Consider the following 49817-nt stretch of genomic DNA (forward strand, 5'->3'; position numbering starts at 1 on the left):
TGACAGAATTCCTGATAATCTACTAACTGCACCGTTATGATAATTAATTGCAGAACGGGTAAACGAACCGGAGGAAGGAAAACATTGGAAGAACGATGACACAGTATTTGCTATACCCTGTCCGATAAATTCTTGATTTGCATTGATTTTTTGTCGTGAGGTACTGGCTATTGATTTAGAGATTGATATAGCTTCTACCAACCCGATGACGGCAATCGCTAAAGCCCCGCTGAAAACATTCTGAATGGAAGAAAGACTAAATTGGACCATCTGAAACGGCGGCAAGGAGGACGGAATAGTTCCGGTAAGTTTTACGCCCTTCTTATCTAACTCGAAAAGAAGGATTAGACTAATTGGGACAATTATTCCTATCAATGCACCCGGAAGATTCTTATTGACCCTTTTGCAAATCAATATTATTGCCATCGTCATTAACCCTAACCCCAGTGCATATAAGTTCGTTTGACCTATATGGGTTATGACGTAATAAAGTTTTTCCATCGTTGACATTTGTGCTGAATTTTTGATAGATATGCTCAGTATTGTATTCAGTTGTCCTAGAGCAATCAAAATTCCCGCCCCAGCAGTAAATCCGACAATTACAGTATGGGATACAAAATTTATCGCCTTACCCAGCTTAATAATGCCAAAAATCATTTGTAATATGCCGACAATAAATGTCATTAAAAAGAGCATTTGATAGGCGTTATCAAGTCCCATATAGTTTCTCATGCCGCCAGCTACAAGTAGGCATATGGCATTGGTCGGTCCAGTGACCAGTTGTTTCGAACTTCCGAAGGCTGAACCAAGAATGGCTGATACTATAGCCGTGTACAGACCATAGACTGGGCTAACACCCGCAATCAGTGCATAAGCCATTGACTGAGGAATTGCCACTACTGCCACAGTTAAGGCGGCAATTAGATCTTTACTGAAATATTCCTTTTTGTATTCTCTGATCGTTTCAACTATTGAGATACATTTATTGAGTGTCGAACTGGACAAACCAATCCCACCTTTCAGTACTAAAGCTTACTGCTAACAAACTACAAAGGACCGGGCGAACTGTGAAACATGCGCATGTTCTAGTTCTCTCATTTATTACCGTGACTTATAGTCACCTACAAGAATCCCGAAAACAGTAACAATAACGATGATAGCCATAAAACCCGCAATCATAACCATTCACCTCCTTTTTTTCCTTGGAGAATAAAGATTAGTGTGTTTACGCGTTTATAATGAATCTGTATTCCCATAATCAATTTACGCTATGGTTTAATATTTGTGCCGAATTGTTTATTGATATTGGCTTGTCCATATCTTATTCCTATTTTCATAATCCATTTTATCTATGATTGATTTTATACGTATTGAGCTGTAGATCTTAATAACAGATTTTGTATGGACATACATTTCAGATTACGAAGAAACAAGGCTGGAACCTATCACTTCCAGCCTTGTTTCTTCGTAATAAAATTCTTTATTTTTGTCTTGCAAGTGCTTTTTGAAAACTTTTTGGGTTTTTACGCCAAATTTGGTGTTAACTCGCCATAAATAGCTTTACAGCTTATTTTTATTTGATAAGATAGAGCATAGTATATTTATTCACAATTATGAGATTTAATAAATAGGAAAGAGGTGAATTTATGTTAGGGTTAACTGACCCAGGAGTTATAGCTGCCTATCTCTTATCCATCGGCAGTGCCCTTCTATGTGTTGTCTATGGTCTAATCAACTGGAATAATGAATGAGGAATTTCAATTTAGAAGGGGGGATTAGTGAATGGGCGTTTTCGTCGTTATCCTGGGAATCTATCTATTAGTCACGGCATTCCTAGGTTACTTAGGTTATAAACATACCAAGTCTTCTAAGGATTACATGGTGGCCGGAGGAAATATTCATCCTTATGTAATGGGCATGGCTTATGGAGCAACTTTTATATCCACTTCCGCAATTATTGGCTTCGGTGGGGTCGCAGGGTTTTATGGTATGAGTATGTTATGGTTGACGTTTGCCAACATTTTTGTAGGCATTTTTATTGCTTTTGTATTCTTTGGCAAAAAAACCCGTGAATTAGGGCAAAAATACGGAGCTTTTACTTTTCCGCATCTTTTGGGAGCTCATTATCAGTCTTCTTTCATTCGCAGTTGGTCAGCAGCACTTATGAGTATCGTTTTACCATTATATGCCGCCGCAGTTATGATCGGCGGGGCAAGATTCTTAGAACAATCCTTAAAAATGAACTATTCTACTGCACTCTGGGTTCTTTCTCTAATCGTTTTAGCTTACGTCTTTTTTGGTGGTCTGAGAGGGGTCGTTTATACCGATGCCTTCCAAGGTACCCTGATGTTCGTAATGATGCTCATTATTATTATTTTTACATACGCTAAGTTAGGCGGCATCACAGTAGCACATGCTAAGCTAGCAGCGATGAACAACCTAGTTCCTGCAGCATTTTTAAAACAAGGGATGACTGGTTTTGCTTCAATGCCTGTCTTCTTAAGCCAAAACTGGTATTTAGTCATTTCAACTTTAGTACTGGGGGTAGGCATTGGCGTCTTGGCTCAGCCTCAACTCATTGTTCGCTATTTGACCGTTAAATCCGGCAAAGAACTGAACAGAGCCTTGATTTTCGGAGGAGTTTTCATTCTATTCATGACCGGCGTTGCTTTTACGGTCGGTGCTCTTTCCAACGTTTTTTTCTACGAAACGAGCAAAAAAATAGCTCTCACGGCTTCTATCGTTGGATCTGCCGGTCCAAACACAGACTTAGTCATCCCTATGTTTCTAACTCAGGCTCTTCCATCCTGGCTCTATTACTTTTTATTATTAGGTCTTTTGGCCGCAGCTATGTCGACTATGAGTGGCCAGTTTCACTTCATCTCAACCTCGCTCAGTTATGATCTTTTGGGTAAAACCAGCAAAGACGACTCAACTAAAACATTGTGGTTAGCCCGTTTAGGTTTGTTAGTAGGTTTTGCAGCCACAGTTCTTGTCGCCTATCGTTTACCTGGAAACATCATTGCTTTAGCAACGTCTATATTCTTCGGTCTTTGTGCTGCATCATTTCTCCCTATGTATGCTGGGGCCCTTTGGTGGCCACGTAGTAGCAAGGTAGCGGCAATACTGAGTATGTTGGTTGGTTCCCTTCTTTATCTCTTTATGTGTCTCTTCGTCTATACTAAAGATTCTTCAATCTTCGGACTGGCTAAAGCAATAGTTGGTCGTGCTTCACTTGCTGGATCAGGTTCCTTTAGTTATATGGACCCTCTCTTATTTGCACTTCCTACGAGTATTATTGTTTTCATTGTAGTAACTTTATTAAGCAAACCATTAAATGTGCAACAGAAAAAACAGCCCCTTACAACTGACATTTAGCTACTTGTCAAAATATCGTCGTATACCGAAAACAAGGCTGCATGCTTAATGCTTCTAGCCTTGTTTCTCTTACTTATATGCACTAGTTATTCCATCTCTCTGATTGAAAAATATCCTGAAATGTCTGTCAAAAGTAATAACCTTACGATTAAAAGTGGAGGAAATAATCATTTTAGTGTAGAATTTAGTTACTTAGTTTTTATAAAATAAAAGGGGAATGATACTAGATTAAGGAAGTTGGAATTCATATATTATTGTAAACGTCATCACTCATTAAATAGAGATACTAAAGCCGACAACTTAGCAAAATAGGTTGGACTAAGAAAGGGAGAAAGATCCATGCATGAGCTTGCTCAAGATTTAAATCAACAGATACAACAAGATAATCCCAATGTTTATGACTTATTATCCGAACTCGGAAAAAACTTATACTTTCCCAAGGGGATCTTGACTCAAACTGCGGAAGCTAAACAAAAGGCTCACCGTTATAATGCGACGATAGGAATTGCAACCGAACATAATCAACCAATGTTCTTACCATTAATCCAAAAAACATTAACCAATTACGATCCTAATGATCTTTATCCCTATGCTCCTCCCGCAGGAAAACCTGAGCTGAGACAGCTTTGGCGCGAAAAGCTATTAAACGAAAGTCCGTCTTTAAAAGATAAATCCTTTAGCAATCCCATTGTTACTAGTGCCTTGACACACGGTTTAAGTATTGTTGCCGATCTATTTCTTGACGAAAATGATCCTTTGGTTTTACCCGACAAATTATGGGGTAATTACAATCTTATCTTTGGAGTTCGTCGTGGCAGCAAAAGCATAACGTTTCCTTTCTATACTGAGAAAGGAACCTATAATACGGTAGGGATGAAGGAAGCCTTACTATCTCAGAAAGACCATGGAAAGGCAATTTTATTACTTAATTTCCCAAATAACCCAACCGGGTATACACCAACGGAACAAGAAGCTACAGAGATCGTTGTGGCACTAAAAGAAGTCGCCCAACAAGGCATGAACCTAGCCGTTGTTACCGATGATGCCTATTTTGGATTATTCTATGAAAACTCCATCAAAGAATCACTGTTTGCCCGGATCGCCGACATTCATCCTAGAATATTAGCTATCAAAGTAGATGGCGCTACGAAAGAGGACTATATGTGGGGCTTTCGTGTAGGATTCATTACCTACGCCTCTAAATATCCAGCTATATTAAATGCCTTAGAAAAAAAGACATTGGGTATTATCCGCGGAACGATTTCTAGCAGTTCTCATCCAGCACAAACTTTTGTATTAGAAGCCCTCAAATCCAAAGACTTCCACAACCAAAAACAAGAAAAATTTGAAATTCTAACGAAACGCGCCTGTAAGGTTAAACAGATCCTTGATCAGGGAGACTATAGCGCTGCCTGGGACTACTATCCGTTTAACTCAGGATACTTCATGTGTCTTAAACTCAAAGGAGTTAAGGCAGAGGCCTTGCGCCTTCACCTACTGGAGCAATACGGTGTGGGAGTTATAGCGCTTGGGGAAAGCGATGTACGCGTTGCCTTTTCGTGTGTTGAAGAACCGGAACTTGAACAGCTATTTGACCTAATTTATCAAGGCTATCAGGACCTATCCCGATAAACCGCCTATAAAAGATTTTTTACTTAATAAATTTAATTTCAAAGTAAAACGGAAACTACACTTTATTAAAAATGCTTAGATACTCGTTTAATCCAAAATCCACCTTTTAAATGTTTGGGTTCATAAGAAATAACAAATGCTTTGGGGGAGAGTTGCTCAAGGATGTCTAATAACTTGCGTTCATTACATCTCTTCGCCAAAACCTGCATCATGAGTCGTTGACCATCCTTACCATCTGCTAACCAGGAAGTAACACCATACCCATATTCCCGCAACTTAGACGTTAGTTCGAGTTCAAAACAATCTACTGTAACCTGGACCGTCACATAACCCAAAGCCAGATATTCCTCGATACGTCCACCTATATACACCCCCAAGCCAAATCCAGCACAGTAGGCTGCTAGATTCCAAGGGTTGTCTAGGTTTTTAAGAACTATCCCCAACCCCGACATGTAAACAAAAACTTCGAACACGGAAAGAATGGCTGCCAAAATCTTCTGGCCTTTGATAACAAAAATCATACGTAGCGTATATAAAGATACATAGACTACGTTAATACCGATAATGGTAAGAATAAGTTTCATACGCTCCTCCAATTTCAGCTAGATTAGCTATCTAGCCAGCGGCGCCCTTATACCAGTTGTGATTACAGTAATCTCCGAAGACTCCAAACCGAGTCAAGTAGATCCTTGTGATTAGTGGTGCCTCTTTCCTCAACTCAAGGCAAGAAGCCTCATGCTTCTAGCCTTGTTTCTTTACTCAATATTCTTCTTTGTAGCGGACATCCAATGATCCCTAGACCAAATAATTGTTTTCCTTCAATATAACATCATGTGCCCCCCCTTCAACAATGCTTGTTGAAGAAACGAGAGTCAATCGGGCAGTTTTCTGCAATTCTTCAATAGAAATGGCTCCACAACTGCACATTGTTGATTTGATTTTACTCAAAGTCAAATCTAAATTATCCTTTAATCTTCCGGCATAAGGAACATAACTATCCACGCCCTCTTCAAAGCTAAGTTTTGAACCTTCTCCAAAATCATACCGTTGCCAGTTCCGCGCTCTGTTTGACCCTTCACCCCAATATTCCTTGACATAATTGTTTCCTAGTTTTATTTTTTTACCTGGACTTTCATCGAACCGTGCAAAATATCTACCCATCATAATAAAGTCAGCTCCCATAGCCATTGCTAAGACAGTATGATAATCATGCACGATTCCTCCATCTGAACATATAGGGACATATTTGCCTGTCTTTTGGTAATAATCATCTCTAGCTTTGGCCACTTCGATAACTGCTGTGGCCTGACCTCTCCCAATTCCTTTTTGTTCTCTGGTTACACAGATTGACCCTCCACCGATTCCTACTTTAACAAAATCGGCTCCCGCTTCCACTAAATACAAAAAACCTTCTTTATCAACAACATTCCCACCGCCAACTTTTACTCGATCATTAAATTTTTTCTTGACAAACTCGATAGTTTCCTTCTGCCACTCACTATATCCATCCGAAGAATCAACACATAGAATATCTGCACCTGCTTTCACTAATTCAGGTACCCTGTCCTCATAATCCTTGGTATTTATTCCGGCTCCAACTATATATCTCTTGTCTGCATCCAACAATTCCAGAGGATTATTTTTATGTTCCTCATAATCTTTTCTAAAAACAAAATAACAGAGGTTTTGGTTGTCGTCAATAATTGGTAAACAGTTCAGTTTATGTTGCCAAATTAAATCATTTGCTTCGCTAAGACTGATTCCTTCTTTTCCCATTATGAGTTCTGAAAATGGTGTCATGAATTCTGCTATCTTTTTGTCCAGATTATCTCTGCTGATTCTATAATCTCTCGTTGTCACAAGTCCAATCAACTTGTTCTGAGGGGATCCATCTTCTGTAATAGCAATTGTAGAATGACCCGTCTTTTTTTTCAAAGCAATGACATCTTGCAAAGTATGTTCAGGAGTTAAATTAGCGTCACTGACTACAAAACCTGCTTTGAATTTCTTTACTTTCTTAATCATCTCCACTTGTTCGATAATCGGTTGTGAAGAAAAAATAAACGATAAACCACCGCACTTTGCCAAAGCAATTGCTAAATTGTCGTCAGATACTGATTGCATGATTGCAGAAACAAAAGGAATCCTTAATTTCAAAGAAGATTCTTTTCCCCGCTCGAACTTAACGATAGGTGTTGTCAGACTAACATTACTGGGAATACAATCCCTTCTTGTTAAATTGGGAATTAGCAAGTATTCACTGAGAGTTCTAGAAGCATCCTCAAAATAATAAGCCACTTTGTTTTCCTCGCTCTTCATTTTTAATTTTATATACATAATGTTTTATTATTATTAAGCATTGTATTATGTTTTTAAGCTCATCTTCTTACTCATTTTATATTTGATTTAACCCTACCCTTTATAGTCTCTCAAAATTCTCCCGAACACATCTAATCATCAAATAAGTGTTTAAAAAACCGTTCTCTGTTATCAAGAAATGCTTTAGTTAGCCGATAGTGGTCGGTCTCCTCGTACTCGACAATTTTTAACCCTCCCTCCTCAAAACTGTAAATGGTTGCTCCAGGGTAAGCCATTAGAATTGGTGAATGAGTAGCAATAATAAATTGAGCCTTCCCTTCTTTCACAAGGTCGAAGATAATTCTCAGAAAAGCTAACTGACGTTGCGGTGATAATGCTGCCTCTGGTTCATCCAATATGAATAATCCTCTCCCGCCAAACCTATTAGCAAAGAGTGATAAAAATGCTTCGCCGTGCGACTGTTCGTTTAGAGATTTTCCTCCATATGGTTTATATACTTTCTTTGGGTCATAATCTCGCGCTAATTCATCGATGTACTTGGCAAAATCAAAAAAAGTCTCAGCTCTTAAAAAGAATCCCTGTTTAATCTTCTGCCTCCAAGACAAGGTTAAGACAGATGCCAACTTCAAACTGACATCAGAAAGGCCTAAATCAACAGCTCTTCCACCGCCTCCAGCGGTAAAACCACATTTATAAGCTAGTGCCTCAAGAAAAGTCGACTTGCCTGCTCCATTTTCTCCGGCAATAAAAATCACATCACGGTCTATTTCTAAGCTTCCCAGATGAGAAATACCCGGAACATTATATGGATAAACGTTTCTGTCATCAACACGATCCCAATTCATAACTATCTTCTTGAGGTAAGCCATCTCCTTGTCTCCTTTCAGGAAATAACACATTCCTCAGCCCACTAAAAATTCATGAAATCAATTTCCGAATTTTAATTATAAATATAAGCAATTACTTGTGCCGCCGGCAAGAAAAGCACCTGACCTAACAGCGTTCCGACCAATTTAGAAGTGATCAGCAATACAACGAGTGCCTTCACGTCATTATATGGCCTCTTTCCCCTTAACGCTTGATCAGTAATCATAGCCGATTTGGGGTCAATCAGAAGGGTAAGTAAAATTGAAGCAATCCCATTGATCATTCCCGATGATGCAACAACGGCAAGCCTATGTTCTTCTGCAACCAATATTGCCGAATAACTTGCCGCAAGCACGCCAACGGTATATATTCCTGTGACTAGTGAATTTAAAATCAACAGTCTTTTGGGGATTTCGCGATACCTTAATCTTTCGATCATCGTCTTGCAGGGTTTTGAGACACTCTTAACTATTCGTTTAATATTATTTATCTGTAAAGCTTCAACCACCAGCGAAGGAACAGAACCAGTTACCTCTAAACGGTTCACCGCTTTTTCAAAAATCCTTAAAAATGAGGGAATGAAAAGCACGCCTAGCAAAGTGCCACTCGTTGCCGCAAATATCACAAGACGCATATCTATTAATGGATTCAGGTCGTGAGCAATACTGAATCCAATAATACTTGCAATCAATGGGGCTTGAAGAGTATTTGCAGTACGAGAAACAAGTGCAAAGATATTAAATAAAGAAAAGGACAACGCCACTTGCCCGCTCTTGACAGAGTTCAATCTCACGGAGTAGGCAAGAGTATCAACAAGATGGATAATAGACGTTAGAATAATCAATTCGACCAGTGTTCTTCCCACTGAAATACCTTCATCCTTTCTCTGATAGATTCTACCTGTGTCAATTTTCCACTTAACTCCAAACTTACTGTTTTTTTCGCTATCCTTCATTATTCTCTAAATCATAATCTATACCTTCTTGGATGTAAAACAAATTCAATTCAAAAAATGGTAAAAGGCTGAAAACAGAATTGCTTCCAGCCTTATGACACTGAGTCATACTTATTTAATTTATCTACCCTGCTAATTTACTGAAGATAGTCAAAAACTCCTTTTCTACGCTCTTGAATTCTCTCTGTGAGAAATCATGCTCCATTGATTTGGATGGAGGTATGTCCAAAATACCTAGATCCATTAATACTTCAAACTCAAAGTGCAGCAGTATATCATCAACCTCTTTAATCAACCGTTGTTCTTCCCGTGACAAATCGGCCAACCCAAATCGTTCATAAATTTTGCCTTGAAGCCTCTCTTCGATAACACAGTATTCAGACAGATTCCGCTTCACAGGTCTTGTAATATCTGATATATAGCTTTCACTTGCGTCATGCAAAAGACAACCGAGTTGCACTCTTTCAGAATACCCTTGGTTTTTGGCCTCCTTATAGCAATTAATTGAGTGCTGAGCAACCGAGAAAAAATGATCGAAATGCCCATTAGCTCTTGTCATAAGTGACAAGGAGTGGGCAATATCTGCGATGTTTATATCAGCTTTCACTGGCTCCAATGGGTAAAACTTAATTTTAGAATACGTCAGTATATAATCAGACATTATGCACCCTCATTTCTGTAACTTGGTTAAAGGACCCCTTCCTTACCATTCGGTAAAATCCAAGCGATTCCTTCTATTCACCAATCGAAAATCAGGGATTTGACCACCGCAAAATACTCTCTCAAATAGACATTAGGCACGATATACCATGGGGTAGGGGATGGAATACCCACCGGGCTTAATCCATTGCGCTGAGCCAACATTTTCGAGCGGAAGAGATGAAAGTCATTCGTAATCACAGCAACCCTTGCCAGGTTTTGAAAGTTCGATTGTCGGATTAATATCTCTTTACTAAATCGGAAGTTCTCCATCGTGCTTGTAGATTGATCTTCTTTAAGGATACGTTCGTCTGAAATCCCATGATCCACCAAGAAACGCCTCATTCCCTCAGCCTCAGAGATCTTCTCTCCAGGACCTTGCCCTCCCGAAAGAACAACCTGGACCTGGGGGTGGCTCTCCAAGAATTCTAGCCCTTTTTGCATTCTCTCCCAAAGTGTCCACGAAAGTTGTTCGCCATTCAGGCCCGCCCCTAAGATAATCAGATAATTCACCTCAACAACAGGGTCGGGGCGAGAATCTCTAATAATCGCCCCCTCGACCACCAGAAATGAAATTAATCCGATCAGGACTAAGGAAGTGACACACAGCCGAGTCTTTGAGAACCATGGTCTTGTGATTCCTAACGATATAATTTTCTGGAAGAAAGATTTGCTTAATACCAAAATGAGCAATAAACCTCCCCCGGTCCCTGGTAAAATAGTTCCCAGATTAACTCCTCCATTAGATAAAAGGAGTAATACTGTATCTATAATTCCGACAATACCTAAACAAAAAAGGAGCCCTCTCAAGATCTGCTTGATTTTCATATAGCCCCTCCTAATAATCATCTTTGTTTGTTTTTTATTCTGACCAATGCATAACTGCTTAGGTTTTCCGACCTCTGAATATTGCTGTCCTCAATTCGTTAATATATTCTTGTTTCTCTGGCATATCCGTTGCCCTCGCCTGGTCAATAGCTAATTCTATGTCATAAGGTACTTTAACAAGAGTTATCGCCAAGGGACCTTCATTTTTATCATCCAAATGTCCTTCAATGATCCCATAGGATGCCTGGGTTATGTCAAGGGGATTACCGACACTTCCAACATTAAAAAGAGTCTTGCCTGTAAAGCTATCTATATGAGCACCATGAATGTCACCATAACCTACTACATCTGCCTCAAGTTTAAGAGTTGGAGTTGCTTCAAATAATTTCATCCGCTTACACTGTTCAGTTGAAAGGTAGACTCTATGCATTAGATCATTTGGGGAAGCATGACAAAGTCTTAATAACTTTCCACTGATATAAAATTCTATATAGACGGGTAACTCCTTCATATACTTTAGTCTCTCAACACCAAGTTTTTTCTGATGCCACCTTAAAACTTCATTGCCCTCTTGTTCTGTTAAATAATAATCCCAATTCCCTTTAATTACGACTTGGCAATATTCTTTAATTGTATCGACTACCTCAGCTGAACTAGGACCTTTGCCCGCTAAGTCTCCGAGACAAAAAATTCTGTCAATACTTCTATTGGCGATATCTTCCAGTACAGCGTCTAAGGCAGGCATATTTCCATGAATATCCGATATTACTGCAATTCTCTCCATACTGATCTCCTTATTATCCTTTAATTGACGGTAATTGCCTAGTAATGGGACTAAAACAACGTAAGCTGATGACCAGCGTAATCAATAACCTATCCAGCATAATTCTCTAAAACACACTATGTTCCTGCTTGTATAAAAACAAATTTCATCTTCAAGCAATAATTAAGGTTAAAGTACAATTACTTCCAACCTTGTTACTTGACTCTTAAAGATGCCTAATCAATTCCAAAAGGGCCTCGACTATAAAAATCGAAGCCCTTTTGGAAATTGATTAGGATACTATTTAAATATTGGTGCGATAACTTTTTTCTCTGCCCGCTTTTTCTTTTTCTCTTTGTTCTTAGGACTTTTGTCTCCCATATTCAAATACCTCCAAGTTGTAAATTAATACAAGTATTCCATAAAATACATTAATCCATACTTATATTTAGCCCCACTACAATAATTTACATGTCTTTAGATAATGTCTAAATTTTACCGCTTGCCAACTCCCTTCCTCTTGTGCTAGAATACACCCATCACAAGATTTAAGCACAATAAAATTGCATAAAAAACTCTTATTCAGAGTAGGTGGAGGGACTGGCCCGATGAAACCCGGCAACCGGCATTTATGCACGGTGCTAACTCCTGCAGAGAAATCTGGGAGATAAGAGGAAAACCGAATGGTCACTCCGCGGGTTTTCTTCGCGGAGTTTTTTGTTGTGTTTAAAAACGTGGAATCCCTATCAAAGGAGGTCCGCCCTTGATTCAAATCAAGCAATTAGTAAAAAAGTACTCGTCCCGTCAAGAGACCGTTATAGCTATTGACGATGTTTCTCTGCACATTTCTAAAGGTGCCATATTCGGCATTATTGGATTAAGCGGTGCTGGAAAAAGCACGCTTGTGCGTTGCCTGAACCTTCTGGAAAAACCCACGAGCGGGCAGATCGTCATTGCTGGCCAAAATCTGACCACACTTTCAGGTAGAGCACTCCGTGAAGCACGCCAGAAGATCGGGATGATCTTCCAACACTTTTATCTTCTTCAATCACGATCTGTTGCCGAAAACATCGCCTTCCCCCTGGAGATATCTGGTCTTTCTAAGAAGGAAATCAAATTACGTGTTGAAGAATTGCTCCATCTTGTCGGTCTCCAAGACAAAGCCGATGCTTATCCCTCCCAGTTAAGTGGTGGACAGAAGCAACGGGTTGGCATTGCGCGGGCGCTCGCCACGCAACCAGAGGTCCTCTTGTGTGATGAAGCTACCTCAGCGCTTGACCCTCAAACGACGCTTTCAATCTTAAACCTTCTTCGTGACATTAACCAAAAACTTGGCTTAACGATTGTCATGATTACGCATGAAATGAAAGTGGTTAAAGAAATATGTACTCATGTTGCGGTGATTCATCAAGCGCGGATCGTTGAAAATGGCCCCGTCGAGTCAGTTTTTATTCAACCTCAATCGGATATCGCTAAAGAATTTATTGCTACTGTATTTCCCAGTGAACTCCCCTCAGACCTTTTAAAAGAATTTGCGACCCACCATGACTCAGAAATTATTCGTATTCAGTTTCTCGGATCAAGAGCTTCCGACCCTATCATTACGGATTTACTGCGCACCTGCGAAGTCCGAGCGAATATCCTCTATGGAAGTATCGACCATCTAAGATCCACGCTGTTTGGCACCCTTACTTTAGAACTTCAAGGTAACTCCGATCAGCTTAATGTGGCTCATCGCTATTTAGCATCTCGCGAATTAAAGGTGGAGGTGATACAACGTGCCCTTTGAGCCCGCCCTATTCCTCCAAGCCTCATTTTGGAGTGATTTATCCCAGCTTGTCTCCCCAGCAGTCGGTGAAACCCTGTACATGGTGATTGTTTCTACGATACTCGCCTACCTTATAGGCCTCCCCTTAGGGGTTGTCTTAGTAGTAACCTCTCCCGGACACATATTACCTAACCCATGGGTCGAGCGTACTTTAGGAACCCTTATCAATATCTTACGATCCGCTCCGTTTATTATCCTCTTAGTGGCATTCATCCCGTTTACCAGGGCGCTTGTCGGCACGTCCATTGGCACAACTGCTGCCATTGTCCCTCTCGTCATCTCTGCCGCTCCTTTTGTGGCGCGAGTTGTGGAAAGTTCCCTCAAGGAGGTCCCCTACGGTGTCATTGAGGCAGCTTTATCTATGGGAGCATCCCCCCTACAAATTATTCAGAAAGTTCTTCTCCCCGAAGCAAAGGCATCTCTTATTCTTGGAGTCGCCATCACTACGATTAGTGTCATAGGGTATACTGCCATGGCCGGTGCGGTTGGTGGAGGGGGATTAGGGGATCTAGCCATTCAATATGGCTACAACCGTTTCCGAACCGATATAATGATTGTTACCGTTGTCATTTTAGTGGTAATCGTTCAGGGTTTACAGTCCCTGGGGACTGCATTAGCACGCAAGCTTTCCCATTAGTCTAAACTATCTATTTCAGTGCTCCATGCCATTGGCTCACCCTGCTATCGCCGCCTTAATGAGTAAGGTTTATAAATAGTATTCTCAAAGAATTAATTATTAGGGGGTAAAAATTATGTTCAAACTCAAAAAAAACCGCTACTTAACGTCATCACTTGTTATCTTGGCTGTTCTCTCCCTTGGTCTTACTGGATGCGGAACTTCCGCTGCCTCGAATGCAACTTCCGATACGCCTGCTAAGACAGTCCTCAAAGTCGGAGCAACTCCTGTGCCTCATGCTGAAATCCTTGAATACATTAAACCAGAATTAGCTAAAGAAGGCGTTGAACTTAGAATCGTCAACTACACAGATTACGTCCGTCCGAACTTAGACTTAGACTCTGGAGATATTGACGCCAACTTTTTTCAACATACCCCGTACCTGGATACCTTTAATAAGGACCATGACCTCAATCTGGTCCCCATTGCTAAAGTGCACATCGAACCTATGGGAATCTACTCCAAGAAAATCACAAAAGTCGCAGACTTCAAAGCAGGAGATACCATCGCCATTCCTAACGATCCTTCCAACAGTGGTCGTGCCTTAGCCTTACTAGCCAAAGCCAGTCTGATCCAGTTGAAAGATGGGGTCGGGATCAAAGGAACCATTAATGACATTATAGATAATCCTAAACAACTGAAAATCACCCCTATCGATGCCCCTCAACTTCCCCGCGTTCTCCAAGATCCAAAAGTCATCGCAGCGGTCATTAATACGAACTATGCTCTCGAAGGCGGACTCAACCCTACTAAAGATTCGCTCTTTACTGAGGACAAAGACTCTCCTTATGCAAATATTCTGGTCGTCAAAGACAGCCAGAAAAACGATTCCGCTTTGCAAAAGCTAGCAAAAGCTTTAACCTCTCTAAGCGTTAAAAAATTCATTGAAGATAAATATCAAGGCTCTATCGTTCCTGCATTCTAAAAAAATATATAGTGCATCGTCCATCCCTCAATAAAGGCTGGCTTAGTACTCTTTTTCCAGTCGAACAATAATATCTAATAGCTATCACTAAACATGTGCCCTGCCCCTTGTTAACAAGGGGAGTTACCACGAACTAATTACCATATATAACACTAACAAGGCTGGAATATTATCTTCCAGCCTTGTTTCTTCTCTAACTCTAAAGGTAATTTTTTTGAGGCTATCTTAACCTCCCGCTCGTATTACATTGGCGTACCTGGATAGATAAACTCTGGCACTTCACACTTTATCCCTCAAGAAAAAGATCACCTTTCAGACTGGTTAAGGTTTTAGGTGGTCTTGTTTGTTTGAGATTTACTTATTGTAGGTTTTAACTAAAAATTGATCTACTTTCCCATTAATATCAATACATGTCCATTCAATTTGCTTATCACCCATTTTCGGGATAAGCCTGGCAGGGTAATAGCCCAGTTGATAAGGAATTCTCGTTTCAAGTGCACCCCATTGACATGCTTTGACGCAGGCCATACAATCCCAGCAATCTCTGGAAGAGCGGCAAAAGGCTTTTTTGTCTTCATTTAATTCCATCAAATCTCCTGGACATATTTCTTCACATTTTCCGCACCCTTTACATTTATCTTGATATACTACTGGTGGCATATCCTAATCCTCCTTTTCATTAGCTTTTTAGCGGTCTCCTGAAATAATTTGTTCATATGGACGAGTAAACATTTCCACTTCGCTCGTCTCGGGATTGTACCGAGAATTAACGAAGCAATCAAATTTTTCATCATTCTTATCGGGAAAATCTGTACGGGATTGCCAACCAGGCCATCTAGTTTCTTCTCGGTACATCAGATGGTGGACCAGTACCTCTGCCACGTCTAACCTGTCGATAATTTCATGGACTTCCATAAGTTCATGTAGATCTGAGGCGATAAGGTATTTAACCTGATTTTTCAAGATCTTAATATGACGCATAGCATATTGCAGACTCTCTTTGTTCATTCTAAAGAACTGGTGCACACCGCCAGCATATTCATCCATAAGTCTCTGGAGCCTTTCTTCCATTTCCCTGGGTTTTATACCATCTTGAACAACCTTGTTACGGAAACAGGCTTCAAAGATACGTTCTTTTTCCTGGGCAACCTGCTCTTCGTTTAGCTTACCAGTCTCTACACTTGCCACATATTCCACGGCAGCTTTGGCTGAAAGCAATCCTTCTGCAGCACAACCACCTACAAATTTATTAGGGGTACCTCCAGCTACATCACCGCAGGCATACAGTCCCGGCAAAGTAGTGGCCCTTTTAACGTCTACCCAATAACCGCTGGCTGTGTGACCACCCACAATATAAGGATCGGAGCCATAGATTTCAATAGGTTCTTGACTTATGTCCTGAGCCCGGCTTGCAAGGAATAGTACAAAGCTTGGGCGCTCATTCAGGTAATCATACTTCATATCCCTGATTTGATCTGGGGTCATGTGGGTGGTATCCACATAACAGGGGCCTCGTCCTTCACGCCATTCATCCATCGGTAGGTTAGCCCGAATAAAGCGAGGAGCCTCATCTCCCCCCAGGTGAGCATAACGAGTCTGGAGAATTTGCTCTCCCTTGCAATTTACCATCGGTGTTTTATAACCCACTGAAATGGTATCAATGGGACCGTTGAAATCTTTAGTTCTCGTAGCACACCAGCGCATTTCAAAAGTCGTCATTTCTGCGCCTTTTCGAATTCCCATTGCATAGCCGGTTCCAACATTAAAAGGGGAATACCAGAGCTGATGGTGACTGTCGTTGCCATCGTTTTGATATGGTTTATAGAGACCTGCTGAACCTCCAGTGGCGATCAAGGTTGCCTTGGCCCGAATAATGTATACCTTACCATCTCGGACTCCAAACCCAATGGCGCCGATAACCTTATTTTCATCCATCAAATAATTGGTAGCTACAACCCTGTTAATAATTTCACAGCCAGACTCTCGAGTCTTTTCTGCCAAAATAATTTTCATTTCTGACCCACTAATGGTAATATCCCATTTACCCCGGGTTTTGTACTCCTCACCGTCTTCTTCATATTTAATGGGCATACCCCACTCTTCCCACTCTTCAATTGGCTTATTTAAGACTTCGGCCATTGAAATAGTGAGATCCTCCCTTAGCAAACCACCTGCCTGGGAACGGCTCCAGCGGACAAAATCTTCAATTGTACGTCCTTTTTTTAGATATGTGTTAATGGCGTCCATACCCCCGGCCAGGCAACCACTCCGATCAATATGGGCTTTTTCCATCAATGTAACTTTCAACTCAGGGTTTAAGCGCTTTGCTTCGATTGCAGCAAAGCACCCAGCATTTCCTGCTCCAATAATTAATATATCTGTCTCAATTCGAACTTCTTCTATCTGATCAACAGCATTGGGCAAACTAGCTCTTGACATCTTGAACTCCTCCTTCTTTTTTATTGAATAGGTACCCAAATTGGATATCCAGCTATCGCATACCACGGTGCCATAACGATGACCATATAAAGAATTACCATTAACGTTAGAGGCGCTCCAACTTTTACAAATTCTCCAAAGCTAAACTCTTCCGTTCCATAGGCAATTAGACAGGCAGTCACTGAAATGGGTAATACAAAGGCATAACTATCAACATTAAGGACCAACATGGTAAATGCCACTGTGTTTAAACCGAGCATCGGGGCCATTGCCGCCACTACCGGTGCCAACAAAGTTACTGCTGCTACGTTGCTCACAATCCCAAGTCGAGAAATCTGAACGACAATACAGATAAAGATACACACACTGAACCAACCCCAAGCTGGTGCTAAACCTACCAGATTGGCGGCAATCCATTTATCAACGCCTGTTTTTTCAAAAGCCGTAACTAATGACAGTGAGCCGCACAACAAAAGCCAGGTACCGAAAATTGTGTTCTCCTGCACTTTCTTCCAAGAAAGATTTGTCAAACCGGGTATGAATAATAATATGACCACACCTAACGTAACAACAGTCATGCTCAGTTGGTGAATCTTTTGCGTAGCCCACAATAAAATTGCTAGACCAAAGCATACTAAGACAACCCATTCAGTTAAAGTCATCTTGCTCAACTGTTCTTTTTGCCGTCTAATGACCTCGATGCCACCCGGCACTTCAATGTTCCTAGCCTTCATTATCCATGTCGTCCAGTAATATATAATGACAAGAACCCCCAAGAGAGGCCAGTTCATCCACGCCCAAGTACCCCAGGTTATCACATTTTTCTTCAAGGCTTGATTAATGGTTTGGGCTATAATAACGTTGGACATATGACTGTGCAACAAGATAACTCCTGATGCTAGAGAGGCAAATCCTATCCCCACCATGGTGAAGAGCTTTCTTGCCCTCGCGCCGTCTCCTTCTTTGGCAAACAAATTGTTCAACCCCTGAACAATAGGTAGAAAGACCGCCCCCCTCGCGTTAGTCGCAGGAACTAAAATTGCCATTATCAGATGGGCACCCATCAATCCCTTCAGAACACTCCCCGAGTTTGGTTTTACTTTTGAGACGATTCCCAAAGCTATCCGCCGGTCTAAACCAGTAGTCTGCATGACTGCCGCTAAAATGAAGCACCCCAGAATAAGAAAGGTAACATCTTGAGTGTAGCCACTAAAAGCCTCTGGCATTTTAGTGCTTGCCCCAGTAAGAATTAATAATAAGGGGATACCTAGACCCGAGATCGCCAGCGGGAGCCCCCCTGTTAACCAGATCATCGTTGCCCAACCCATCACTGCCAGTGAAGCTCTGCCACCAGCAGTAAGACTTTGAGAGGTCGGGACAAAGGTTAGAATAGCCCCAAAAACAAGCCAGGAAAGTACAAATCCGGTTAATGCAAATTTGCTCTTCCCTGTCGACGCCTTCGACTTCGACTCACTACTTTGTTCCTTAGCTTGTAAAACAACATCCGCCATCAAACACCCACTCTTTCCATTTACTATTCAGTAACGAGTACCGTTCTCAATTCCAACTTTCTTTCCTCACTCACCCCACCGTCGAACTTAAATCGTTTATCTGCGATAATTTTATCTAAGATAATCTCAACAAAACACCGAAGAAAGGACATTTAATTGTCGTGTTGCAGACATATGGAAATACTAAATCCAGCTGGCATAATTCAAGTCCTACTAAAGACCAAAATTACGCAAGCTGGATTATTAGGAAGTTAGAGAGGTCTATTTTGCGTTTTGAATCCAATTCTTTAATTTGCTTGACTCTACGGCAACAATTTCTCTGCCCTCATATTTCACGCTGCCATCCTCTCTTAAAAGATTTAGCAGTGAGGACACTGTCTGACGGGAAGCTCCAATAATACAGGCCAACTCCTCCTGTGTAACCCTTAAACTAACGTTTATTAGCCCATCCTTTCCTGGAGAACCAGAACGTTCAGCCATTTCTAAAAGCACTAGGGCCAGTCTTCCTTGGGTAGGATTCATGATAAAATCATAAATCGTATTTTGAGCTTCCCTTAGCCTGTCACTCATTAGTTCCATTAGCTTGCTACTAAAGTCTGGCATATCCGTTAACATTCTCTTAAACGGTTCTTGCCAAGTAATTAAAACCTTTACCTTATCCATAGCCTCGGCACTATATCTCCGTTCGGAGTTATTGCTGAGAACCTCTGCTAAGCCAATAAAATCTCCCGGATAGCGGAGAGCCACTGAAACCTGCCGTCCATCCGCCGTCGTTCGATAAATCTTTACAAATCCACTGATTATGTAATAAACCTCATTTGTTTTTTGACCTGAGGAAAATATGATTTGTCCTTTTGGGTAGCTGATTTCCGAACCAATTTTGTGTAAATACTCCTGTTCCTTATCTGTCAATTGGAACATATTTTCCCTCCTACTGGTTTTCAGTTCCGCTGTATTCAATGGATGAATATGAATATTATACCCTTATATTCTCAATATGAACAATAACCATGAGGAGTGCTGTTCACACTGAAACAAGGCTAGAAGCAATAAGTACTTCCAGCCTTGTTTCTCTCTTAATATAAAATTGAGTTCCAGAACATCATGCTAATTTTTCTAGTTTCAAACCTGTCTCATGACCGTTAAGATTCTGCTTTTCCAAGCTAGTATCGTTGATTCGCTCAATTGAATCTGCCAGAGTCTCTTTCTTTATATAGTCCTCATACACTTTGACTGCTTCGACTATTTCCTCATCTCCATCAAAGTATATTTTAATTCTGTCCATCATTTCATAGCCATTGTTCTTTCTCATTTGTTGTACCTTGGAAACGTACTCCCTTGCATATCCCTCATTGATCAACTCTTTAGTAAGCGTTGTATCAAGTATGACAAATAAATTTTCCTCGACGGTCATTGTAAAGCCTTCTTTGGCGGAAATACTGGTGATTACATAATCCTTAACTATATCTAAGGGTTCACCCTCCACCTCAATCGAAATTGTTTCCCCAGCTTCTAATTTAGGCACAACGGAAGCAGCGTCAAGTGCTGCCAATGCTTTGCCTAAGGATTTCACTTTGGGTCCAAAGATAGATCCTACTACCTTGAAATTAGGCTTTAAGCTAAAGTTCATATACTGACTTAAGTCCTTGGCAAACACAACTTCCTTAACATTAAGCTCCTCCTGAATTAAAGGAAGCATATAATCTATCAGCTGTTCATATTTACCGTCAATCAAGATCTGTTGGACAGGTTGTCGCACTTTAATTTTGACTTGTTCCCTTGCCGCTCTGCCCAGGCCCACGAGATTTCTTACCAGATCCATTCTCATTTCCAACTCACTATCGATCAGCAAGGAATTAGTGACTGGGTAATCTGCAAGATGGACCGATAGCTCATCGGTCAAGCTTCGATAGAGTTCTTCGGATATATAGGGGGCAAAAGGAGCCACAAGCTTGGACAGTCCCACAAGTATTTCATAGGTAGTATTGTAGACTGCTTTCTTGTCATCGGTGAGTTCTGTGCCCCAGAAGCGTCTGCGTGACCGTCTTATATACCAATTCGAAAGATCTTCGTTGACGAACTCCTGAATTTTCCTCACGGCTTTAGTTAGATCAAAGACGCTTAAATCTAACTCAACCCCTTTTAGAAGACTGTTATACTTGGAGAGCACCCATCGATCAAGCTCTGGTCGATCTGGGTAATCAATAAAGAAGGTCCTTGGGTCTAGCTGGTCTGTATTAGCATACAGGGAGAAGAAAGCGTAGACGTTTCTCATTGTACTGAAAAATTTGCTCTGTACTTCCTTGAGCCCTTCAATGTCAAATTTAGTAGGAGTCCAGGCCGGAGAAACATGGAGTAAATACCATCTTAAAGCATCTGCTCCATATTGATCAAACAGCTCGAAGGGGTTCACAGTATTTCCTTTGGACTTGGACATCTTATGCCCGTCCTTATCCAGGATCAAATCATTTACCAGTACTCTCTTATAGGGAGCGACTCCTTTGATAAAGGTTGAGATAACGATTAGAGAATAGAACCAGCCCCTGGTCTGATCAATGCCTTCACAGATGAAATCAGCGGGAAAGAGTTGATCAAAGTTCTCGCTATTTTTAAATGGATAATGATGCTGGGCAAAAGGCATCGAACCGCTATCAAACCAGCAATCAATGACATCCGTCACTCTGGTCATCGCTGCACCACATTTTGCACATTTAATGTGAATATCATCTACATAGGGTCGATGCAATTCAACCGTTTCATCCAGCGTTTCGACTGCGTTTTCTACCAACTCTTTTCTAGAGCCTATAGATGTGGTGTGCCCGCAATCACATCTCCAGATATTTAGTGGCGTTCCCCAATATCTGCTTCTGGACAACGCCCAGTCATTGGCATTTTCCAACCAATTACCAAATCTTTTTTCTCCGACATAATCAGGATACCACTCAACACGATTGTTGTTTTCTACTAATTTGTCTTTGAATTTAGTAACTTCGATGTACCAACTTGGTTTCGCATAATAAAGGAGTGGGGTCTGACATCGCCAACAGTGAGGGTAATTATGCTCCATCTTTTCCTTTTTAAAGAGTTTTCCTTCCCCATGCAGCCACTTAATGATATCTAGATCTGCATCTATGACAAAGGTACCTTCCCAGGGTGTGGTTACAAATTTCCCAGTCTCATTGACAGGCTGAAGCACCGGCAAGTTATACCTGCGCCCCGTATTATAATCATCCTCACCAAAGGCTGGAGCGGTATGAACAATTCCCGTTCCATCCTCTGTCGTTACATAATCTCCTACCGTAACGAAAAAGGCCTTCTTATCTGCTTTTACAAAAGGCATCAACTGCTCATATTCTACATATTCTAGGTCTTTTCCCTTAATTTCTTCCAAGATTTCAAACTCTTCTCCTAAGACTTTATGAGCCAAAGTCTTGGAAACATAATAGATCTCATTATTTTGTCTAACCTTCAAGTAAACTTCTTGAGGATTCACTGTCAAAGCCACATTTGACGGAAGCGTCCAAGGCGTCGTCGTCCAGACTAGAAAGAACTCTTCAGCATCCTTGCGCTTAAACTTAACAACGACGGTGTTACTCTTTATTTCTTTATAGCCCTGGGCTACTTCGTGGGAGGCTAAGCCTGTTCCGCATCGTGAGCAATAAGGCAAGATTTTGTGTCCTTCATAGATCAAACCTTGTTTAAAAAACTGATCTAGGATCCACCAGACGCTTTCAATGTAATTATTATCTAGCGTGACGTATGGATGATTTAAATCGATCGAATAACCCATTCGCTTGGTCATTTCTCGCCATTGCTTCTCATAGCTGAACACAGATTCTCGACATTTTTGATTGAAATCCGCAATTCCATAAGCCTCAATTTCCAGTTTGCTGGATAGTTTGAGTTGCTTCTCCACCTCGATTTCTACAGGAAGACCATGGGTATCCCATCCGGCCTTTCGCTTGACTTGATAACCCTGCATGCTCTTATAGCGACAAACTGAATCCTTTAAGGTTCTAGCTATGACATGATGGATTCCCGGTTTGCCGTTAGCCGTGGGAGGCCCTTCATAGAATACAAAGGGTGTTTTACCTTCTCTTATTTCGATGCTTTTATTCAGTATCTCATTTCCGTCCCAGTAATCGGCTATTTCACTTTCCTTTTTTGCTACTGGTAGATCCGATAGTGATTTAAAGATAGACATAATCATCTTCCTTTCGCGTTGAGTTAATGTCAGGTAAAGAATATAAAAGTCCCTAAGTCAATGACTTAGGGACGGATTATCCGCGGTACCACCCTTGTTATTAATGGATAGCTCCATCAATCGCTTAAAACATGTAACGTATGCCTACGGAGCAGCTTAGATAATTTCAGCTGCCCAACTCCAAGGTGATCTTCATAAAAAACCTTCGTCACAATCTTTCAGCCGAGGATTATGTCTCTTAAAACCAGATTTTTTATTACTATCCTTTTCATAGTTGTTGTAAATATTTTAACCAATGTTCACGAGCTTAAACCTTAATACTTATTATCATATTCCAGTTAAACAAAGATTGTCAAGGACCTAATTAAAATACAACGTCTCTCATCCAAGATATATTATATGGTAATATACTAATCTCAAAATTTCAAACCCAAAAAGAATAATAAATAAACGTATGAGCGCTAGGTTTTTGGTATAATTAGATAACAATTTATATCAGAAATATGTATATCTCTTATCCTGCGGTTACCTGTCCAAATTGAATACGTTCTCATAGCAACAAGGAGGATGAAAACAATGTACAAAAGAATTTTAGTACCTACTGACGGCTCAGACCCCTCACGTTATGCCCTTGTCCATGCACTGGAACTAGCCAAGAAATTTAATTCAGAGGTAGAGCTTTTCCACGTAACCCCAACCTTTGAAGCCTACAGTGTAGGAGTAGGATATAGCCTTCACCTTACTCCGGAGCAAATTAAAAAAGCCGCTGAGTTTGTATTCGAAACTACCTTGCGAGACATTGATATCGAAAACGTGCCCTTATCGAAGAAACATGCATCCGGCTACCCGGCAAGTAGTATCATAGATGAAATCAAAAGAGAATTTGACTTGGTAGTTATGGGCACCCGTGGTCACGGAGTTATAGCTGGAACAATTTTAGGTAGTGTCACTCAACGCGTATTAGCCCATGCCCAATGCCCTGTACTAGTTGTAAATGGCCGAAATTAAACTTTATATGGATAAGAAAACTTGGCTGGCGCCTTAGCCAAGTCTTGGTGAAGGCGCCAAGCCTTAGTAGCATTGATGCGCTGGCCATGTATACTCATTTGCACGTTCAATAGGGAATGTAAATGAGTTGTTTCCATTTATACTTCCGAGCGCATAATAGCAATCTTTCCGGTTCGAACCAACTCTAATAACCCGTATGGGCGGATCGCCTTGACAAACCCATCAACTTTTTCAACGTCTCCCGTTAATTCGACAGTAAGATTGGTTCTCCCCATATCCACAACCCGTCCTCGAAAAATATCGACTGTCTGGAGTACTTCAGCTCGTGTTTCCGAGCTTACTTTAATACGTATTAACGCCAGCTCTCGCTCAACAACACTCTCAGTTGTCAAATCTGTGACTGAGTGAACGATTACTAGTTTATTGAGTTGATTTCTAACTTGCTCAATAATCTGAGCATCGCCATTAACAACAATGGTCATTCTCGATAGCTTGGGATCGTCCGTTTGACAAACGGAAAGACTATCGATGTTATATGCTCTGCGAGCGAATAATCCAGCCACCCGGGTCAAAACACCAGGATGGTTCTCTACAAGAGCCGCAAGTGTATGCAACATGTTTTTTACCTCCCTAGCATTTCTGTAATTGGTTTTCCCGGTGGAACTATCGGCAAAACATCATCGTTCGGAGAGATCGCAAACTCTAACAAAACAGGGCCAGGATGTTTAAATGCTTCCGAAATACTACCACGTACCTGTTCCAAAGAATCAACACGGATTCCTCGAATTCCATAGGCCTCCGCTATTTTGATGAAATCCGGATTGCCCTGGAGATCGATCTGATTATACCGTTCGCCGCTAAAATATTTCTGCAGTTGGCGAACCATACCTAAGACTCCGTTGTTAAGAAGCACCATTTTAATGGGAAGTTTATTATGAGCAATGGTCGCAAGCTCCTGTATACACATCTGAAAGGAACCATCTCCAGTGATCAAAACAACTATATCGTCGGGACGAGCTATTTGGGCACCCATTGCAGCCGGAAGGCCAAAGCCCATCGTTCCCAGCCCACCACTGGTCGCAAAATTGCGTGACTTCATGATCGGATAAACTTGAGCGGCCCACATTTGATGCTGTCCTACATCAGTAATTACCATCGTATCCTCGTTGGCAAGTTCCCCGACACATTCGATCACCATCTGCGGCGTCAGTCTGTCCTTGTCATACTTTATAGGGTAACCCTTTTTCCAAGCACGCAATTGATCCCACCAGTCTCCCACTTGGGGAACAGTATATCCCTCGAGGGCATTCGACAGTTCCTCCAGAACCAAACGAGCATCTCCAATGATGGGAATATGCGTCCTTACTACTTTAGCAATCTCCGCAGGATCAATGTCAATATGAGCAATTTTTGCTTTGGTTGCAAAAAGATGTCCCAGACCACTTGTCACACGGTCATCAAAGCGAACCCCTACGGCGAGCAGCAAATCACAATCATCCACGGCATAGTTCGCCGCTACGGCACCATGCAATCCTACCATCCCTAAGAGATTGGGATGTCCAGAGGGGAGACACCCAATTCCCATCAACGTCGTGACCACTGGTAAGGAGGATCTTTCTGCCAACTGTTTTAAGACCCCTCCAGCTCCTGCCGTAATCACACCACCCCCAGCATAAATTACTGCTCTGCGAGATTTTGAGATTGCTTTAGCAACTTCAGCGATCTTATCACTGTCTCCCTTGCTAGGTACATGGTACCCTTTCAAGTCCATATCAGCAGCAAAGGGTTCGATTTCCGCAGCTAAAATGTCCTTTGGAAGATCGATGAGTACAGGACCTGGCCGACCTGTTCCGGCCAGATAAAAAGCCTCTTTGATAATCCGTGGAATCTCTCGTGCGTCCTTTACCAAATAATTGTGCTTAGTAACTGGCGTGGTGATCCCTGTGATATCCGCTTCCTGAAAGGAGTCTGTTCCGAGCAGACTAGTAACAACCTGACCAGTCAAAACGACTAAAGGAATGGAATCCATATAAGCATTGGTAATACCTGTGACCAGATTCGTGGCACCGGGACCCGACGTTGCTAGACATACCCCCACTTTTCCAGTTACTCGTGCATAACCATCGGCCGCATGCACTCCCCCTTGTTCATGACGTACAAGTATATGTCGAACAGGACTGTCAAGCAGTGCATCATACAGTGGAAGCAATACTCCACCTGGATAACCGAAGATCACGTCAACGCCTTCCTTTTCCAAGGCCTCTAATAAGATGGTTGCCCCTTTTAACCTCTTTTTTCCTTCATTCATACTTATCTCTCTCCCCCTCCTAACTTATCTAGTCGTTGTCCATTTCATGACGATTGACACAGGCAAGGGCCCGAAATGGTCTTTAGATCGTAATTCGCCGAAATCCAATTTATACCTTCCTCTAAAAGAAAGAAATTTTCAGTTTATTCAGAAAAAATTTTTAATTTCATTATATTTGAATTTGATGCTGAATTACATTTAGATACATTCTCCTAGGTAATTTATGTTATGATAATTGCTATGAAGATCAAAATACTAACGTGAAGGTGGTTATTACATGTTTAAAATAACTGAGAATTGCCTAGAAAATAAATCTTTGACGGACTACTACACTTCAGAAGCCAAGAAAGGTTCTGAGGAATTCGAACAGCTGGTTAAAAAATTCGAGTCTGAACCACAGTTCAAATTCAGAATGCGAGACCAAGACCAAGAAGTCTACTTTATCGGCTACTCAGATGACTGTACTCGCAAAAGTGGCTTTGACCCCTTAGATATGTATGGCGAGTATTATGGTTGTATTGATATCCAATATCTGAATGCCAATGGTGAGTTTGAAAGGCTGTAATTATATAAGGATAAGTAGTTTTAATAAAAATTAAATTGACGTAGAAAAACAAGGTTGGAAGCTTTAGACTTCGAACCTTGTTTCTCTATTTACAGCATTAAATTTTCTTTATCATAAGCACATCGTTACCCTTAGCGTTGTAAATTACTTTGTCACAAAATAATCTCATCAATAGAATGCCTCGCCCACCTTCCGACTCCAGCAGTTCTTCAAACTCTTTTTCATATTGACCTTCTTCAAGCTGAACATTAACTCTTGCAACGTTAAAACCAGGCCCGTTGTCCTTAACCCTTATGATTAACTTGTCACCTATTCGTCTTGCTTTGATGCGAACTCGCCCACTGGCGTAGAACCCATTATTCATCGCTTCATTGCAGGCAACCTCTAACGTAGTTGCATGGCCTGGCGTATTCTGCTCTAGGAATTCGCTCATAGCTACCTGAGCATGTATGAGGTCGCCTTCATTTTTCACATCCAACAAAATTTTTCCCTTGTTTTCAGGGAGGACCTCTATACAAATAACAGAAAAATCATCATTTCTTTCTGGACTCTCTGCCAGTTGCTTAAGCCAATCCTCATATTCAGTGAAACTTCCTTGCTTCCGTATTCCACATAATTCAAGTAGATCAGACGCTCCATCGCTCATCATACAGTATATTTCCCCTGCTTTAAGGGGTATCGTCACTGTTTCAATATCAGGATCCTCAATAATACCCAGATAGCAACCAGCTATAGGTACTAAAGAACATTCTTGAGGCTTGGCACTTAAAAATAGCGTTATACCTGCAGAGATAAGTTTGAGGACAGCAGCTTTTAGATCAAATTCAAAGTACAGTAAAGCTATAAAGGAACCTTCATATAAATAGTGCATTATTCGCTGGTTAATAACCTGAAGGGTACCTGCTTCGATCTGCTCGCCAGTAAGCAAAACATTATCTAGCATCATTTTAAAAGTAGCTGTTTGTAAAGCTGTCGCTACACCATGTCCACTGACATCAACGATATATCCACATAGTTTTTTTGCTCTTCAAACCATTTGTAGTTGAAGAGATCTCCACTGACAATACTATAAGGCTCAAAAATCGTGCCTACTCGCACCTTTTCTCCTACAAAAGGATGTGGTAGGGAATCTTGCTGCACTCTTGCTGCTAATAAAAGCTCCCGCTGAGTTTGTCTCTCTCGCTCTCGAAGCTTGTCTTCAATTTTCTTGCGGTCAGTAATATCAACGATACTGGTCGCTTTATGCGGACTATTGTTTGCTTCATCTTTGATTGAATAACTTTGAAGCCAGAGCCACCGTATTTCCCCATCTGGTCTAATAATTCTAAATTCTTCGTTTGATGCTTCGTTTATGCTCTGAAAACCCAATGAAGCCTGCAACCTCTCCCGATCAGCCGGATGAATTAACTCTACTAGTGAACGTTGATTATCGAGCAAACTCTGACATGACATCCCACTGATTCTTTCATAAGCTGGACTGACGTAGACAATTCTTTCCTTATCTGTAATGAGAAATATTTCATTAATCGTTTCAGCAAGTTGTCTAAATTTTTCTTCACTCGCTCTCAGCTTGGCGTTTAGCTGTTTACTTTCTGTAATATCCATCATAACTGCCAAAAATGCTTTTTCACGTTCGTAGTTTATCTCTGTGCCTTTTAAAAGTACATTGATGATTCCACCGGACTTTTTAATAAGTTCTATTTCACAAGAGACACATCGTTCTCCTTGTATTTTTTCAATTATAGTTGAATTAACAGACCCAAACAAATCCTCTGTCCTTAAACCCTTCATATGACGACCGTGCCCAATACTATCATCTTTATACCCTAAAACTTCTATACCCACATCATTGACGAACTCAATGACACCTTGTTTGAAAATAACCACAATCTGAGGAGCATTATTGACAATGGCTGAATATCTTTCTTTGCTTTCTCTAAGCTCTGCCTCCAGTTCGATCATTTCTGTAATGTCTTCAAAGCACTCCATTTTCTCACTAATTTTACCGCTTTCATCTTTTAATACTGCGATACTCTTTAACGCATGTCGAGTTAGGCCATCTTTAGTTTTGATTTTGCACTTTTCATTAATGAGTGGCGAGTCTGTAGTGCTACGACACAACTCACAACCTTCGATACCTACTCCATGCAATACCATAGAGCATTCTTTCCCCATAACTTCTGCGGCAGTATAACCTGTTATTTCCTCCGCAATCTTATTCCATCTAAATATTTTTCGATCCTTATCTACAGAAAGAACAGCACTGGGGACAGTTCTGAACAGCAACTCTGCGTATTCCGCTTGTTCTCTTAACTGCTTCTCAAGATTTTTTCTGTTAGTTATATCTCTAGCAACCCCAATGAGTCCGGCCACGTTTCCCTGTTCATCCAAAAAAGGAGTTTTAACTGTTTCAGTGTCAATTACACTTCCATCCGTCAAAACATATTTACCTTCATACTTTAGCGTATTAACGGTCGCTAAGACTTCTTGGTCTTTATGCCGATAAAATTTGGCCAGTTCCATATCCTTCATAAGATCAAAGTCTGTTTTACCTCTGACTTCATCCTCATTTACACCTAAATATTTTTCCGCATTTGCTTTATTACACCCTAAATATGCACTGTTTACATCCTTATAAAATATATAATCAGGTATCGTGTCCAGCATTGATTTCAGAAATCTTTTTTGGTTGGCCAGCTCCATTTCAAGTTGCTTTCGCTCTGTAATATTTCTGGCAACCCCAATGGTACCAGCGACCTCTCCGTTTTCCTCAAAAAACGGTGCAACAAACGTTTCTATCCACTTACCACCCACTTCATGATGAAGAGGATTCAGTAATCTGTTTTTTGACTTTATTAATTCTTCTTCACTATTTTTATGTTGCAATGCAATCTTATGTGGAAAGATATCAAAATCAGTCTTACCAACAATTTCTGTATTTTTTATTCTATAAAAGCCTTCAAAGGCCCTATTTACAATCACATATTTACCATTCTTATCTTTCATCCAAGCTAAAAATGGCAAACTATCAAGTATCGATTGAATATTTTTTAACTTTTGGTCACCTTTTTTTGGTTCTTTATTTGTTAAGTCAAGCGCCAATACTTCATCTCGATCATACCCGAAAATGTCCTTGCCTATTCCATAAACTACATTTTTCCCTTCCCATGTTCCTTTCCATACCCGGATTTCCAAAGGTATTAGGTCGCCATCTTTAGTGCGAAGTGAGATCAGGCATTTGTCCAATTTACCTTCTAACATGCCTTTTATTTTTTCCTGTACTTCTACATGTCTAGTTAACGGATACAGCATCTCAACATTCGTATTTACCAATTCTTCTAAAGTATATTCCAGTTTTTCTAAAGCAGCTTTGTTTGTGCGGATGATTTTACCTGTATTATCTAAAATAAAAAGATAGTCCTCTATTTGATCAAACAGTTGATTAAAACTGTCTTTGTATTGATTCTCTGCTACAGCGTGATCATGTTTTCCCATAGTCATAAGAGTTACCTCCTAGTAATTATCTTACTCAACGGTAAATACATTATCTAAACGCGTGCGTTTAATCAAGTCAAATGGCATACCTTGAGCACCCATCAGTACCAGCCTTCCATTTTTCTCCTTGGTGCGTTTATTAATAGTCACTAAGGTTCCCAATCCCGAGCTATCGATATAGGTAAGTCTGGAGAGATCCATCCGCAGATCTGTAATTCCTTGATCTATTATTTCTAATAGATCATCCCTTAGTAAGGATGCATCGCCGACATATATTTTGTCATTTAAAAAAATTGTTGCTTGGTTGCCGCTGACTTGAATTGAATGTTTCATAACCTCTCTCCTTTACTCATCAACTTTGAACCTAGTAATAAGATTATGCAGGTTTTGCGCCATGACGCTTGTCTGCTCGGAACTTGTCGCTACAGCCTCAATGGATGCTGTGGTTTCTTCAATCGCTGAGGACACCTCCTGTGTCTCGCGGCTTGTGCCCTCTATATCTTCGGCTACAACCTCAATCAATTGGACAATTTTATCCGATGAAGCGACCTCATCGTCAGTTACCTTAGCAATTCCATCAATATCACTTACAGTTTCAGCAACTGCCAAAAGAATATTTTCCAGCGATCTCCCTGCTTTATTGACCTCTTCCACCCCTACTTCAACTTCAGCCAAACTATGCTTCATAGCTATAACCGCACTATCTGTATTCTCAGTGATTTTAGAAATTAACTGTGAAATATTGCTGGCCTCTGTATTGGATTGTTCGGCCAGTTTTCTAACTTCCTCAGCAACCACCGCAAAACCTCTGCCTGATTCGCCAGCTCGAGCAGCCTCAATCGCTGCATTAAGGGCCAACAGATTCGTTTGATTAGCAATGCCGGTGATGGTTTCATTAATCATACCAATTTGTTGGGAGTATTCATTCAGAAGCATGATTACTTTTTCCGCCTCTCTCGTCTTGGTATATATAGTGTTCATACTCTGCATGACTCCATTTACAGTAGCCTTTCCTCCCTTAGCTGCGTTTATAGAAACCTCCGATTTGACGCTAGCTGATGCTGCCTTATCTTTAGCGATCTGAATAAGAGCAGAAAGTTCAATCAGAACCTGTGACGTTTCAACACTCGATCTAGATGCATCCTCCATCGATAAGGCAACGTTCTGGGTTTTCCTGGAGACAATTGTTGTCGCTGTCGATACTTCTGTCGAAGAAGCTGCCATTTCTTGAGATGCTGCGGCTAATTCAATCGAACTGTTTTTCACCGCCTTAACAATTCTCAATTGTGCGGTAATCATAGTGTTAAATGATTCGCAAAGCTGACCAATTTCATCCCTGGTCTGAACAACCGCTTTGATCACTAGATTTCCTTCACTCGCCTCAGCCATCAACCCCTGGAGCACCTTGATTGGGGCAGTGATCTTGCGGGCAGCAAACAGTCCAATTAGAATCCCCAAAATGGCTACCAGTACTGAAGCTACTATGGCTACCTCTTTCGCCAATCTTGAGGCTTTGTATGTAGCATCCATAGCTTGACTAACTGTATTAATTCGATAGGCTTTTGCTTCATCAACCTTAGCCAGCATTTGGCTGGCTTGTGGTGCTAATTCATTCTTGGCAATTGCTAACGCTGCCTCTTTGTTACCTGCCTTTACCATAGGAAGAAATCTCGTATCAACGATCTCAGCGTATTTTCCATCTAAAGCTTTAGTATCAACGGATAATTTACGTGAAGCTTCTGAAGTTGCCTCATTAATAAGCACGTCTTCAAGCTTCGCATTCAAATCAGCTAATCGCTTATATTCATCTAAATACTTCTCCTCTCCATAGAGTAAATAGGCTCTAAGATTGGAAGACTCTGCTACGGCATTATAAGCAATATCATTATTAGTCTGCATACGCGGAACTTTTCCTTTAAGATTATTGACAGACACTTCCGCATTAGTGCACTCATAAATGGTATAAACGAATCCAACTGTCGCGACCAAGATTACTAACAAAAAGTAGGCTACCATTTTTCGAGCTAATGTCATTTCCATTCATTTCCTGATTCTACATAAGCAGAAACCAGATACCCCCCTTTATAATATAGCTACTCAAAGTTTTACACTCCTTAAAATACACTGTTCAGATGGGTATATAAGCAAGCAATTTGAAGCATAAGCTTGTTATTGTAAAGTCTATTGCATCTCAACTTTCACTATAGACGAAGATTAGAAATATGTATATATTAAACCAATATGACCACACTCAATTTATTCTATGATAAATTCTTGAATGTCAACCTAGATTGGTGACATAGAAACAAGGCTGGAAGCACTAGTACTTCCAGCCTTGTTTTCTCGATTTTTATTATCTAAACTCCTTCACTTCCGCCTAGCCAGGAGTTCCTTAGCAATCTCACCAACACCAACCCCGCGCTCTTCCAGCATCACGAGCACATGATAGAACAAATCGGCCACTTCACATTTGATCTCCTCTGGATCAGCATTCTTAGCAGCAATAATAACCTCAGCGCTTTCTTCCCCGACCTTTTTCAGAATCTTATCAATGCCTTTTTCGAACAGATAGGTCGTATAAGCCCCTTCCGGCCGCTCCTGGTTTCGAGAATGAATCACATCAGTCAACAGCTCTAAGGTTCTCCCAAGTGGTGGCTCGGACCTTACTTCAGCTTCTCCAGTGACCTTAAATCCATCACGTGTCAAATCATAGTGGAAACACGAAAAGTGGTTCTCATGGCAAGCCATCCCAATTTGTTTTACAGTCAAAAGCAATGCATCTTGATCACAGTCAAACTTAATATCAATAATCTCTTGAAAATGACCAGAAGTTTCCCCTTTCAACCACAGAGATTGGCGACTCCGGCTATAATAACAAGCCTTACGTTCCCGAAGCGTTCGGCGTAAAGACTCTTCATTCATATACGCAAGCATCAGAACATCTTTAGTCTCCACATCCTGAACAATCGCAGGAACAAGCCCCTGAGAATCCCAGCGAATCCCTGCTAAATCTAAAGTTTCTATTTGATTTGCATCCATTTTATCTCTACCTTCCATATCGTAGTTCGTGTAGTCTTAGTTGTGCAAGTAGTGTGCAAGTAGGGACGGTTCTTTCATGCACCTTTCTTGCACGCAAATCCCTCTAGCAGAGCCAGACGGTGCACATGAAACGTGCCGTCTCCCCCAGCCCAGGACGCAGTGTGACACAAGTGCGAGGTCTTTACGTAAGCAGCATCAGCAAACTTCCGTTCAAGCGACCGACCCCAGATACGGGGCAACGCACAAGGTCCCTTCTCGCCATCCTTGGCTTCAGGGACACTCGGCCATCCATGGCCAGCGGATGTGCGCTGCCGCCAATGCGCCAAGGTCCCCTCCCGCCATCCTTGGCTCCGGTGACACTAGACCATCCATGGTCGTCGGATGGCGCTTTTGGCACGATAGTCTCCAGTGGAGAGTATCGCCGAAGCCGCGATCCCGAAAGGAATACTTTCCGGCGTAGGATGAACCCCGCTCCCCAAAGAAGGAGCTTGAACGGTTAGTTTGCTCTGCGTCGTAAGACCGAGCGCGGTGTCACACAAGTCCTCTAACTAAAATCCCCTGTTCTGCCAAGTAACGTTTGGCTTCCTCTATGCTGTACTCCTTGTAATGAAAGATGGAAGCGGCTAAGACAGCGTCCGCTTCTCCAAGAGTTAACCCTTCCGCTAAATGTTGTAGAGTTCCTACTCCACCGCTGGCAATGACAGGTAGGGAGACCGCCCGACTCACGGCCCTCGTCAATTCTAACTCATAACCAGCCTTGGTTCCATCTCGGTCCATGGAGGTTAAGAGGATCTCACCTGCACCAAGAGATTCAGCTTCCTCAGCCCATTCCAAGACATCCTTGCCGGTCGCCGTCCTACCCCCGTGAATATACACTTCCCATTTCCCCGGAGCCGTACTCCGAGCATCAATGGCTACCACGATACACTGGCTTCCAAAGGCATGAGCCCCTTCTTGAATTAACTGTGGATTCTGTACGGCAGAGGTGTTAAGAGCGATTTTGTCTGCACCAGCCCGAAGCATCCGACGGATATCCTCAATGGTCCGTAATCCGCCCCCTATCGTGAAGGGAATGAAGACTTGTTCAGCAGTACGACGCACCACGTCTACCATAGTTTCTCGTTTATCCGATGAAGCGGTTATATCCAGGAAGATTAACTCATCGGCGCCTTCTCTGTCATAGAGCGCAGCAAGTTCCACCGGATCGCCCGCATCACGCAACTGCACAAAGTTGGTTCCTTTGACCACGCGCCCATCATGGACGTCTAAACAGGGAATGATCCTCTTACTTAACATATCATTCCCCTCCGTTCCTATTATTTTTCTCGTCAATCCCCTCTGAACGAGCGGCCGCCAAGGCTTCCTTCAGGGTAAATGCCCCGCTATAGAGAGCTTTTCCTGTAATAGCTCCTTCTATGGAGACCCCTTGTAACGACTCCATCTGCAAGTTTCTCAGGTCGGTTAAGGTAGAAATTCCACCTGAGGCAATAACTGATAGGCCAGCTTCCTGAGCCATTTGGACGGTACTTTTGATATTAGGGCCTTGGAGCATTCCATCGCGTGAGATATCTGTAAACACTACGCTTTCGATCCCTACGGTTTTCATGGCTTTACCTAAATCGATAGCCAGCATTTCTGTTGTTTCTGCCCAACCTTGGACTGCAACCAAACCATCCTTGGCATCAATACCAACGATAACTCGTCTCCCGTACTTGCGCGCAGCTTCAGCGACCAATCCCGGGTTTTTAACAGCAATCGTCCCTAGAATAACCCTTTCGACTCCTAACTCTAACAGTTCCGTGATCCGCTCCATAGAACGGATTCCACCGCCCACTTGAACTTTCAGCGAGACGCTCCCTACAATCTTACGTATCGTCTCATCATTCACCGGTTCTCCGGTAAAGGCGCCGTTCAGATCAACGACATGTAAAAACTCTGCACCTTGACTCTCAAAATCCTTCGCTACTTCAACAGGGTTGTCAGCGTAAACTGTGGAATCCTCCATCCGTCCCTGTAAAAGGCGCACCGCTTTCCCCTCTTTCAGATCAATGGCTGGAAAGAGTAGCATCGTCATTCACCCACTTTCCAAAGTTCGTCAGCAGTTGAAGTCCCCAAGGACTAGATTTTTCCGGGTGAAATTGTGCTCCCCAGACATTGTCCTTGCCTACGACTGCCGGAAATACCACCCCATAGTCACTAGTCGCAATAATATCCTTCTTCTCACTCGGCTCTGCATAATACGAATGTACAAAATAGAAATAGGATTCATTCGGAATCCCTTCTAATAAACGGGAAGGTTGTTCCAACTTCAAACTATTCCAACCCATATGTGGAACTTTGCCGCCAGGCGGAAATTTAACAACTCGACCTGCTAAGAGTCCTAATCCAGCGTGCTCGCCGTGTTCTTCTCCAACCTCAAAGAGAACCTGCATCCCTAAACAAATTCCTAGAAAAGGGCGTCCAGAGCGTGCAAACTGGATAATAGGCTCAATCCACTCGCCACTATTTAACGCCGTCATCGCATCGGCAAAGGCCCCAACTCCTGGAAGTATTAATCCATTTACTTTATCCAGTTCTTCTGGGGACGTTATAATCAAAGCCTCAAACCCGACCTTTTCCAAAGCCTTCTCGACACTTCTTAAGTTTCCTCGTCCATAATCTACAATGCCAATCACTTTCATTCCTCCTGGAACTCGATTATTTATAAAACCCCTTTGGTCGAAAGGATACCACTATACCGAGTATTCAGGCGTAAGGCCAGACCAAGGGCTCTCCCAACTCCTTTAAAAGCAGCTTCCAAAATATGATGACGATTTTTTCCGGAAAATAACCTAATATGCAGAGTGAGTCCGCTCTGCACGGCCAGAGCCCGGAAAAACTCTTCCGCCATCTCAACCGGAAACTCGCCAACCATACCGTCTGGACACTGGACATCCCAAACTAGGTACGGGCGATTGGAAATATCCAAAGCTACTTGTACAAGAGCCTCGTCCATGGGAAGAAGGGCCTCACCAATCCGTTCGATCCCTGCTTTATCACCACAGGCCTCCCGCAGAGCTTGCCCCAAAACGATACCACAATCCTCGATCGTATGGTGAGCATCCACCTCTAAATCGCCACTGGACTCAAGGATAAGATCTAGATAGGCAAAGCGAGCAAAGGCAGTCAGCATATGATCAAAAAAACCTATCCCTGTTTGGACTTGAGCTTCACCGGTACCGTCAAGATTTAAACGAACACGGATCTCTGTTTCCTTTGTTTTACGTTCAATATAAGCTTCTCTCATGCTGGTCTCCTCTCGAAACGATAGTACCAAGAATAATTTTTAACCTTGAAAGACCAACTGAGATTAAACGCCTGTAACGCTCATGCTAATCTCCCTAATTGCTCGTAGAAACCTGTCATTTTCCTCCGGCAATCCGGCACTGATACGCAAGCACTTCCCAATTGTGGGGAGCACGCCCATGTTACGGACCAAGAACCCTCTCTTTAACAACTCCGCCGCCCAACTGTCGGGATCACCCGGTTTAAAGAGGATAAAGTTCGCCTTCGTAGGATAAGCCACAACATCCGCAACCTGAGTTAAGCCCTCGTAGAGTTTTTGCGTCTCTGCCTTAATACTCTGAATTTGCACTTGATACTCACTTAAATAACCTAAGGCCAAAATCCCTGCTTTTTGACTAAATGAATTGACATTAAATGGCGGTCGCACTCGATTGATCAGGGCAATAGTCTCTGGTTGTCCAAGCAAATACCCCAAGCGGAGGCCAGCCATTCCAAACGATTTGGAGAACGTCCGCAGAATAACCAAGTTGGAGTAATTTTCAATCTCAGGAATCAGGGTTTCCTCGGAAAACTCGGCATACGCCTCATCTACAACTACGATTTTACCACTTTCCCGCACAAGTCGAAGAATCTCTTCTCTGGGGAACAGCGTACCAGTAGGATTATTGGGATTACAAATAATAACCACGTGAGCATCTGGGGAAAGGGCTGCCGTTAACATCTGCTTCGTGTTCAGATCCAGGCCATTCAACAAGGGAACTTCCACAACTGTGGTATCTGTTAGATGAGCGGAAATCTGGTACATGCCAAACGTCGGAGGGTGAATAATCATCGATTTTCCTAAACCGCCAAAGGTGAGTAAGATGAGTTGGATCAGTTCGTCCGATCCATTGCCAACAAGAATTCCCGCTGGTGGAATTTTCGTATACTTTGCTATGGCATTTTTAAGGTCTTGGCCCATTCCATCTGGATAACGATTAAACATTAGTTTTTCTGAAAACAAATCCTCACGCATTCCCACTGGCCAAGGAAAGGGGTTTTCATTGGCATCGAGTTTAACACACTCAGGCATATGTTTCACTTCATAAGGAACGAGCTGACGAACTTCAGGCCGAACGAAACTCGTGGGGTTACATAACCTAGTTTCCATCTCTTTCTCTCCTTCCGCGACTATGATTTAAATCGAACCTCTACTGCACGGGCATGTGCTTCCAACCCTTCGCTGCGGGCGAGTAAGGCGATTTGCTTAGCATCACGCTTAAGGGCTGTTTCCGAATACCCGATCACACTGACCTTTTTCATAAACGTATCGACATTGAGAGGAGAATAAAACCTCGCCGTCCCTCCAGTCGGCAAGACATGATTCGGTCCTGCAAAATAATCCCCAACTGGTTCTGGCGAATAACGTCCTAGAAAAACAGCACCGACATTCCGCACTTGTCCTAACCAGGAATACTGATCCTCCACCACCAATTCAAAATGTTCCGGAGCAATTTTGTTAGCCAAATCCATTCCCTCTTGGAGATCGGACACACAAATCGCAGCCCCATAGGTTTCCCAGGACGCTCGGGCAATTTCTGCGCGGGGTAAGTCTTCAAGCTGCCGCTCCACCTCTGCTATAGTCTCTTCTAAGAGTCGGCGAGAGGGCGAAACTAAAATTGCCGAAGCTAAACGATCATGTTCAGCCTGGGAAAGTAAATCCGCAGCTAATTCTTCCGGTCGTCCACTCTCGTCAACTAAGATTAGAATCTCACTTGGTCCGGCTAACATATCAATATCGACCGTTCCAAAAACTTGCTTTTTAGCCAAGGTCACGTAAATGTTCCCTGGTCCGGTTATTTTATCCACGTGAGAGATAGTCTCAGTCCCATAGGCTAACGCGGCAATTCCTTGAGCCCCTCCCACTTTGTAAACTTCGGTCACCCCAGCTTCGGCAGCAGCTACCAAAACTTCAGGCAGAAGCGTACCGTCCGCTCTGGGTGGACTTACCATCACAATTTCTTGAACTCCAGCGACAACTGCAGGCAAAGCGTTCATCAAGACTGAAGATGGATAAGAAGCCGTGCCCCCTGGAACATAAATACCCACGCGTTTGAGTGGAAGCAGAAGTTGTCCAAGAATACTCCCGTCAGGGTCTGGTTCCAGCCATGAGATTCGTTTCTGCTTTTCATGATACCGCAAGATATTTTCTTTAGCAGTACGCAAAGCTTGGAGATACTCCTCGCCTACTGCGTGGTAGGCCACTTGAATCTCCTCATCAGATACTCTCAAGCCGCTTTGTCGCAGGTTGACGTGATCAAATTCCTCAGTCAATTGATAGATAGCCTCTTCCCCAAGCTCACGGACTTGCTTGAGGATCGCTGCAACACGCCGTTCCAGTGTTTCATCGTCTCCATATGATTTACGGGTGAGACGGCTTAAATCGATGTCATTCAGATTCTCAACCTTCATTAATTTCGCACCTCATTCTGTTCATCTTACTCTATAGATCTGTTAATAATCTCTATCTAATTTCTGACCAATATGTCCGCTTGTACATCTTCACGTAACCGCTCTACTAGGTTTCGAATTCGCTCGTATTTCAGGCGATAGGACACACGGTTTGCGATCAAACGAGAAGTCGCTTCCAGAATCGGCGCGATTTCGACCAGATGGTTTTCCTTAAGCGTTTTTCCAGTTGAAACAATATCTACAATCATTTCTGCTAGGTCAACGCATGGCGCAAGCTCAATATTTCCATGCAATTTAATGGGGCTAACCTGCATGCCCAACCCACTAAAAAAAGTTTCTGCAACCCTAGGGAACTTCGTGGCCACTCGTTGATGATTAAGCCCACTTAAATCATACTCTCCATTCGAAAGTTTGGGTGGGACGCTAGCCTCCGGCATCGCAACCACAAACCGGCAATATCCGAATTTAAGGTCCAGTAACTCAGCTACATCTTTATTCTCCTCCAACAAAGTGTCCTTTCCAACAAAGCCCAGATCTGCGGCCCCATATTCAACAAACGTTGGAATATCAGTGGCGCGGCAAATAATGATTTTAACCTTACTATCGGGAAGATCATAAAACAGCTTGCGGGAATCTTCATTAACATGGCTGCATTCAATCCCTATGCGACTTAATATTTGGATGGAGTCAATAAGCAACTTCCCTTTAGGCAACGCAATCGTCAAAAAATCTTTCTCCACTAGGCATCCCCTTCCACTTAACCCGTTTAATCTTAATCAAGAGATGTTTCACCCTCGAGTCAATTGATCATTAACTATTAATCCTTAACCATCAACTATTTATCGCTTTATCTTGTTAAAGTATTAATCTATTAATATTATAACAATGCCCCTTTACTCTGGCAACCCCCATATGAAAATAAAGGATACGATGCCCGACTTAATTTTTTACAGGATTTTTTATATTACTTGTTGAATCAACGCCACACCAGCAGGACATAGTTTTAACTCTCGGACCATTCCCTGCATTATCCGAATAGCTTCTTTTGAACTCATCGAACCACGATAAGGTCGTTCCTCTGTTAAAGCTTGATATACATCAGCTACGGCCATTAGGCGTTCAGGTACCGATAAATCCGCTTTGCGTTCGGGATAGCCACCTCCGGCGATATTTTCATGATGGTTTCCAGCCCACTCTTTAATGACTTCAAACCCCCGTACGCGCCCTAAAATCATTTTTGTATAATATGGATGGGCTTTAATTTTTTCAAACTCTTGAGGTGTAAGCCGTCCAGGTTTGTCGAGCACTTCTCCAGGAACCGCCAATTTACCTAAATCATGAAGTAGCGCAGCGATCTTAAGCTGAAAAACATCTTCCCTTGAATCTAAAAATAGAGGGGCTAAACGTTCCATAATCTCCGCAACCCCTCTGGAATGACAATATGTATAAGAACTTTTGCTATCAATAATTGCCGCAAAAACGTTGGCAATTTGCTCCACTTCTTGTTGATTAATCTGAGCGGTAAGATTCGGTTGGATCTCTGTTAGTATGCCTTTTAGATTGGGGTTGGTAAGGTCAAGCCAAAATCTTTCTTTGGCACTAGCCTCGAGAAACCCTTCGACCACTACAGGAGAAAAACAATGGTTTTGTCGCTTTCGCACCCAATCCCATATCTCTAAACGTTGATCATAATAATATTGGCGACGATCATGACGAGTTTCCAGCTGATCGGCAAGCTGCAAAATTTGCGCACCTAACGGCACCTCTCCCTTACAAGCCTCACTCTGTCCTTCCCACGACCCATGATGCCACAGAACAAATTCTGCTGCTTGCATTGAAAAGGGCATTAATCTCATCAGTTCTCGGCCAATCTCAGAGTGTTTCCAAACATTGCTATCCTTCGGAGTTACATTCCGCAATGATTCGGTCGCGCCAATATCATGCAGAAAGGCAGCAATATAGATATTCTCAACCAGTTCTTCTGAAAGCTCTAGGGTTCTCGCTATCTGCAAAGCAGTATACGCTGTTCGTGTAGCATGATGAAACGGCTGGCCCTCTGCCAGGTCGAGAGCCAAAGAAAGTGCGTGAAGTAGTTCATTGCGATCATAGATTTTCTCCTTAATATTATTACTCAATTTTGATCAATCTCCCATCTCAAATCCAAGCACAATCCTTAAATAGAAATAGTTCATTTTTTCGTACTAAAGAAAAGACAAGCCTTATTGATAGGCTTGTCTCTTAGTAGTGAAGTCCTATGCAGAATCAAGCAAATTAGAAATCTAAGTCCTCATCCGTTAACTTCATTTTATCAAATTTTTTTATCAACTCAACTAAATCACTATTAGTAATAAAATTTTCTCCGTTTGCAGAGGTCTTATTAAAGTCTATATCGTTTAATGCACCCAGGCAACCCCTATTCTTTTCGTCAGTCTCCGCAAAAACCTTCATTAGATATGAGTTCAAATCTTCTTTTTCCAGTTTTAATTTTTCCCAACGGGCGATTTTAGGCACAAATAGGCGATAGACCTCTCTTCTTTCTAAATCTTCTTCTATTTGACTTGGAGATAAACCCTTAGCTATGAGCTTATTTCGCCTAACCTCTCGCTCTAAATTAAATCTATCATTTAAGCGCTTTAAAAAAAGTATTGCAATGACATATTCTTTGAATTCAGTGGCATCCCTATCACCACGTAAAGTATCGCAGGTCTCATCTAAGAAACTTTCGAATTCTGCTAGGGATAATTTATCACTCATTAATCATTCTCCTTATCAAATGGTTAATCTCCTAGCTCAATTCCAAGAGAACGTGCCGTTAACAGCAAAGGGTCAATTAATGGCACAAGCTTAAGCTTATCGACCGCTTGATGGAGGGGAACACGTACAATATCTCTGCCCTGAAGGGCGACCATAATACCAAACTCCTTTTCTAATACGGCATCAACTGCTGCAACGCCATAGCGGGAAGAAAGCACTCGATCATACGAATTGGGAGAACCTCCTCGCTGAAGATGTCCAAGCACCGTCACTCTTGTTTCCATTCCAAACAGTTCTTCGAGATCATTGCCTATTTTAGCACCAATGCCTCCCAATTTGATCGGGTCAAATCGCCCCGCAACCATGCGTTCCACCACCATTTCTCCACCCATAGGTTTAGCACCTTCTGCTACAACAATAATGCTAAACTTCTTCCCTTGTTTTGCTCGTCGCTGGATGGATTGAGCTACTCGATTTAAATTATACGGTATTTCCGGAATCAGGATGGCATCTGCACCTCCAGCAACACCCGCATACAAAGCAATCCATCCGGCATAGCGCCCCATCAGTTCAAGAACCATGACTCGGTGATGAGATTCCGCTGTGGTATGCAGACGGTCAAGTGCCTCTTGCGCTGTTTCCACAGCCGTTTGAAAACCAAACGTCTGATCAGTAGCCATTAAATCATTATCAATCGTTTTAGGAATTCCGATAACAGAAAGACCTTTATTCGCAAATTTAAGCGCAATATTTAAACTTCCGTCTCCACCAATCGCTACTAAAACATCTACTCCATGTTCTTTTAAATTTCGCAGGACATCGTCCGATCGGTCCATTGTCTTAGTAACTCCATTTAGTTTCGTTTCATAGGCAAAGGGATTGTCTCGATTCGTTGTTCCAAGAATCGTGCCGCCCCGCGGCAAAATACCCGAGACATCACTTATCGAAAGGGGCATAAAATCGCCTTCTACCGCTCCTCGAAAGCCATCTTTAATACCAAGCACTTCAATCCCATTTTGGTGCGCGCTTTTAGCAACAGCCCGAATCACGGCATTAAGCCCCGGACAATCTCCTCCACCAGTAAGGACTGCAATTTTCATGTTAACACTCCTTTCCTCTATATAGTAGCATTATCTTATTATAGTCCTTTGCCTAAAAGTATAAGCATCTAAAGCGGGATACATGCCTAGAAAATTTCCTTACACGTACAGCAATACATGTATGCTTAGAGAACAAGCAAATCGGCATATTTGCGTCAAAACGCAAACTACTCTACATGATGCAACCATGCAAACAAGAACCGTCCCCGCTTGCATGCACCCAGACCGAAGGGAATCTCTATACTTAGAAAGCACGTCGAGCGTTATTTGCATCATATAAACGCAAACAGTGTCACAATCCCCAAATCTAACTCAGCTCCCGTCGGACCCAAGCTCAGAGGAAGTTTCTTAGCTTAGTGAGCGCTTTACAGAATTGCGTCAATGAGCGCAGAGGATAAAGCGTTAAGAAACGCAATGGGACTCGTCCATGACTCGAACAGGACGTTCGAGGTTAGAGCATCGCCATGGATGGCTAGATGCCGTGATGGACTGATGCCGCGGTGCCCGAAGACACTGTCTTCGCACGTATTAGCCTTCTTGCAGGATGGCAAGGAGCGGCGCACATGCGACGGAACAGGGATGTTCCTAGTGTCGAATGCGCCAAGGATGGCATAGCATTCGACCAGAACAACCCATGGGTTTTGCTTTTTAGCTTTAACCTCAAGCGAATAGCAATGTAGCGTGCGCGAATACGATACTCTCCAGTGGAGAGTATCGCCGAAGGCGCAGAGCCATTAACGTACACTTTCGCACCGTAGGATTAGTATCGCCGAAGCCGCTAATCCTTAAAGTATACCAGTCGGCGTAGGATGCTAAGAAACTTCCTCCCCTCACACACATAAAATTTCCGGAATATGTTTTTGAAAGGCCATTTTCTGAGCAACGTCGCTCTCTATCGTCCCGAGTACCATTTCTACCCGTTTTCCCTTAGCTCGTAATGCTTGACACTGACGAATGACCTGCTCTGCATCAGATCCGTACACCAAAATATCGGCACTCTCCGTGGAGGAAAGCGGAAATTGTTCTAACAAAGTTCCCAGGTGAATGGCGAATCCTGTAGCTGGTAACGAAACGCCAAAGTCCGAGTACAGCGTATCATAACGTCCACCTTCAACCACTGGGAAGCCCATACCTGGAACATACCCCTCAAAAACTGCCCCAGTATAATAGGAAAAACCTCGTAATATTCCTAAATCTAAGGACACATTTTCTTGAACTCCGAAATAATTCAAATACCGATAAATTTTTCTTAACTTTTCAACAGCTTCCTGAATCGCCGGTCGTTCACTCCAGTCAAGAACTTCATCAAGAATTTCCTCTCCCCCGTGAAAATGTGGTAAACGTAGCAAGAGCTCCTGCACGCGCGTAGGTAATCCACTTTGGCTGACCCACCTTTCCACGCCTACCATATCCTTACGGGCCAACGCTTCTTCCAGCTTAGATTGAAGACCCTCATCAACCCCCGCTTCCAACATAAGCCCTGAAAAAATCCCCATGTGCCCAAGATTGAACTGATAGTTTTTTAAACCCAAACCCGCAATAGCTTCAACAGCAAGGGCGATCACTTCTGCATCGGCTAGTTCCTGGTCAGAGCCGACGAGCTCCACACCTACTTGGCGGAACTCTCTATGCCTAACAGCGGTATTTCGATAGACATCAGCACCGTAACACAAACGGAGTGGAAAATCCCCTCCGCGCATGCGTGTGCTGACAAGGCGGGCAATCGACATTGTTAGCTCAGGACGCAGCGCAAGAATACGACCCTCACGATCAAAGAATTTATACAATGAGTCGTCTTGCTCAATATCCGGTTGGACGCATGCGGTAAATTCAAGGGTTGGAGTTAACACTTTTTGATATGACCACTGTCGAAAAAGCGCAAGTATCTCTTCTTCTAAACGCTCCTGCACGACTAGTTCCTCTGGTAGTAAATCACGCATTCCATCTGGAATGCGTTGTCCTAAATTTGTTCTTAGCATTTATAATTCTCCTTCTTTAATACACTCTACTTTGCTGCATATCAAATACTGAATCCCTTAGTATCTGCTTATAAAAAATCTCTTATTAATTATGTTCTTGCAAACGTTGCAATATCAGTTGATACCCATCAGCTCCGAAATTCAAACAACGTTTAACCCTACTAATCGTCGCTGTGCTTACTCCTGTCGCTTCCGCAATTGCTGTATAAGTCTCATTCCTCTGTAGCATCTTAGCAACCTCTAGCCGCTGAGCCAAAGCCTTTATTTCAGCGATTGTTGCAATATCTTCAAAAAATCGATAACACTCATCTTTGTCTTTGAGCAATAAAACGGCTTCGCATAAAGCGTCAGTCAACGGATCGTGTAAACGTTCATCGCTTGACATGATTTTACCTCCTCGAACGGGTTACTTTCCCCCTTTAATATATTAAAGCATTCTTCTGCTGTCAATAGTTTTTTAAACATTGACATTCGAAAACTTTCCATAATTAAAGAGAGGTTAAAAACCTTTGCTAGCAAAGTTTCTTTCCTCTCTTTTACCACAACCATTGATTATATTACCCAAGCCGCCTCATACTTCAGAAACCAATTGATCCTTAATAATTACTAACAGCAAATTTGACTGTAACTGTTGTTCCTCCCGGATTTGTTTCGTAATTAATCACCGCATTATGGCGCGCTGCTATACTCTGGCATATCGCCACTCCTAACCCCGTCCCTCGCTCTTTTGTGGTCAAGAACGGAGTACCCAGTTTTTCCAGTATCATTGGGTCAATTCCCTCGCCCTGGTCACGGACCCTAAGTATTATATGGTTTCCTAATTTATAAGTTTGAATCGTTAGAGTCCTTCCGCCTCCTTGCATTGCTTCAAGTCCATTTCTGGCCAAATTCAGGAGTAATTGGCGAAGTTCATTTTCATTCCCCTTTGTGTCTGGAACCTGCTCAAGCTCAAGATATAATTCTTTTTCCTTATTTAGTGCATCCGCCGATAAAAGAGGAAATAATGACCTTACTATTACAGAAATATTAATTAATTCAAAGTCAGAAGTTTTGTCACTAGCCAGACTTAAAAAATCAGTAATGATCAAATTCGCTCTATCGAGTTCTTCAATCATTAATTTGTAGAATTCATGATATTCCTTGGTACTGTCCTTTGCTGCGAGTAATTGCAGAAAACCATGAACTGTAGTCAACGGATTTCTCACCTCGTGGGCAATACCCGCTGCCATTTCTCCCACCATATTTAGTCTATCTAATCGCGCCATCTCTCGATCTGCATTCTTTCGATCAGTTATATCAATAAGCACTTTGAAAATTAACCTTGACCCATCTGCGTCAATAAAGGGTTGTATGAATTTCTCATAAATACGATTTTCAAACAGCCTCTCTATCCATAGAGATCTTACGCTCTCAAAAACTGTTGAAGTTACGCATTCATCACAAGGGCTTGCTAAACCGGCTATAACTTCATAACATCTTTTTCCTTCCCATGAACCAAACTTATCTCGAAAACGACTGTTAGCAAAGCGAATTTTGTAATTTTCTTCTTGAACATAAATTAAGCCGGGAAAACTATTAAATAGTGTATAGAGACGCTGATGCTCTTCTTCAACAGCTTTTTCCATTTTCTTTCGTTCTTCAATATTACGAAAAAATATGGAAATCCCACTCTCAGTTGGATAAGCACTGATTTCAACCCAATTTCCCATGAGTGGTGCGTAAGTCTCCAATCGTGCTGGTTTCTCATCTTCCATCACCTGCAGGCAAAAATCGAAAATCAGCTTACTGCCATTTTGATAAAACTCCTCAAAATCGGACCCTATTATATTACCTGCTATGTTATTTCCTTGGGCTTCAACAAAGGCCTGATTGGCATAAGTTATTTCCCTTTGACGATTTACGGCGAGGAAACCGTCGCTAATACTTTCAAGTGTATTTATCAACTCTTGATTGGTTTGCGCTAGTTTATGTTCAACGGCCTCTTTCTGAGCGATCTCGCTTCGAAGCTGATTATTAATACGTACCAATTCATTAGTACGAAGTTCAACTAATTCCTCTAGGTTTTTCCTATATTGACTTAATTCTTTTTCTTTGCGTTCACTTTCAGTAATATCCCAGATAGAAACTACTCTTAAGCGCCGTTCTTTAATAGTTACTTCATAGCTATCAATATGCACAGGAAAAGAACTTCCATCTTTCCTCATTTGCGCCGACTTATAGGCATAATGTCCTCTTTCGTGGATATGGCGCATAATTTTTGGAAGTTTTTGATGAAACTCTGGCGCATAGACATCATAGATTGATTTTCCTATCAACTCGTGAGCGTTGTATCCAAGCATCTCTGCATATCGTGAGTTAACCTTTATCAATTGTCCGGTGAGGACATCAGAAATAAGCATGCCCCAATAGTTCTCAGTGAAAATTCGATCCCACATTTCATTATCTTCTCGTGCCTCGGCTAAAGCCGTTTCTAGAAAAAAAACCTTTTTTTTCACTTCGCTGATCACTTCGTATGTAGACATTTTTCATTCCACTCTTTTCAATAAGATCGCAGTTAGTGCTAAAATTTATACTATTACTTCTAAGTGAATACTTAAAATATTTATTCTATTATTCTATAACTAACTGGATTATCCTTGAAAAAAAGTCTCTCATTATTTTTACAGGATATAACAACATCTTAGTAATTAGAGAAATATATTTAATGAATATATTTCTTCCGACAAATAATCTCTCATTAATGAAGACATAAAGAAACAGCGGGACATAAAGGCCCTGCTGTTTCTTATTTTCCAGGTTCATGAACTTTAACAATGATATTTAACCTATCGTTCATCCATGGCCGTATAATCACGTCTTTGGGCAACACTCTTATAGGCCGGTCGAATAATTTTACCGGCGTTTACAATTTCTTCAATACGATGCGCACTCCAACCGACTATTCTAGAAATAGCAAAGATCGGCGTAAACATTTCATCTGGAATGCCCAACATTCTATACACAAATCCCGAATAAAAATCGACATTTGCGCTGACAATCTTGTACATCTTGTTGGATTTGCCTATCATTTCTGGGGCTAGTTCCTCTACCTTTGCATAAAGCTTGTATTCATCTTCTAGGCCTTTTTCCTTTGCAAGCTGAGCAACGTATTCTTTGAAAATAACCGCCCTGGGGTCAGATACTGAGTACACAGCATGGCCAATACCGTAAATTAAGCCTGAACGATCAAAAGCTTCTTTCTTAAGTATTTTGGCAAGATAATCCTTAATTTCTTCATTATCATCCCAATGACTTAAATCGCGTTTCATCTCTTCAAACATCTGCACAACTTTAATGTTCGCCCCACCGTGCTTTGGACCTTTCAGAGCTCCTAATGCTGCGGCCATGACCGAGTACGTGTCTGTTCCAGTAGAGGTTACAACATGGGTTACAAACGATGAATTGTTGCCCCCACCATGTTCTGCGTGAAGCACGAGCGCCAGATCGAGTAGTTTTGCCTCCAGCTTTGTGAACTTACTGTCCGGTCTCAGCATGTGGAGAATATTTTCAGCAATACTTAAATCCGGTCTTGGACTATGAATATATAGACTTTGCTTGCCATGATAGTGGGTGAATGCCTGGTAGCCATAAACTGCAAGTAATGGGAAACAGGCAATCAGACGAATGCATTGCTTTAATACATTTTTAATAGAGGTATTATCAGGATCATCATCAAAGCTGTATAAATCCAAGACGTTTCTTGCCAAGACATTCATGATATCCTTACTTGGCGAACTCATAATCATACCCCGGACAAAATCTTCAGGCAACGTTTGATTAAGGGCTAGCAGTTGTTCAAACTCTTGGAGTTGATCGCTATCCGGAAGATCCCCAAAAAGCAATAGATAGCAAGTTTCTTCAAAACCATAGCGATCGTCCATAGTGAACCCGTCTACAAGATTACGAATATCAATACCCCTATAAATCAATCTCCCTGGAACAGGTATCATTTCGTTTTCATCAAGAATATAGGAATGCACTTCACCAATCTCAGTTAAACCAACAAGTACTCCCTTTCCATCTAGGTCTCGAAGTCCACGTTTCACATTATATTTACTGAACAACTCGGGATTGATTAAACTACTTTTTTCAGCCATGCTGCTCAATTCATCAAGCACATTTTCAAGTTCCTCTAAGTCACCATGTTTCATAAATACCCCTCTTTCATTATTTTTGGATTTTTACCTTAATAACCTGACTTCTTGCCCGACATTGTATTAACATTTAACTTGAAAAGAGTGACGTTCGACAAGGCTGAATCCTCGATCGGCTTTTCCTCGTTAGTATATTGCTGCATAATCATCTTCATAGCTTCACGCTTACCCTCCAACTCTTCGATGAATTCAACCTCACCGAAACCAATAACACTCTGATACCGCATCGTCCAGTCGCATGCTTGTTCACCAGGAACAACCTGTGTGTCGATCTCAACTTCAAAGCAGGCCTTGGCGTTTTCTCGAAGGATCAATAGTTTTAAACCTTCGTGCGCAGAATGAAAATATAATACTCGATTAGCAAACCGAAACTCATTGGGATAATATAAGCCATTCCTTCATAAGACACAGCTAATCGACATACCTGAGCCTTCTTCATAATCGCATCTAAATCTTGCTGCTCAGTGATTTCCTTATCATTCCTACGCATTTTATTACCTCTTCTCGATTGTTTTTTTGAACCATGAATCTTAGTTTTAAAAATGTATGAAAGAGTTACATTACACAAAAGGTTGAAGAATTCCTCCTAGAAGCAGGAAAAAATAAACTTTATATT

General features: G+C 41.9%; 47 protein-coding genes, 1 pseudogene, 1 riboswitch and 1 other annotated feature. Of the genes and pseudogenes, 9 read left to right on the plus strand and 39 right to left on the minus strand.

The genetic code is table 11. The features are described 5' to 3' along the window. The coding region (locus DOT_RS23340; RefSeq protein ID WP_009624005.1) for a SulP family inorganic anion transporter at positions 1-1005 on the minus strand (1005 nt) is incomplete at its 3' end. Between the two features lie 641 nt (positions 1006-1646). Between DOT_RS23340 and DOT_RS32830 the strand changes: the two genes are divergently transcribed. From DOT_RS32830 to DOT_RS23350, 3 genes are all read left to right on the plus strand, one after another. Continuing rightward, the gene (locus DOT_RS32830) at positions 1647-1751 is read left to right on the plus strand and encodes a symporter small accessory protein (protein ID WP_348982167.1); all 105 of its coding nucleotides are present in this window, start codon (positions 1647-1649) and stop codon (positions 1749-1751) included. Positions 1752-1782: 31 nt separating this feature from the next. Then, positions 1783-3378 (plus strand): sodium:solute symporter family protein, encoded by a 1596-nt coding sequence (locus DOT_RS23345; protein WP_009624006.1) that lies wholly within the window; start codon positions 1783-1785, stop codon positions 3376-3378. Positions 3379-3717: 339 nt separating this feature from the next. Further along, on the plus strand, positions 3718-5010 hold the full coding sequence (locus DOT_RS23350; RefSeq protein ID WP_009624007.1) for an aminotransferase class I/II-fold pyridoxal phosphate-dependent enzyme: 1293 nt from the start codon (positions 3718-3720) through the stop codon (positions 5008-5010). 65 nt (positions 5011-5075) lie between these two features. Here DOT_RS23350 and DOT_RS23355 read toward each other — a convergent pair whose 3' ends face one another. From DOT_RS23355 to DOT_RS23385, 7 genes are all read right to left on the minus strand, one after another. Continuing rightward, the gene (locus DOT_RS23355) at positions 5076-5594 is read right to left on the minus strand and encodes a DUF2179 domain-containing protein (RefSeq protein WP_040413358.1); all 519 of its coding nucleotides are present in this window, start codon (positions 5592-5594) and stop codon (positions 5076-5078) included. A 211-nt stretch (positions 5595-5805) separates the two neighbouring features. After that, positions 5806-7308, minus strand: a complete 1503-nt coding sequence (locus tag DOT_RS23360; protein ID WP_009624009.1) for an IMP dehydrogenase — start codon at positions 7306-7308, stop codon at positions 5806-5808. A 152-nt stretch (positions 7309-7460) separates the two neighbouring features. After that, positions 7461-8198: an AAA family ATPase gene (locus DOT_RS23365; protein WP_009624010.1), complete on the minus strand. Its 738-nt coding sequence runs from the start codon at positions 8196-8198 to the stop codon at positions 7461-7463. 71 nt (positions 8199-8269) lie between these two features. Continuing rightward, positions 8270-9061: a lipid II flippase Amj family protein gene (locus DOT_RS23370; RefSeq protein WP_040413364.1), complete on the minus strand. Its 792-nt coding sequence runs from the start codon at positions 9059-9061 to the stop codon at positions 8270-8272. Positions 9062-9275: 214 nt separating this feature from the next. Continuing rightward, complete coding sequence (locus tag DOT_RS23375; protein ID WP_009624013.1) at positions 9276-9812, minus strand: HD domain-containing protein; 537 nt, start codon at positions 9810-9812, stop codon at positions 9276-9278. A gap of 77 nt (positions 9813-9889) precedes the next feature. Next, on the minus strand, positions 9890-10678 hold the full coding sequence (locus DOT_RS23380) for a YdcF family protein (RefSeq protein ID WP_009624014.1): 789 nt from the start codon (positions 10676-10678) through the stop codon (positions 9890-9892). Between the two features lie 58 nt (positions 10679-10736). After that, positions 10737-11462: a metallophosphoesterase family protein gene (locus DOT_RS23385; protein ID WP_009624015.1), complete on the minus strand. Its 726-nt coding sequence runs from the start codon at positions 11460-11462 to the stop codon at positions 10737-10739. 554 nt (positions 11463-12016) lie between these two features. Next, positions 12017-12115, plus strand: a riboswitch (SAM riboswitch). 89 nt (positions 12116-12204) lie between these two features. Here DOT_RS23385 and DOT_RS23390 point away from each other — a divergent pair. The 3 genes from DOT_RS23390 to DOT_RS23400 all read left to right on the plus strand — a co-directional run bounded on the left by DOT_RS23390 (position 12205) and on the right by DOT_RS23400 (position 14870). After that, positions 12205-13230: an ATP-binding cassette domain-containing protein gene (locus DOT_RS23390; protein ID WP_009624016.1), complete on the plus strand. Its 1026-nt coding sequence runs from the start codon at positions 12205-12207 to the stop codon at positions 13228-13230. After that, positions 13220-13906: a methionine ABC transporter permease gene (locus DOT_RS23395; RefSeq protein ID WP_040413359.1), complete on the plus strand. Its 687-nt coding sequence runs from the start codon at positions 13220-13222 to the stop codon at positions 13904-13906. The genes DOT_RS23390 and DOT_RS23395 overlap by 11 nt, the downstream gene beginning before the upstream one ends. A gap of 115 nt (positions 13907-14021) precedes the next feature. Further along, positions 14022-14870, plus strand: a complete 849-nt coding sequence (locus DOT_RS23400; protein ID WP_009624018.1) for a MetQ/NlpA family ABC transporter substrate-binding protein — start codon at positions 14022-14024, stop codon at positions 14868-14870. Between the two features lie 354 nt (positions 14871-15224). Here the strand turns inward: DOT_RS23400 and DOT_RS23405 are convergent, their stop codons facing one another. The 6 genes from DOT_RS23405 to ileS form a co-directional block, all read right to left on the minus strand. Beyond that, on the minus strand, positions 15225-15530 hold the full coding sequence (locus DOT_RS23405; RefSeq protein WP_009624019.1) for a 4Fe-4S binding protein: 306 nt from the start codon (positions 15528-15530) through the stop codon (positions 15225-15227). A 27-nt stretch (positions 15531-15557) separates the two neighbouring features. Continuing rightward, positions 15558-17309: an adenylyl-sulfate reductase subunit alpha gene (locus tag DOT_RS23410; protein WP_009624020.1), complete on the minus strand. Its 1752-nt coding sequence runs from the start codon at positions 17307-17309 to the stop codon at positions 15558-15560. Positions 17310-17329: 20 nt separating this feature from the next. After that, positions 17330-18820, minus strand: coding sequence for an SLC13 family permease (locus tag DOT_RS23415; protein WP_009624021.1), 1491 nt, complete (start codon positions 18818-18820; stop codon positions 17330-17332). A gap of 23 nt (positions 18821-18843) precedes the next feature. Then, a complete protein-coding gene (locus DOT_RS32555; RefSeq protein ID WP_009624022.1) occupies positions 18844-18972 on the minus strand; it encodes a hypothetical protein in 129 nt (42 codons plus the stop codon). Positions 18973-19081: 109 nt separating this feature from the next. After that, entirely contained in the window at positions 19082-19741 is a 660-nt protein-coding gene (locus DOT_RS23420) for a Crp/Fnr family transcriptional regulator (RefSeq protein WP_009624023.1), read from the minus strand. Between the two features lie 181 nt (positions 19742-19922). After that, positions 19923-23024 carry an isoleucine--tRNA ligase gene (gene ileS, locus DOT_RS23425; protein ID WP_009624024.1) on the minus strand — a complete coding sequence of 1034 codons (3102 nt, stop codon included), beginning with the start codon at positions 23022-23024 and terminating at the stop codon, positions 19923-19925. Between the two features lie 64 nt (positions 23025-23088). After that, positions 23089-23305: a binding site (T-box leader), on the minus strand. A 295-nt stretch (positions 23306-23600) separates the two neighbouring features. On the opposite strand from ileS, the gene DOT_RS23430 reads away from it, so the two are divergent. Then, positions 23601-24032 (plus strand): universal stress protein, encoded by a 432-nt coding sequence (locus DOT_RS23430; RefSeq protein ID WP_009624025.1) that lies wholly within the window; start codon positions 23601-23603, stop codon positions 24030-24032. Between the two features lie 137 nt (positions 24033-24169). On the opposite strand, the gene ilvN is transcribed toward DOT_RS23430, so the two are convergent. Beyond that, positions 24170-24649, minus strand: a complete 480-nt coding sequence (gene ilvN / locus DOT_RS23435; RefSeq protein WP_009624027.1) for an acetolactate synthase small subunit — start codon at positions 24647-24649, stop codon at positions 24170-24172. A gap of 5 nt (positions 24650-24654) precedes the next feature. Beyond that, on the minus strand, positions 24655-26340 hold the full coding sequence (gene ilvB, locus DOT_RS23440) for a biosynthetic-type acetolactate synthase large subunit (protein WP_009624028.1): 1686 nt from the start codon (positions 26338-26340) through the stop codon (positions 24655-24657). A gap of 277 nt (positions 26341-26617) precedes the next feature. Between ilvB and DOT_RS23445 the strand changes: the two genes are divergently transcribed. Beyond that, positions 26618-26905 (plus strand): hypothetical protein, encoded by a 288-nt coding sequence (locus DOT_RS23445; protein WP_009624029.1) that lies wholly within the window; start codon positions 26618-26620, stop codon positions 26903-26905. A gap of 97 nt (positions 26906-27002) precedes the next feature. Here the strand turns inward: DOT_RS23445 and DOT_RS28015 are convergent, their stop codons facing one another. The 17 genes from DOT_RS28015 to DOT_RS23525 form a co-directional block, all read right to left on the minus strand. Further along, on the minus strand, positions 27003-27908 hold the full coding sequence (locus tag DOT_RS28015; protein WP_242833907.1) for a SpoIIE family protein phosphatase: 906 nt from the start codon (positions 27906-27908) through the stop codon (positions 27003-27005). Continuing rightward, positions 27881-30406 carry a PAS domain S-box protein gene (locus DOT_RS23455; RefSeq protein WP_009624031.1) on the minus strand — a complete coding sequence of 842 codons (2526 nt, stop codon included), beginning with the start codon at positions 30404-30406 and terminating at the stop codon, positions 27881-27883. Before DOT_RS23455 ends, DOT_RS28015 begins: the two co-directional genes overlap by 28 nt. Before the next feature lie 24 nt (positions 30407-30430). Further along, a complete protein-coding gene (locus tag DOT_RS23460) occupies positions 30431-30733 on the minus strand; it encodes an STAS domain-containing protein (protein ID WP_009624032.1) in 303 nt (100 codons plus the stop codon). A 12-nt stretch (positions 30734-30745) separates the two neighbouring features. Next, the gene (locus tag DOT_RS23465) at positions 30746-32440 is read right to left on the minus strand and encodes a methyl-accepting chemotaxis protein (protein ID WP_009624033.1); all 1695 of its coding nucleotides are present in this window, start codon (positions 32438-32440) and stop codon (positions 30746-30748) included. Positions 32441-32767: 327 nt separating this feature from the next. Continuing rightward, positions 32768-33439, minus strand: coding sequence for a bifunctional phosphoribosyl-AMP cyclohydrolase/phosphoribosyl-ATP diphosphatase HisIE (gene hisIE / locus DOT_RS23470; protein WP_009624034.1), 672 nt, complete (start codon positions 33437-33439; stop codon positions 32768-32770). 181 nt (positions 33440-33620) lie between these two features. After that, positions 33621-33836, minus strand: a complete 216-nt coding sequence (locus DOT_RS30800; RefSeq protein ID WP_157998515.1) for a hypothetical protein — start codon at positions 33834-33836, stop codon at positions 33621-33623. Further along, positions 33799-33978: a hypothetical protein gene (locus tag DOT_RS29995; protein WP_139024289.1), complete on the minus strand. Its 180-nt coding sequence runs from the start codon at positions 33976-33978 to the stop codon at positions 33799-33801. The genes DOT_RS30800 and DOT_RS29995 overlap by 38 nt, the downstream gene beginning before the upstream one ends. Next, positions 33971-34735, minus strand: a complete 765-nt coding sequence (gene hisF / locus DOT_RS23480; protein WP_009624036.1) for an imidazole glycerol phosphate synthase subunit HisF — start codon at positions 34733-34735, stop codon at positions 33971-33973. The genes DOT_RS29995 and hisF overlap by 8 nt, the downstream gene beginning before the upstream one ends. Before the next feature lies 1 nt (position 34736). Then, positions 34737-35507 carry a 1-(5-phosphoribosyl)-5-[(5-phosphoribosylamino)methylideneamino]imidazole-4-carboxamide isomerase gene (gene hisA / locus DOT_RS23485; protein ID WP_009624037.1) on the minus strand — a complete coding sequence of 257 codons (771 nt, stop codon included), beginning with the start codon at positions 35505-35507 and terminating at the stop codon, positions 34737-34739. After that, positions 35485-36114, minus strand: a complete 630-nt coding sequence (gene hisH, locus DOT_RS23490) for an imidazole glycerol phosphate synthase subunit HisH (protein WP_009624038.1) — start codon at positions 36112-36114, stop codon at positions 35485-35487. The genes hisA and hisH overlap by 23 nt, the downstream gene beginning before the upstream one ends. A gap of 26 nt (positions 36115-36140) precedes the next feature. Continuing rightward, the gene (hisB, locus tag DOT_RS23495) at positions 36141-36725 is read right to left on the minus strand and encodes an imidazoleglycerol-phosphate dehydratase HisB (protein WP_009624039.1); all 585 of its coding nucleotides are present in this window, start codon (positions 36723-36725) and stop codon (positions 36141-36143) included. A 63-nt stretch (positions 36726-36788) separates the two neighbouring features. Next, a complete protein-coding gene (hisC, locus tag DOT_RS23500; protein ID WP_009624040.1) occupies positions 36789-37874 on the minus strand; it encodes a histidinol-phosphate transaminase in 1086 nt (361 codons plus the stop codon). A 20-nt stretch (positions 37875-37894) separates the two neighbouring features. Next, on the minus strand, positions 37895-39175 hold the full coding sequence (hisD, locus tag DOT_RS23505) for a histidinol dehydrogenase (protein WP_009624041.1): 1281 nt from the start codon (positions 39173-39175) through the stop codon (positions 37895-37897). Between the two features lie 56 nt (positions 39176-39231). After that, positions 39232-39915, minus strand: a complete 684-nt coding sequence (gene hisG, locus DOT_RS23510) for an ATP phosphoribosyltransferase (RefSeq protein WP_009624042.1) — start codon at positions 39913-39915, stop codon at positions 39232-39234. Positions 39916-40134: 219 nt separating this feature from the next. Next, positions 40135-41310 (minus strand): HD domain-containing phosphohydrolase, encoded by a 1176-nt coding sequence (locus tag DOT_RS23515; RefSeq protein ID WP_009624043.1) that lies wholly within the window; start codon positions 41308-41310, stop codon positions 40135-40137. Between the two features lie 136 nt (positions 41311-41446). After that, positions 41447-41929, minus strand: coding sequence for a type I restriction-modification system subunit M N-terminal domain-containing protein (locus tag DOT_RS23520; RefSeq protein WP_009624044.1), 483 nt, complete (start codon positions 41927-41929; stop codon positions 41447-41449). Between the two features lie 23 nt (positions 41930-41952). After that, a complete protein-coding gene (locus DOT_RS23525) occupies positions 41953-43029 on the minus strand; it encodes a 6-phosphofructokinase (protein ID WP_009624045.1) in 1077 nt (358 codons plus the stop codon). A 500-nt stretch (positions 43030-43529) separates the two neighbouring features. On the opposite strand from DOT_RS23525, the gene DOT_RS31500 reads away from it, so the two are divergent. After that, positions 43530-43709 (plus strand): hypothetical protein, encoded by a 180-nt coding sequence (locus DOT_RS31500; protein ID WP_207637067.1) that lies wholly within the window; start codon positions 43530-43532, stop codon positions 43707-43709. 150 nt (positions 43710-43859) lie between these two features. Here DOT_RS31500 and hisZ read toward each other — a convergent pair whose 3' ends face one another. The 6 genes and pseudogenes from hisZ to DOT_RS32135 all read right to left on the minus strand — a co-directional run bounded on the left by hisZ (position 43860) and on the right by DOT_RS32135 (position 49691). After that, positions 43860-45008: an ATP phosphoribosyltransferase regulatory subunit gene (gene hisZ / locus DOT_RS23530; protein ID WP_009624046.1), complete on the minus strand. Its 1149-nt coding sequence runs from the start codon at positions 45006-45008 to the stop codon at positions 43860-43862. Between the two features lie 85 nt (positions 45009-45093). Next, a complete protein-coding gene (locus DOT_RS23535; protein ID WP_009624047.1) occupies positions 45094-45393 on the minus strand; it encodes a YerC/YecD family TrpR-related protein in 300 nt (99 codons plus the stop codon). A gap of 211 nt (positions 45394-45604) precedes the next feature. Continuing rightward, entirely contained in the window at positions 45605-47530 is a 1926-nt protein-coding gene (locus tag DOT_RS23540) for a PAS domain S-box protein (RefSeq protein ID WP_009624049.1), read from the minus strand. A 303-nt stretch (positions 47531-47833) separates the two neighbouring features. Continuing rightward, positions 47834-49198, minus strand: coding sequence for a citrate/2-methylcitrate synthase (locus DOT_RS23545; protein ID WP_009624050.1), 1365 nt, complete (start codon positions 49196-49198; stop codon positions 47834-47836). Between the two features lie 35 nt (positions 49199-49233). Further along, positions 49234-49521 (minus strand): annotated as a pseudogene (locus DOT_RS32130) (pyridoxamine 5'-phosphate oxidase family protein); the annotation flags it as partial. Further along, positions 49521-49691, minus strand: a complete 171-nt coding sequence (locus DOT_RS32135) for a hypothetical protein (protein WP_009624053.1) — start codon at positions 49689-49691, stop codon at positions 49521-49523. The gene DOT_RS32135 and the pseudogene DOT_RS32130, both read right to left, overlap by 1 nt. Positions 49692-49817: the final 126 nt, after the last annotated feature.

The organism is Desulfosporosinus sp. OT (genome assembly GCF_000224515.1).
Lineage (GTDB): Bacteria > Bacillota > Desulfitobacteriia > Desulfitobacteriales > Desulfitobacteriaceae > Desulfosporosinus.

Coding starts and splice junctions, on each gene's coding strand:
- DOT_RS32830 (WP_348982167.1), top strand. CDS start 1,647: ATGTTAGGGTTAACTGACCCAGGAGTTATAGCTGCCTATCTCTTATCC.
- DOT_RS23345 (WP_009624006.1), top strand. CDS start 1,783: ATGGGCGTTTTCGTCGTTATCCTGGGAATCTATCTATTAGTCACGGCA.
- DOT_RS23350 (WP_009624007.1), top strand. CDS start 3,718: ATGCATGAGCTTGCTCAAGATTTAAATCAACAGATACAACAAGATAAT.
- DOT_RS23355 (WP_040413358.1), bottom strand. CDS start 5,594: ATGAAACTTATTCTTACCATTATCGGTATTAACGTAGTCTATGTATCT.
- DOT_RS23365 (WP_009624010.1), bottom strand. CDS start 8,198: ATGGCTTACCTCAAGAAGATAGTTATGAATTGGGATCGTGTTGATGAC.
- DOT_RS23375 (WP_009624013.1), bottom strand. CDS start 9,812: ATGTCTGATTATATACTGACGTATTCTAAAATTAAGTTTTACCCATTG.
- DOT_RS23380 (WP_009624014.1), bottom strand. CDS start 10,678: ATGAAAATCAAGCAGATCTTGAGAGGGCTCCTTTTTTGTTTAGGTATT.
- DOT_RS23385 (WP_009624015.1), bottom strand. CDS start 11,462: ATGGAGAGAATTGCAGTAATATCGGATATTCATGGAAATATGCCTGCC.
- DOT_RS23400 (WP_009624018.1), top strand. CDS start 14,022: ATGTTCAAACTCAAAAAAAACCGCTACTTAACGTCATCACTTGTTATC.
- DOT_RS23405 (WP_009624019.1), bottom strand. CDS start 15,530: ATGCCACCAGTAGTATATCAAGATAAATGTAAAGGGTGCGGAAAATGT.
- DOT_RS23410 (WP_009624020.1), bottom strand. CDS start 17,309: ATGTCAAGAGCTAGTTTGCCCAATGCTGTTGATCAGATAGAAGAAGTT.
- DOT_RS23415 (WP_009624021.1), bottom strand. CDS start 18,820: ATGGCGGATGTTGTTTTACAAGCTAAGGAACAAAGTAGTGAGTCGAAG.
- DOT_RS32555 (WP_009624022.1), bottom strand. CDS start 18,972: ATGTCCTTTCTTCGGTGTTTTGTTGAGATTATCTTAGATAAAATTATC.
- DOT_RS23420 (WP_009624023.1), bottom strand. CDS start 19,741: ATGTTCCAATTGACAGATAAGGAACAGGAGTATTTACACAAAATTGGT.
- ileS (WP_009624024.1), bottom strand. CDS start 23,024: ATGTCTATCTTTAAATCACTATCGGATCTACCAGTAGCAAAAAAGGAA.
- DOT_RS23430 (WP_009624025.1), top strand. CDS start 23,601: ATGTACAAAAGAATTTTAGTACCTACTGACGGCTCAGACCCCTCACGT.
- ilvN (WP_009624027.1), bottom strand. CDS start 24,649: ATGTTGCATACACTTGCGGCTCTTGTAGAGAACCATCCTGGTGTTTTG.
- ilvB (WP_009624028.1), bottom strand. CDS start 26,340: ATGAATGAAGGAAAAAAGAGGTTAAAAGGGGCAACCATCTTATTAGAG.
- DOT_RS23445 (WP_009624029.1), top strand. CDS start 26,618: ATGTTTAAAATAACTGAGAATTGCCTAGAAAATAAATCTTTGACGGAC.
- DOT_RS23455 (WP_009624031.1), bottom strand. CDS start 30,406: ATGACTATGGGAAAACATGATCACGCTGTAGCAGAGAATCAATACAAA.
- DOT_RS23460 (WP_009624032.1), bottom strand. CDS start 30,733: ATGAAACATTCAATTCAAGTCAGCGGCAACCAAGCAACAATTTTTTTA.
- DOT_RS23465 (WP_009624033.1), bottom strand. CDS start 32,440: ATGGAAATGACATTAGCTCGAAAAATGGTAGCCTACTTTTTGTTAGTA.
- hisIE (WP_009624034.1), bottom strand. CDS start 33,439: ATGGATGCAAATCAAATAGAAACTTTAGATTTAGCAGGGATTCGCTGG.
- hisF (WP_009624036.1), bottom strand. CDS start 34,735: ATGTTAAGTAAGAGGATCATTCCCTGTTTAGACGTCCATGATGGGCGC.
- hisA (WP_009624037.1), bottom strand. CDS start 35,507: ATGCTACTCTTTCCAGCCATTGATCTGAAAGAGGGGAAAGCGGTGCGC.
- hisB (WP_009624039.1), bottom strand. CDS start 36,725: ATGAGAGAAGCTTATATTGAACGTAAAACAAAGGAAACAGAGATCCGT.
- hisC (WP_009624040.1), bottom strand. CDS start 37,874: ATGGAAACTAGGTTATGTAACCCCACGAGTTTCGTTCGGCCTGAAGTT.
- hisD (WP_009624041.1), bottom strand. CDS start 39,175: ATGAAGGTTGAGAATCTGAATGACATCGATTTAAGCCGTCTCACCCGT.
- DOT_RS23520 (WP_009624044.1), bottom strand. CDS start 41,929: ATGAGTGATAAATTATCCCTAGCAGAATTCGAAAGTTTCTTAGATGAG.
- DOT_RS23525 (WP_009624045.1), bottom strand. CDS start 43,029: ATGAAAATTGCAGTCCTTACTGGTGGAGGAGATTGTCCGGGGCTTAAT.
- hisZ (WP_009624046.1), bottom strand. CDS start 45,008: ATGCTAAGAACAAATTTAGGACAACGCATTCCAGATGGAATGCGTGAT.
- DOT_RS23535 (WP_009624047.1), bottom strand. CDS start 45,393: ATGTCAAGCGATGAACGTTTACACGATCCGTTGACTGACGCTTTATGC.
- DOT_RS23540 (WP_009624049.1), bottom strand. CDS start 47,530: ATGTCTACATACGAAGTGATCAGCGAAGTGAAAAAAAAGGTTTTTTTT.
- DOT_RS23545 (WP_009624050.1), bottom strand. CDS start 49,198: ATGAAACATGGTGACTTAGAGGAACTTGAAAATGTGCTTGATGAATTG.
- DOT_RS32135 (WP_009624053.1), bottom strand. CDS start 49,691: ATGCGTAGGAATGATAAGGAAATCACTGAGCAGCAAGATTTAGATGCG.